Origin of the sequence: Pseudonocardia acidicola, from assembly GCF_012911935.1 — a bacterium.
In the GTDB taxonomy this organism is placed as follows: Bacteria; Actinomycetota; Actinomycetes; order Mycobacteriales; family Pseudonocardiaceae; genus Pseudonocardia; species Pseudonocardia acidicola.
The window spans coordinates 55,432-113,102 of record NZ_JAAXLA010000009.1 but is presented as its reverse complement, the minus strand read 5'-3'; the positions used below and the strand labels follow the sequence as shown (position 1 = coordinate 113,102).

Genomic DNA, 57,671 nt, shown 5'->3' with positions numbered 1-57,671 from the left:
GCGACGAAGTCGAAATAGGCGGCGACGGCGGCGTGCACCCGTTCCCGGTTGTCCGCGGTGCGGCTTATCGCGCTCTGCACCCGGCCGACGAGTTCGTCGGCGTAGGTCGTCAGCAGCGCGCGATACAGCTCGAGCTTGCCGGGGAAATGCTGGTAGAGCACCGGCTTGCTGACACCCGCCTTTTCGGCGATGTCGTCCATCGCCGCCGCGTGGTAGCCCTGGGCTGCGAACACGTCCCGCGCGGCGACGAGCAGCTGCGCCCTCCGCGCACTGCGGGAGAGCCGCGCGCCCCGCTGGACCGGCGCAGTGGCCTCGCTCATCCCGCCCCCTCGTTCCTTCTGTCGTGTCCACACACCCTACCCGCCAGTAGCCCGATCGTGGCGGTATCGGCGGCGCGCGTCCGGAACGAACCGACCGGCGGAGCGGAAATACCCGACCGGAGCGCGGAATTCACCGCTTCGCGCCGGCCGCCCCACCGACTGCGCTGCGGAACCGGCGCAGCCGCAGGCTGTTGGTCACCACGAACACCGAGCTGAACGCCATCACCGCGCCCGCGATCATCGGGTTGAGCAGCCCGGCGGCCGCGAGCGGCAGAGCGGCGACGTTGTAGGCGAACGCCCAGAACAGGTTCCCCTTGATCGTGCCCAGGGTGCGCCGGGCGAGCCGAATGGCGTCGACGGTGGCGAGGAGGTCCCCGCGGACCAGCGTCAGGTCGCCGGCCTCGATCGCGACGTCGGTGCCGGTGCCCATGGCCAGGCCGAGGTCGGCGGTGGCGAGCGCGGCGGCGTCGTTGACCCCGTCGCCGACCATCGCCACGACCCGGCCCTCGCCCTGCAGCCGCCGCACCACGGTGACCTTGTCCGCTGGCAGCACATCGGCGATGACCGCCTGCTCGTCGATCCCGAGCTGCGCGGCGACGGCGCGGGCCGCGGCCGGGTTGTCGCCGGTGAGCAGCATCGGGGTGAGTCCGAGCCCGCGCAGCAGGCGGACGGCGACCGCGCTCGTCGGCTCGAGGGCGTCGCCCACCACCAGGATCGCCCGGGCGACGCCGTCCCAGCTGACGGCGACGGCGGTCCGGCCGGTGCGTTCGGCCTCGTCCCGGGCCGCGACCAGCGCGGGCGGCAGCGCGATGTCGTGCGCGGCCAGCAGCGCGGGCCTGCCGACGAGCACGGCGTGCGCGATGACCATGCGCTCGCCGGGCCCGCCCACGACGTCGGCGACCACGCCCTGCACGCCGAGGCCGGGGTGGTTGCCGAACTCGGCGACGCCGGGCAGCTCCCCGAACTTCCTGACGGCCGCGCTCGTGATGGCCCTGGCGATCGGGTGCTCGGAGCCGTTCTCCACCGCACCGGCCAGGCGCAGCGCCTCGCCGGGGTCGACGCCGTCGACCGGGTACAGGCCGAGGAGCTCGATGGCACCGGTGGCCACCGTGCCGGTCTTGTCCAGCACGACGGTGTCGATGCGCCGGGTCGACTCGAGCACCTCCGGGCCCTTGATCAGGACGCCGAGCTGGGCACCGCGCCCGGTGCCGACCAGCAGCGCGGTCGGTGTGGCCAGCCCGAGCGCGCACGGGCAGGCGATGATCAGGACGGCCACCGCGGCGGTGAACGCCACCGCCGGGCTCGCGCCGGAGCCGAGCCAGAAGCCCAGCGTGCCCACCGCGATCGCGATGACGACCGGCACGAACACCGCGGAGACCCGGTCGGCCAGCCGCTGGACCGCGGCCTTGCCGCTCTGCGCGTCCTCGACCAGCTGCGCCATCCGCGCGAGCTGGGTGTCGGCGCCGACCCGTGTCGCCCGTACCACCAGCCGCCCGCCGGTGTTCACACAGCCGCCGACCACCGCGTCGGCGGGCGCCACCTCGGCAGGCACGGACTCACCGGTGATCATGGACACGTCGACCGCGGAGGTGCCGTCGAGGACCACCCCGTCGGTGGCGATCTTCTCCCCGGGCCGCACGACGAACGCGTCGCCGACGGCCAGCGCCTCGACCGGGATGCGCTGCTCGCGGCCGTCCCGGAGCACCGCGACGTCCTTCGCGCCCAGCTCCAGCAGCGCGCGCAGCGCGGCGCCGGCCCGGCGCTTGGACCGGACCTCGATGTAGCGGCCGGCCAGGACGAACATCGTGACCCCGGCGGCGACCTCGAGGTAGATCGTGCCGGCGCCGTCGGTCGGGGCCACCCTGGGTTCGAACGGGTGCACCATCCCGGGCACGCCCGCGGTGCCGAACAGCAGCGCGTACAGCGACCAGGCCAGCGCGGCGAGCGTACCGATCGAGACGAGGGTGTCCATCGTCGAGGCGCCGTGGCGCAGGTTCGTCCAGGCCGCGCGGTGAAACGGCCACGCGCCCCACATCACGACCGGGGCGGCGAGGGTCAGCGAGATCCACTGCCAGTAGGTGAACTGCCACGCCGGGACCATCGACAGCACGATGACCGGCACCGCCAGCGCGGCACTGATGATCAGACGCTCGCGCAGCGCGCGGGCCGGGTCGGCGGCCTCGCCCCCGCCGGAGTCGCTCGCCGGCGCGCCGGGCTGCGGCGGCGGGGCGGGCAGCTCGGTGGTGTAGCCGGCCGCCTCGATCTGGGCCGCCAGGGCCTGCGGTTCGAGATCGTCGGGGTAGCTGACCCGCGCCTTCTCGGTGGCGTAGTCGACCGATGCGCTGACGCCGTCGAGCCCGTTCAGCTTGCGTTCGACGCGGGACGCGCAGGACGCGCAGGTCATCCCGCCGACGACGAGCTCGATCTGGCGCCCGGGCGCGGCCGTGGGCGTCTCGGGGGTCACGGTGCTCAACCCGGATCAGCTCCCCTCGGGGGTGGCGGCGACGGTGAACTCGGCCGTGTGCACCGCGCCGTCGTGCTGGAAGTCCAGGAACAGGCGGTAGGTCCCCGCCGACGGCACGTCGGCGGTGAAGGCGATGCCGGGCCCGGACCGGTCGGTCGGAGCCGGTTCGACGGCGTCCGGATGCACGTGCAGGTAGGCCATGTCACCCTCGCGCAGCGCGACCAGGTGGCCGAACGCGCCGAGATAGGGCTCGAGGTCGGTCACCGGGGCACCGTTCTTGCTGATCGTCGCGAAGATCGGCGCCGGGCCGCCCGGGGTGAGTGCGCCGTCCAGGCGCACCTGGTAGCCGTCGACCTCGGCCACCCGGGTCGGCGGGAAGCTGAACGGCCCGAACGGGCCGGGGACGAACAGGTCGACGCCGAGGATCAGCGGTGGGCCGCCGGTCGGGGTGAAGTCGGCGTACGCCCGCCACACGCCGGCGCCGGGCAGCGTCAGCGGGGTGCGCCAGACGCCGTCCGAACCGAGCGTGGGGTGCAGGTGCTGGAAACCGGCGATGTCGCGGCGGATCACCACGAGGTGCAGCTGCTTGTCGTGCACGACGTCGAACGCGGTCACCGGCCTGCCGTCGGAGCCGGTGATGCGGAAGGCGAACTCCGCGGTCGTGCCGATCTCGAACGTGGTGTTCTCCGGGACGAGGGTGTAGCCGGCCTGGGTGCTGGCCAGACCCAGCGAGGTCGGCGACGGTGCGCCGCCGTGGTCGTGCGGGGCACCGTGCCCGGCCGTGGCATCGCCGCCGGTCAGCGCGGTGGGCGCGATCTCGCGGCCGACCGTGGTGCCGGCGCCCCAGGCCGCTGCGAACACCAGGACGAGCGTGGCTGCGTATCCGGTCAGCCTGGCGGCCGTGTTCATCGCGGGTCTCCTCCTCGCCGGCAGCGTCGATCTGTACAACGCGGCGGGCGGCGCTTCGATAGCCCCGGCGGGCGGACGTGAGCCCCGGCGGGCGGAGGTGACCGGTCTCCCGCGCCCATACTATGGGGGGGTATCCTACCCGCGCGGTCGGCGCCCGGTACCCGGTACCGGGCCGATCCATGTCATCGTCGTGGGGTGTCCTCCGCCGCGCTGCGTCCCGTTCGCCCACCCGTCACCCGGGTGCCGGGCACCGTGCCGCTCGCCGACGCCGCCTCCCTGCCTCCGCTCGACCCGTACCGGCGGCCCTGGCCCGGCCGGGAGGTCACCTCGGGCGGGGTGACCCTGCACATACGGGAGACCGCCGGGCCGGAGGACGGCACCGACGCGGTCTACGTGCACGGGCTCTCCGGGTCTGCGACCAACTGGACCGACCTCGCCGGGCTGCTCGCCCTGCGGGCCGCGGGCACCGCCGTCGACCTGCCCGGGTTCGGACTGTCCCGGCCGCTGGCCTCGCGCGACTACTCCCCGGCCGCGCACGCCGACGCGCTGCTGTGCTTCCTGGCCGGCCGCGGTCGCCCGGTACACCTGTTGGGCAACTCCCTCGGCGGGGCGATCTGTCTGGTCGTCGCGGCCCGGCGCCCGGAGCTGGTGAAGACGCTGACCCTGGTCTCGCCCGCGATGCCCGACCGCAGGCCGGACCCGCGGCGGATGTCGGACCCGCGGATGGCACTGGCCATGGTCCCGGGACTGGGTCGCCGGGCCCGCGCCCAGCTCGCCGCGGCGAGCCCGCGCACCCGCGCCGAGCAGGTCGTCCGGCTCTGTTTCGGCGACCCGTCGCTGGCCCCCGGGCACCGGCTCGACGAGGCCGCCGCGGAGATCGTCGCCCGCGGCCGGCAGGAGTGGGCGGCGGAGGCGGCCACCCGGACGGCGCTGGGCATGTTCGCGAGCTGGGCGGGCCGCGGCCTGTGGACGGCGGCCGCCCGGGTGACGGCACCGACGCTCGTCATCTGGGGTGACAAGGACCGGCTCGTGGCTCCCCGGCTGGCCGCCCGGACGGTCCGCTCGCTGCGCCGCGGGAAACTGCTGATGCTGCCGGGTGTGGGACACATCGCACAGATCGAGGCACCCGAGGTCGTGGCCAGGGCGGTTGCCGGGATGTGGGACGCAGTGGCCACGCAACGGTGGGAAGATCCCGGCTGACCCGTGCGTTGCCGCTACAGGACGAGAACGCCGATCGCAGAAGTGACCCGAGGAGCATCGACATGGCGCTACCGCCGCTCGTGGAGCCGGCCGCCGAACTGACCAAGGAAGAGGTTGCCCGCTACAGCCGTCACCTCATCATCCCGGACGTCGGGATGGACGGCCAGAAGCGACTCAAGAACGCCAAGGTGCTCGTCGTCGGCGCGGGCGGGCTGGGCTCGCCGGCCCTGCTGTACCTGGCCGCAGCGGGCGTGGGCACCCTCGGGATCGTCGAGTTCGACATCGTGGACGAGTCGAACCTGCAGCGTCAGGTGATCCACGGCCAGTCCGACATCGACCGGCCGAAGGCCGAGTCGGCCCGCGACTCCATCAAGGAGATCAACCCGCTCGTCGAGGTGAAGCTGCACCAGCTGCGGCTCGACTCGTCGAACGTGCTCGACGTCTTCCGGGACTACGACCTGATCCTGGACGGCACGGACAACTTCGCCACCCGGTACCTGGTGAACGACGCCGCGGTGCTGCTGGGCAAGCCGTACGTCTGGGGCTCGATCTTCCGGTTCGAGGGCCAGGTGTCGGTGTTCTGGGAGGATGCCCCGAACGGCGGCCTGAACTACCGCGACCTCTACCCCGAGCCGCCGCCGCCCGGCATGGTGCCGTCCTGCGCCGAGGGCGGCGTGCTCGGCGTGCTGTGCGCGTCGATCGGGTCGGTCATGGTCACCGAGGCGATCAAGCTCATCGCCGGCATCGGCGAGCCGCTGCTGGGCCGGCTGATGGTCTATGACGCCCTGGAGATGAGCTACCGCACCATCAAGATCCGCAAGGACCCCGGGTCCGAGCCGATCACCGGGCTCATCGACTACGACGCGTTCTGTGGTGTGGTGTCCGACGACGCGCAGTCCGCGGCCGCCGGGCACACGATCACGGCCACCGAGCTCAAGGAGATGATGGACGCGGGCAAGGACTTCGCGTTGATCGACGTCCGCGAGCCGCACGAGTACGAGATCGTCAGCATCCCCGGCGCCGTGCTGATCCCCAAGGACCGGATCCTGTCCGGTGAGGCCCTGGCGGAGATCCCGCAGGACAAGCCCGTCGTGCTGCACTGCAAGTCCGGCGGCCGCTCGGCGGAGGCGCTCGCCGCGCTGCACAAGGCCGGCTTCGCCGACGCCGTGCACGTCGGCGGGGGTGTGCTCGCCTGGGCCAAGCAGGTCGACCCCTCGCTGCCGACGTACTGATCCGCTCCGCCGATCCGGCGATCGCCGCCGCGCCGTCCGTCCCGTTCGCCGGGCGGGCGGCGCGGCCGTTGGGCGGCGTCTCGCTCCGTAGCGGTCGGCGCCGGACGGCTACGGCCCGTCACACCTTCACTCTCGGTCACGCTGACCTGGTCTTTCCGCTCCGGTTGGAGCAGTGACAAAGGCCGATTTGTCCGAGTACCTTTCCCGTGCCGAATGATCAATACGGATCCTTGGACGCCGCGGCGTTGGGGTGCGGGAGCGCAGCCACGGTGACCTGACGGGGTGCGCGCCCCGTCCTCGGTGGCGATGGGGGTCGCAGTGGTGGACGACGACGCGAGACGATGTGCCCTGCCCGGGTGTGACGTGGTGATCGAGATCATCCCGGGCCGGCCGGAGCGGCGGTACTGCACCGCGGCGCACCGGTCCGCGGCCCGGCAGGCCCGGCGGGCCTCCGCGCAGTCCGAGGGCGACGCCCGCCTCGCCGAAGCCCTGCCCTGGCTGCGCGAGCCCGAGGAGTCGATGGTCCGGTCCGCGGCGGGCGTGCACCGACCGGCACCGGCGGCGTCGCCGCCCGGCCCGCCGCCACGCGCCCGCCGCCGTGCGGTGCCCCGGCTGCGCGGCCCACGGCCCGGCGACCAGCCCCGGCGCCGGCGCGCCCTCGCCGTGCTCGGCGCCGCCGGGCTGCTGGTCGGCGGCTACTCGATCACCGCCTCCGAGTCGCCCGCGCCCGCCGAGACTCCCGTCCGGGCCGCCCCGGAGGAGGCCACCGAGGAGCAGTGGGCGGCCCGCGCGCAGGTGGCGCTGTCCTCGGTCAACCGGCAGCTCGACACGATCGCGCAGACCGAGGAGACCTGGAGCCGGGTCCCGGACAGCCGCCGTGTGGGCGGCCCGCCCGCCCCGGTCCGTGCGCTGCGCGAGCGCAAAGCGCTGCTCGAACGCCAGCGCGCGACCCTGCAGTCCCAGCTCGCCGCCTACCGGTCGCTCGAGCAGACCGCCGACGAGCTCAAGCTCGCCGAGCAGCATCTGGCGGCGATCGAGAAGGCGCTCGCCGACCTGCCGCCGGAGGGCCGGCGCTCCCCGGAGCAGGCCGCCGCCATCGCCGCGCTGAACGAGCAGCGCGACATCCGGATCCGGCAGCGCGACGCCAAGCGCGAGGAGTTGCGCAGCCTCGCCGACGGCGTGCAGAGCGCGCGGCGCACCGCACTGCCCGAGGACAGCCGGCGCACGACCGAGGTCAGCGACGCGGTGCTGGCCCTGAGCAAGGACCCCGGGAGCGGCGGCGCGCCGACCGGGCCGGCCACCACCCGGCGCCCCGAGGCCATCGGCGGCCGCGACGAGGAGGACACCCGTCCGCGCGCCGAGGTCGGAACCAGCGGCCCGCCCGACCCGCGGGGCCCGCGCGACGAAACCCGCGAGGAGCGCCGCCAACGCGGCGCGGGGGAGTCCGGTGATCGCGGGCCGGTCGGTGCCGTGGTCGGTGCGGTGGGTGGTGTGGTGGGCGGCGGGACCGGGGTCGACGCCGGCGAGACGGCCGAGGACGAGCCCAGCAAGCATGCGGCCGCGTCCGGCGCACGGGGCGGCCGGGCGGGTGGCAAGGCCGCCGACAAGCCCTCCCGCGGGCCGGCCGCGGACACGGTGGGGGCCGTGACCGGCCCGGTCACCGACGCGCTGCCGGGCCGCGAATCCGGTGGCGGCTCCGGGCGCGCGGGCAACCGCGGCGGCGGTTCCGCTGCGGCGGACGACCGCCGGGAGGCGCGCGGCGCCGACTCGGCGAGCCGGACCGGCGAGCGGGCCACCCCCCGGTCGAGTCCCGCAGCGGCGCCGGACGGTGGGTCGAGCGGCGGTACGGCGAGCGGGTCGCGCAGCGGTACGGCCGCGGAGCAGAACGACACCCGGCGGGCGCCCGCGGCCACCGGTTCGGCCGGGACGCAGGCTCCCCGTCCATCGGGCTCGGAGGGGATCGCCAGCGCGGTCGCCGGCCCGGCGGTCCGGGCCATGACACCGGCCTGGGCCGCCCCCTACGCCGACGCCGGATTGCGGCAGGCCGACCGGGAGGCGGCCGCCCGGATGGCCGAGGCCGGTTCTGGCTCGTCAAACGCGACGGCGTCGAGCTCCAGCTCGTCGCCGGGGTCCGGGCGCAGTTCTGCCGACGCCACGGACACGCCGGGCACCTCGGCGTCGTCTCCGGTGCAACGCGGCGACAACACCGGTGAACAGACCAACGGCAGCGATTCGGGTGCGTCGAACAGTTCGGCCGGCGACGGCAGCGGCGGTCCTCCCGCCCGTGACATCGTGACGGCCGGCTCGGCGGGTTGACCGCTCGACCGGTATCGTGTCGTTCCCGCGTGGCAGCCACGATCGACCGGATCGCGCCGGTAGCGTGCCTGACCGTGACCGCAGCTCCCGCACTCCCGATCGGCCCGGGCGGTACGGCCCCGTCCGGAGCCGCGGATGCCCTGCCGCAGCATGTCCGGATCGCGTTCGGTGTGCCGGACCAGGACCCGCGGCCCGTCTCGTGGGCCGGCCAGCAGGCGTGGCAGTGCGGTGACGCGCTGATCCGTCCGGTGTCGGACAACGCGGTCGCCGCGTGGTCGGCCGGGGTGCTGGACGGCCTGGAGGTCGACGGGGTCCGGCTGGCCCGGCCGCTGCGGTCCTCGGACGGGCGCTGGGTCGTCGCCGGCTGGGCTGCCTGCCGGTTCCTGCCCGGCACCGCGGAGCCGCGCCACCACGAGGTCGTCGCCACCGCGATGAAGCTGCACGCCGCGACGGCGACCGTGCTGCGCCCGCGCCTGCTCGACGACCGCGACGACCTGTTGTCCCGCTCGGTCGCGGCGGCTTTCGGGGAGCGCAGGCTCGCCCTCGACCCGGCCTACGGCGGTGACCTGTTCACCGAGCTGGCCGCGCACCGCCGCCCGGTCCGGACCGCGCCGCAGGTCGTGCACGGGGAGCTGTTCGGCGCGGTGCTGTTCGACGAGGAGGGCTCCCCGGCCGTGCTCGACCTGGTGCCGTTCTGGCGGCCGGCCGAGTGGGCGGCCGCGGTGATCGTCGTCGACGCGCTGGCCTGGGGCGGGGCCGAGGAGAGCCTGCTGGACCGCTGGGCGCACCTCGACGAGTGGCCGCAGGCCCTGCTGCGGGCCGTGCTCTACCGGCTGGCGCTGCACGCCCAGCACCCGGAGGCCTCGGTGCGCACGCTCGCCGGGCTGGAGCGGGCAGCCGGGTTGGTCACCGCGCGGCTGTAGCGGGCTCACAGTCTCGGCCCGCCGAGGTTGAGAACCGGTTTTCCTCGCCGTCACACGGGGCCATGAGCGGGTAATGCGCCGTTCCTACCGTCAGGCACCTGGCAACGGGTGACCATTCGGGAGGACCGGCATGACCATGACGCCCACGGCGGAATCGGACTCGGCGCACGGTGGCAGGGGCGTGCTGCCGGGCCGGTGGATCGACCACTGGGAACCCGAGGACCCGGGCTTCTGGGAGCGCACCGGCAAGCGGATCGCCAATCGCAACCTGTGGTTCTCGATCCTGTCGGAGCACATCGGCTTCTCCATCTGGACGCTGTGGTCGGTGATGGTCCTGTTCATGGGGCCGCAGTACGGCATCGACGCGGCGGGCAAGTTCTTCCTGGTCGCGGTGCCGACGCTGGTCGGTTCGGTATCGCGACTGCCCTACACGTTCGCGGTGGCCCGGTTCGGCGGCCGCAACTGGACGATCATCAGCGCGTCGCTGCTGCTGGTCCCGACGATCCTCGCCCTGATCGTCATGGAGCCGGAGACGTCGTACACGACCTTCATGATCGTGGCGGCGATCGCGGGTGTCGGCGGCGGCAACTTCGCCTCGTCGATGACGAACATCAACTCCTTCTTCCCGGAGTCGCGCAAGGGCTGGGCCCTGGGGCTCAACGCGGGCGGCGGCAACCTGGGCGTCCCGGTCGTGCAGCTGATGGCGTTGCTGGTCATCGCGACCGCGGGGGCCGGCTCGCCGCGAATCCTGCTCGGCATCTACATCCCGCTGATCATCGTGGCCGCCGTGCTCGCCGCGACGTACATGGACAACATCTCCTCGGTGCAGGGCGACACCGGCGCCTTCGCCGAGTCGCTCCGGGAGCGCCAGACCTGGATCATGTCGTTGCTCTACATCGGAACGTTCGGCTCCTTCATCGGCTACAGCTTCGCGTTCGGCCTGGTGCTGCAGAACCAGTTCGGCCGCACCCCGCTGCAGGCGGCCGCGGTGACGTTCATCGGTCCGCTGCTCGGTTCGATCATCCGCCCCTACGGCGGCAAGCTCGCCGACGCCTACGGCGGCGCCAGGGTGACCTGCCTGAACTTCATCGGGATGGGCGCGGGCGCCGGGATCGTGCTGGCCGCCTCCGCGGCCGACTCGCTGCCGCTGTTCGTGGCCGGGTTCGTGCTGCTGTTCGTGCTGTCCGGGCTGGGCAACGGATCGACCCACAAGATGATCCCGGCGATCTTCCAGGGCAAGGCGCGGACGGCGATCGCGGCGGGTGGTGACGCGACGGCCGAGTTGCTTCGGGCTCTACAGCAAGATCACCGGCGGGCAGCGGATCGACATGTTCGGTGCCCGGGTCGAGCAGCTGCCGGCGATCTGGCGCCGCCTCGTCGACGCCGGGTTCGAGTCGGGCCACGCCTACGGCAAGTCGCTGCGCACGGTGAAGTCGTGCGTCGGCACCACCTGGTGCCGCTACGGCGTGCAGGACTCGGTCGGTCTGGCCGTCGCGCTGGAGCTGCGCTACCGGGGCCTGCGCAGCCCACACAAGATCAAGTCCGGGGTCTCGGGCTGCGCCCGGGAGTGCGCCGAGGCGCGGGCGAAGGACTTCGGCGTGATCGCCACCGAGAACGGCTGGAACCTCTACGTCGACGGCAACGGCGGGTTCACCCCGCGGCACGCCGAGCTGCTCGTCTCCGACGTGGACACCGAGACGCTGGTGAAGATCATCGACCGGTTCCTGATGTTCTACATCCGTACGGCCGACCGGCTGCAGCGCACCGCGCCGTGGATCGAGGCCATGGAGGGCGGCCTCGACCACCTGCGCGCGGTGATCGTCGACGACTCGCTCGGGATCTGCGCGGATCTGGAGGCGGCCATGGAGGCGCACGTCGCCGACTACGCCGACGAGTGGCGCGGGGTTCTCGAGGACGAGGAGAAACTCAGCCGGTTCGTCTCGTTCGTCAACGCGCCGGACACCCCCGACCCGACGATCACCTTCGTCGAGGAGCGGGGCCAGCCGGTGCCGGCCCGTGAACCGATGCTCATCGGACTCCCGCAGGTGCAGCGATGACGGCCGTGGTGGAAACGGTGACCCGGTGGGAGACGGTGTGTCGCTACGACCGGCTGCAGCCCGAGCGTGGGGTCGCGGCGCTGCTCGGCGATCGGCAGATCGCGATCTTCCGGACCCACGACGGCGCGGTGCACGCGATCGGCAACATCGACCCGTTCTCGGGGGCCGCGGTGCTGTCCCGGGGGATCGTCGGCGACCGCGGCGGGGTGCCGACCGTCGCGTCACCGGTCTACAAGCAGGTGTTCAGCCTGCTCGACGGCCGCTGCCTGGACGACCCCGGGAACCCGGCCACGGCGGTGCCCTGCTATCCGCTCCGGCTGACCGACGGGTGCCTGCAGGTCGGACTCCCGTGACAATGCAAGCCGTGGAGCCTCTCGTGGACCAGAACTCCGATCCCGCCGCCGTGCCGCCGCTGGCCGGCTTCACCGTCGGCATCACCGCCGCCCGCCGGGCCGAGGAGCTGGGCACCATGCTCGAGCGCCGCGGAGCCACCGTGCAGCACGGCCCGACGTTGCGGATCGTGCCGCTGGCCGACGACACGGAGCTGCTGGCGAGTACCCGGGCGCTCGTCGCCCGGCCCCCGGACATCACGGTCGCCACCACGGGCATCGGCTTCCGCGGCTGGATCGAGGCCGCCGAGGGCTGGGGGATGGGCGAGGACCTGCTCGCCGCGCTCGGCAGCGGGACGCTGCTGGCCCGCGGACCGAAGGCGCGCGGCGCGATCCGGGCGTCCGGACTGACCGATGCGTGGTCACCGCCGTCGGAATCATCCGCCGAGGTGCTCGAGTACCTGCTCGACGCGGGTGTCGAGGGCCGGCGCATCGCCGTCCAGCTGCACGGGGAGCCGCTGCCGGACATGGTCGAGGCACTCACCCTGGCCGGCGCCGAGGTCGTCGAGGTGCCGGTGTACCGGTGGGTCCCGCCGGCCGACCTCGGCCCGATGGACCGGCTCACCGACACCGTGCTGGCCGGTGGCATCGACATCCTCGCCTTCACCAGCGCGCCCGCCGCGGCCAGCCTGCTGGCGCGGGCCGGCGAGCGCGGGGTGCGGGAGGAACTGCTCACGGCGCTGCGCGGCCCGGTGCTGGCGCTGTGCGTCGGGCCGGTGACCGCGGCACCGCTGGAGGCCGTCGACGTCCCCACCGTGCAGCCGCAGCGCTCCCGGCTCGGGGCGATGGTCCGTGCTCTGGAGGCCGAGGCGCCGGCCCGGGCGCGACGCCTACCGGTGGCCGGTCACCGGCTCGAGCTGCGCGGGCACGCCGTGCTGGTCGACGGAGCGCTGCGGACGGTGCCGCCGACCGGGATGGCGCTGCTGCGCGTGCTGGCGCGACGGCCCGGGCGCGTGGTGTCGCGGGCCGAACTGCTCGGCACGCTGCCCGGCGGCGGGGACGACGAGCATGCGGTGGAGACCGCGGTGGCCCGGCTGCGCGCCGCCCTCGGCGAGCCGAAGCTGGTGCAGACCGTCGTCAAACGCGGCTACCGGCTGGCCCTGGACCCGGCGGCCGGTCCGGTGCCGGTCGGGGGGCACTGCGTGCACGGGGGCGCCCCGTGACCGGACCTCCGCTGGTACTGGTGGCGCACGGCAGCCGGTCCGACGCGGCCGACGAGGTCGTGCAGCAGATCGCGGCGTCCGCAGCCGTGCAGGTGGCCGTCGAGGTGCGGATCGGCTACCTCGACGTCCGGCGCCCGGCCGTCGCCGAGGTGGCGGCGGGCCTGGACCGTACGGTCGTCGCAGCTCCGCTGACCGCGCGCCCGCCCGGCTGGTCAGCCCCGGCGGCGCCGCTCCGCGGGCAACCGGCCGCCGACCAGCAGCACCCCCTCGGCCCGCAGCCGAGCGGACTGCTCGGCCGCGATGTGCGGCGCGCACGTCCCGTCGGCGCGCAGCACCCGGTGCCAGGGCAGGTCGTGGCCGTCCTCGGCGAGGATCCGGCCGACCAGCCGTGGCGAGCGCAGCCCCGCCCGCGCCGCCACCTCGCCGTAGCTCAGCGTCTGCCCGGGCGGGATGGCCGCGACCACCTCGCGCACCCGCTCGACCGTCTCCTCGTCCATGGCCGGGCTCCGATCAGCCGACGATGAACTCGTGGATGTGCTTGGCCACCTCGGCCGTCCGCTCCATGTACAGCATGTGCCCGGCGTCGACCTCGGCGACGGTGAGCGCGTCGCCGAGCTCGGCGCGGCAGCGGTCCACCCAGGCCTGCTCGACGAAGTCCGCCTGCAGCGCCGGCATCAGCAGCGTCGGGGTCCCGGGCGGCGGGGTGGGCGCGGGCCGCGCCATCTCGCTCCACGCGGTGACCACGGCCGACCGGCAGTACCGCCACTCCCACCGGTCACCCAGATGCGCGAGGTGGGCCGCGACCTCGGCCTCCACCAGGTCGGGGGAGATGCCCTCCCAGCGCTCCGCCTTGTCCGCCCGCGCCGCGTCGATGTCCGGGTAGGACTCGTCGGCGCGGGTCTCCTCGGCGGTCTCCAGCATGTCGTCGGGGTCGAGCCCGATCGCCGGGTCCAGCAGCACGAGCCGCTCCACCCGGTCCGGCGCGGCCCGGGCCAGGTGAACGGCGACCGCCCCGCCGAAGGAGTGCCCGACCACGGCGACGTCCTCGATCTTCAGCCGGTCCAGCACCGCGAGGGCGTCTGCGACGTGCTGCTCGATGCTCCACGGCGGGCTCCACGGCGAGCGACCGTGCCCACGCAGATCCACTCCGATCCAGCGCAGTTCGGGTAGCGCGTCGGCCAGCGGCTGCCAGCGGGCGCCGTGCCCGGTCACGCCGTGCAGGGCCAGCACGGGAATGCCGGACGGGGTGCCGTAGGTATGGACGTGCAGTCGGCGAGCGCTCTCGGACACGATCGTGATCGTGCCAAACCGGGGTGAGCGCTCGAACTGTCGGTGGCACGTGGTTGCATCGCCGTCGTGGCCCTCTCCGATCGTTCGAGCGCCGGCCCGGGTGCACGCCCCCGCCCGGTGCCCGAGCTCGTCCGGCGGCCCCGCCCCGAGGTCCCCGAACCCGGGTGGGACGACGTGGCGCGCCGGGTCCTGGAGCACCGCGCCGGCCTGTTGCGGGTGGTCGGCGGCCCGGGCACCGGCAAGACGACGCTGCTGCTGGAGTCCATCGCGCGCCGGGTGCGGTCGGGTGTGACGCCCGAGCGGATCCTGCTGCTCGTCGGCAGCAGGCGCACCGCGGGAGAGCTGCGCGAGCGGTTGACCGAGCTGATCCACGATCCCGCGCTCGACGTCGCCCCGGGCGGGTTCCGCACCACCCGGGAGACCCTGGTCCGCACCGTGCACTCCTACGCGTTCGGGGTGCTGCGGCTGCATGCCGCGCGCAACGAGGACCCGCCGCCCCGGCTGCTCGCCGGCGCGGAGCAGGACGCGGTGGTGCGCGACCTGCTGGCCGGTGAGCTCACCGGCGCGGCTCCCGATTCCGGATGGCCCGATCGGCTGCGTCCGGCGTTGGGCCTGCCGGGGTTCGCCGCCGAGCTGCGCGAACTGTTGCTGCGCGCCGCCGAGCGCGGTCTCGGTCCCGACGAGCTCACCGAGCTGGGCCACCGGCACGATGTTCCGGAGTGGACGGCCGCGGGCCGCTTCTTCCGCAGCTACGAGCACGTCATCCTGTTGCGCGGGGCCGCGGGCCGGGGGGCGCCGCAGGCCACCGCGCCCGCGCTCGACTCCGCGGAGCTCGTCGCCGCGGCGCTCGACGCGCTGGCGTCGGATCCGGAGCTGCTCGCCGCCGAGCGCGAACGCGTCCGGCACCTGCTGGTCGACGACGCGCAGGACCTCGACCCGCAGCAGATGGAGCTCGTCCGGGTGCTCGGGCTGACCGCGGAGACGACCCTGCTGGCCGGTGACCCCGACCAGGCGGTGCTCAACTTCCGCGGTGCCGATCCGAGCGGGCTGCGCGCCGTCGATGCGGAGACGGCGCTGCTCACCATCGACCACCGCAGCGCCGACGAACTGCGTGCCGCCGCGGCCCGGCTGGTGGCCCGGTTGCCCGGCGCCGGCGAGGGCCGGGAGCGCGTCGCGCCGCCGCGCGACGTCCCCGCCGACGCACCGGAACCGGGTTCGGTGCTGGTCAGGGTCTTCTCCTCGACGGCCAGCGAGGCCGGCTGGATCGCCGACCAGCTGCGCCGGGCACACCTCAACGACGGGGTGCCCTGGTCGGAGATGGCCGTGCTGGCCCGCTCCACCCGCCGGTCGCTGCCCGCGCTGCGCCGTGCGCTGGTGGCTGCCGGAGTGCCCATCTCCGCGCCGCCCGACGAGCTGCCGCTGGCCCGTCAGCCCGCGGTGCTGCCCCTGCTGATGGTGCTGCGCTACGCCGTCCGGCCCGGGGAGATCGACGCCGACGCGGCCGCCGCGCTGCTCACCTCGGCACTGGGATCGGGCGACCCCATGCGGATGCGCCGGTTGCGCCGCGGGCTGCTGCGGCTGCACGCGGCCGGGCAGCGGGGCGGGGCGGGCGCACCCGATCGGCCGGTGCCCGGCGGCGCCGGGGCCGAGGCGGCCGGATCCGCCGGAGCCGGGCCGGCCCACGGAGCTCCGCCCGCTGACGGCACCGCTGCGACGAACGGAGCCGCTGCGGTCACCGGAACCGCGGCGGGCCTGGCCGCCGACGCCGAGCGCTCCGGCAGCGACCCGCTGCTGGTCGAGGCGCTGCGCTCGGCTGCGCACGGCCACCCCGACCCGCTGGCCGCGCTGCCGGCGAACGAGACCGCGCCGCTGCGCAAGGTCGGCGCCCTGCTGGCCGCGGCGGCGGCGGCGGCGCGCGACGGGCAGACCGTCGAAGAGGTGCTCTGGCGGGTCTGGCAGCAGACCGGCCTCGCGCAGCGCTGGAGCGAGGCGAGCGCCCGGGGCGGGCCGGTCGGCGCGGCCGCCGACCGTGACCTCGACGCCGTTCTCGCGCTGTTCGACGCCGCGGCCCGCTACACCGACCGGCTGCCGGGCGCCGATGTCGCCGGGTTCACCGAGTACCTCACCGACCAGCAGCTCCCGGGCGACACGCTGGCTCCGCGGGCGCCCCGCGGCGAGGCGGTCTCGCTGCTCACCGCGCACGCGGCGCGCGGCCGGGAGTGGCAGGTCGTCGCGGTGCCGGGCGTCCAGGAGGGCAGCTGGCCCGACCTGCGGCTGCGCGGCAGCCTGCTGGGCACCGAGCGGCTCGTCGACCTGATGGCGGGCGTCGCCGAGCCCGGTGCGGCCGCCGACACCGTGTCCCGGGTGGCGCCGCTGCTGGCCGAGGAACGGCGGTTGTTCTACGTCGCGTGCACCCGGGCGAAGCAGAAGCTGCTGGTGAGCGCGGTGCAGGGGGAGGACGAGCAGCCCTCCCGGTTCCTCGACGAGCTCGACCCGCTGCCCGCGGGCCCGGCCGAGGGCCGCGTGGTGCACCGGCCCGGCCGGGCGCTCGTGCTGGCCGAACTGGTCGGCGAGCTGCGCCGTGCGGTGTGCGAACCCGACAACGGCGACCCGGCCCGGGCGCAGCGGCGCCGGCGCGCCGCGACGCAGCTGGCCAGGCTCGCCGCCGACGGTGTCCCCGGCGCCCACCCCGACGACTGGTACGGCGTCGCCCCGCCGTCCACCGAGGCGCCGCTGCGGGTGCCCGGGGAGGTCATCCCGGTGTCCCCGTCGGACGTGGAGAAGATCGTCGCGTGCCCGCTGCGCTGGGTGCTGGAACGGCACGGCGGCGGTGAGGTCGGCGCGCTCGCCGCGGTCACCGGGTCGCTGGTGCACGCCCTGGTGCAGGCCAGCGCGGCCGGCGCCGACACCGCGGAGCTGGAGACCGCACTGCGCTCGGCGTGGTCGCGGCTCGACACCGGCGCGCCCTGGTTCGGCCGCCGGGAGCTGGTCCGGGTGCGCGCGATGCTGGCCGCGTTCGACGGCTGGGTGCGCTCCAGCCGGGCCGAGGGCCTGCAGCTGGTGGCCGTCGAGCAACCGGTGCAGCTCGACCTGGCCGGCCCCGACCCGGACGGCGTCGACGGCCCCGACCCGGACGGCGCCGCCCGCAAGGGCGGCCCCTGGCTGCGGCTGCGCGGCCGGGTCGACCGGCTGGAGGTCGATGCCCAGGGCCGGCCGGTGGTCGTCGACATCAAGACCGGCAAGACCGCGGTGACGGCCCGGCAGGCCGCCGAGCACCCCCAGTTGGCCGTCTACCAGCTCGCCGCGGCACTCGGCGCGTTCGGCGAGCTGCTCGACACCGGCGTCGCGCCCGGCGGGGCCCGGCTGGTCTACCTCGCCGACCGCAAGGCCGGTGGCCAACCGAAGGAGCCGGCCCAGCCCCCGCTGGACGCGGCCGGCCTGGACCGGTGGCGGGAGACCGTGCGGCACTGCGCCGAGGAGACCGCGGGCGCCGCGTTTCTCGCACGGGTGGGGCCGGACTGTGAGCGGTGCCCGGTCCGGACCAGCTGCCCGGCGGTGGAATCCGGCCGTCCGGTGACCGTCGACTAGGCCGTCTCGGCGTGGCACCGGGCGGCCGCGTGCACATCGCGGGTGAGCGGGACACGGGCCGGCCGGCTGCGGGTCAGGCCGCCTGGGCGGCGACGCGCTCGTTCGCGGCGAGCACGTCCGGGCCGTAGAGATCCTCAACCCAGTTGGACTGGTAGATGGTGTCGAGGTAGCGCTCGCCCAGGTCCGGGGCGAGGGCCACCGCGGTCAGCCCCTGCCCCTCGTGCTCGGCCAGCCAGCCCATCGCGCCGCTGACGACGGTGCCGGTGGAGCCGCCGAACAGGAATCCGCGTCGGGCCAGGCGGTGGCAGGTGCGGATGGCGTCGGCCTCGTCCACCATGATCACTTCGTCGATGTAGGAATCGTCGAGCAGCGGCGGGCGGACACCCATGCCCAGACCGGGAATCATCCGGCGGCCAGGCGGGCCCCCGAAGCTCACCGACCCGACGCTGTCGACGGCGACCACCCGCACCGACGGGTGCCACTGCTGGAAGTAGCGGGCGCAGCCCATCAGTGTGCCGGTGGTGCCGGCTCCGAGGAACAGCACGTCCAGCTCGGGGAACTGGCGGGCGATCGCCGGCGCGGTGGTGCGGTAGTGCGCCTTCCAGGCGTTGGGATTGGTGTACTGGTTGAGCCACACGTACCGGTCGTCGGAGGCGCACAGGGCGCGGATGTGGTTTATCCGCGCGCCGAGCAGGCCGCCGACCGGATCGGGCTCGGTGATGACGTGCACCTGGGCGCCCAGCGCCTCCATCAGCAGCCGAGTCGCCAGGTTGCATCGGGAGTCGGTCACGCACAGGAACTGGTAGCCCCTGCTCGCCGCGATCGTGCTCAGCGCCACGCCCAGGTTGCCCGACGAGGATTCGATCAGGACCGCCCCGGGCCGCAGGACGCCCTCCCGCTCGGCGGCCGCAACCATCTCGTTGGCGGCTTTGAGCTTGACCGAGCCGGCGAAGTTGAAGCCCTCGCACTTCAGGAACAGCGACTGCCCGAAGACCGGCTGAAGGTCGACGAACAGCCCGTCCTCGTTGAAGGCCTCGGGAACGGAAATGATGGGCACGGCGTTCCCCTCACTTCGTCGGCGCCGTGGTGCGGCGTGATGTGCGTTGGGGAGAAGGCTGCTGTGCGGCGCACCGGGAGGCGATCGGGCAGCCCCCAGAGTTGGATGAGGTGACCCTCCTCCGCGGGTGGGGACAACCCCACCTCGCGGTCCTCGCCGCCGCCGCCCCGAACGGTCCGGGCGGCGGGGCCGGCGCTGTCGGAGCCGTGGGGTAGAACGCTGGTGTGCAGCTGACCCCGGCGGCCCTGGCCGCAGCCCTCGGGTTGCCGCCGCCGACCGACGAGCAGGCGGCGGTGATCGCTGCGCCCGCACGGCCCGCGCTGGTGGTGGCCGGCGCGGGCGCGGGCAAGACCGAGACGATGGCCGCCCGCGTGGTGTGGCTCGTGGCCACCGGGCAGGTGCTTCCGGAGCAGGTTCTCGGCCTGACCTTCACCCGCAAGGCGGCCCAGCAGCTCGGCGTGCGGGTGCGCTCGCGGCTGCGCCGGCTCGCCGGATCCCCGCTGCTCGACGAGCTCGATCCGGGCGGGCAGCGCCGCGCCGCGGTCCTGGCCGGCGAGCCGACGATCTCGACCTACCACGCCTATGCCGGCCGGTTGGTCGGCGAGCACGCGCTGCGGCTGCCCGCGGAGCCCGCCGCCCGGCTGCTCGGCGAGACCGCGGCCTGGCAGTTGGCGCACCGCGTGGTCTCCACCTGGGCCGAGGACCTCGAGATCGACAGGGTGCCGGCCACCGTCACCAGCTACCTGCTGGCGCTGGCCGGCGAGCTCGGCGAGCATCTCGTCGAGCCGGAGGCCGTGCACCGCCTCGCGGTCCGGATGATCGCGATGCTGGCCGACGCCCCGCGCGGCAAGGGGCAGCGCGCCGAACCGTCGCAGACCTACAAGAAGTGGATCGACACCCAGCGGATGCGGGTCGAGCTGCTCCCCCTGGTCGAGGCGTTCGCGGCGCGCAAGCGGGCCGAACGCGCGATCGACTTCGCCGATCAGATGGCGATCGCGGCGCGGGTCGCCGAGGGACATCCGGAGGTCGGCGAGATCGAGCGGGGGGCCTTCCGGGCGGTGCTGCTCGACGAGTACCAGGACACCGGGCATTCCCAGCGGGTGCTGCTGCGGGCGCTGTTCGGCGCGGTGCCGGGCGCGGTGCCGCGCGCGGAGCCGCTGTCGGTGACCGCGGTCGGCGACCCCTGCCAGTCGATCTACGGCTGGCGCGGGGCCAGCGCCGGCAACCTGGCCCGGTTCCGGACCGACTTCCCGGGGCCCGGCGGCGCGCCCGCCGACGAGTACGGGCTGCTCACCAGCTTCCGCAACCCGCCGGAGGTGCTGGCGCTGGCCAACGCGGTGTCCGAGCCGCTGCGCACCGCCCCCGGTGCGGTCGCGGTCGGGGAGCTGCGGGCGGGCCCGAAGGCGGGGGCCGGCGATGTGCGGGTCGCGCTGCTGCCCGACGTCGGCACCGAGATCGCCTGGATGGCCGATGCCATCGCCGCGCGCTGGCGCCGGGCGGAGGAGGCAGGCGCGGAGCTGCCGACCTCGGCGGTACTGGTCCGCAGGCGCGCCGACATGGACCCGATCGCCGCCGCGCTACGGGCGCGCGGGCTGCCGGTCGAGGTGGTTGGCCTGGGCGGGCTGCTCGACACCCCGGAGGTGCGCGACCTGGTCAGCGCGCTGCGTGTCGTCGCCGACCCGCTGGCCGGGCCGTCCGCGGTCCGGCTGCTCACCGGGGCGCGGTGGCGCCTCGGGGTGGCCGACCTGGCGGCGCTGTGGCAGCGGGCCCGTGAGCTCGTCCCGCCGCTGCCCGGCACCGGGCCCGGGCCGCTCAGCCCGGCGCAGCTGGCCCTGGGGGCGCTGCCCGGCGAGCAGGCCGAGCAGGCCGGGCTCGTCGACGCGCTCGACGACCCGGGGCCGGCCGAGAGGTACTCGCGGGCGGGCTTCGAGCGGATCCGCCGGCTGGCCCGCGAGCTGACGTGGCTGCGCGCCCGGGCCTCGGCCCCGCTCACCGACCTCGTCGCCGACGCCGAGCGGGTGCTGCTGCTCGACGCCGAGACCGCGGCCCGGCCGGGCCCGGTGGGGCGCGCGCACCTCGACGCGTTCGCCGACGTCGTCGCCGAGTTCGCGGCCGGCGCCGAGGTGCCCTCGTTGCCCGCGCTGCTCGACTACCTGGAGACGGCCGAGCGCGCCGAGGACGGGCTCACCCCGGGCGAGGTGGAGGTGGCGCGCGACCGCGTGCAGGTGCTCACCGTGCACGCGGCGAAGGGCCTGGAGTGGGAGATCGTCGCGGTCCCGCACCTGGTGTCGCAGGTCTTCCCGGGCCGCAAGATCGGCGGGAGCTGGCTGACCGACCCGTCCGCGCTCCCGGTGCCGCTGCGCGGTGACGCCGACGACCTGCCCGGGCTGTACCTGCCGCCGGGTGGTGACCGCAAACAGCTCGAGGAGGCCGTCAAGGAACACGATGCCGCCCTCGACGCGCGCCGGCTGACCGAGGAGCGGCGGCTGTTCTACGTCGCGCTCACCCGCTCCGAGCACGTACTGCTGGTGTCCGGGCACCGCTGGGGGGCGGCGGGGGAGAAGCCGAAGGAGCCGTCGGAGTTCCTCACCGAGATCCGTGACGCGCTCGGCGGCGAGAGCGGCATCGAGACGGGGGAGATCGGCCCGCCGTTCCCGATCGAGGCGTGGGCCGAGGCGCCCGAACCCGAGGACACCAACCCGGCCACCGCCGATCCGGTCACCGCGCTGTGGCCGGTCGACCCGTTGGGGGCCCGGTCGGAAGCGGTGCACGCCGGCGCGGATCTCGTGCGGGCGGCGCTGCGCGACCTGAAGGCGGCCCGCGCGGCGGCGCAGGCCGAGCGCGAGCGGGGCGATCGGGCCGAGCCGGGTGGGCAGCTCGACCTGCTGGCGATGGGACCCGACGAGCCGCCCGCGCACGAGCCCGGGGCGCAGCTCGACCTGCTGGGGACCGTCCAGGACGAGGCACCCGGCGACGACGGGCCGCCGGACCTGCTGCCCCCGGCCGATCCCGATCCGGAGGGGTGGGCGGCCGACGTCGACGTGCTGCTGGCCGAGCGGGCCGCGGCCGGGGCGCGACCGTCGGTGACGCTGCCGCCGCAGTTCTCGGTCAGCCAGCTCGTCGAGCTCGCGGCCGACGCGGAGGCGCTGGCCGCCCGGCTGCGCCGCCCGCTGCCGCTGCCGCCGAGCCCGCACGCCCGCCGCGGCACCGCGTTCCACGCCTGGCTCGAGCAGCGCTTCGGCGCCGCGCAGCTGCTCGACCTCGACGAGTTGCCCGGCGCCGCCGACGACGCCGCGGCCGGTGACGACGCGCTCGTCGAACTGCAGGACGCGTTCCTGGCCTCGGGGTGGGCGGACCGGCGCCCGGTCGAGGTAGAGGTGCCGTTCGAGACCGTGATCGGCGGGATCGCGGTGCGCGGCCGGATGGACGCGGTGTTCGCCGACCCCGACGGCGGCTGGACCGTGGTCGACTGGAAGACCGGGCCGCCGCCCGAGGCGTCGCGGCTGCCCGCGCTCGCGGTGCAGCTCGGCGCCTACCGGCTGGCCTGGGCGGCGCTGGTGGGCTGCGACCCGGAGCAGGTGCGGGCCGCGTTCCACTACGTGCGGTCCGATCAGACGCTGCGGCCCGCCGACCTGCTCGACGCCGGCGGTCTGCGTGCCCTCGTGCAGTCCGTGCCCGAGGCGGTCGCCCCCGGAAACGGCTAGTGGGGTCCCGGCGACGGTGCCGGGACCCCACCAGCCGTCACCGGGCCGGGTGGCTGCCCTAGTGCACGACGGCCTTCTCGGCACCGGCGCCGGTCAGCGAGCGCACCTCCATCTCGGCGTACCTCGACTCGTCGGCCCGGCTCCGGCCGACCTGGGTGCCGATGTACCCCAGCAGGAACGACAGCGGGATCGAGACCAGGCCGGGGTTGTCGAGCGGGAACCAGTGGAAGTCGACGCCCTGCAGCATCGACGGGCTCCGGCCGGTCGCCGGGTCGATCGGCTTCCCGGACACCACCGGCGAGAAGACGATCAGCACGAGCGTGATGGCCAGACCGCCGTAGATGCTCCACAGCGCACCGGTCGTGTTGAACTTCTTCCAGAACAGCGAGTAGAGGATCGTCGGCAGGTTCGCCGACGCGGCCACGGCGAACGCGAGCGCCACGAGGAAGGCGATGTTCTGCCCGTTGGCCAGGATGCCGCCGAGGATCGCGACGATGCCGATGACCACCGCGGTGATCCGGGCGACCTTGACCTCGTCGTCGGACGACGTCCGGCCCTTCTTGATCACGTTGGCGTAGACGTCGTGGGCGAACGAGGCCGAGGCGGTGATCGTCAGGCCGGCGACGACCGCGAGGATCGTGGCGAACGCGACGGCCGCGATGATGCCGAGCAGGACCGTGCCGCCGAGCTCGAAGGCGAGCAGCGGCGCGGCCGAGTTGGCCCCGCCGGGCGCCTTCTTGATCGCGTCCGGGCCGACCAGCGCACCGGCGCCGTAGCCGAGCACCAGGGTGAACAGGTAGAACAGCCCGATCAGCCAGATCGCCCAGACCACCGACCGGCGGGCCTCCTTGGCCGTGGGCACGGTGTAGAAGCGCATCAGGATGTGCGGCAGGCCGGCGGTTCCGAGTACCAGCGCGAGGGCGAGTGAGATGAAGTCGAGCCGGGTCACGCCGTTCTTGCCGTACTGCTTGCCCGGGTTGAGCAGCGCCTCGCCGGCCTGACCGGCGCGGTCGACGGCCCCGCCGAGCACCGACGACAGGTTCAGCCCGAACGTGCCCAGCACCCAGACCGTCATCACCCCGGCGCCGACGATCAGCAGCACGGCCTTGATGATCTGCACCCAGGTGGTGCCGCGCATGCCGCCGATCAGCACGTAGGCGATCATCAGCATGCCGACGACCGCGATCACGATGCCCTGCTGTGCCTTGTCCTCGACGTCGAGCAGCAGCGCGACGAGACCACCGGCGCCGGCCATCTGGGCCAGTAGGTAGAAGAACGACACCGCCAGCGTCGACGTGGCGGCGGCGGCCCGGACCGGGCGCTGGCGCATCCGGAAGGCCAGCACGTCGCCCATGGTGAACTTGCCGGTGTTGCGCAGCAGTTCGGCCACGAGCAGCAGGGCGACCAGCCAGGCGACGAGGAAGCCGACGGAGTACAGGAAGCCGTCGTAGCCGTTGAGCGCGATCGCGCCGGCGATGCCGAGGAAGGACGCCGCGGACAGGTAGTCACCGGAGATCGCGACGCCGTTCTGGGCCCCGGAGAAGCCACCGCCGGCCGTGTAGAAGTCGGAGGCGCCGCTGCTGGCGCGCCTGCTGACCCGCACCACGATCGCCAGCGTGATCACGACGAACAGGCCGAAGATCGTGATGTTGAGGACGGGGTTGCTGCCCTGGACCCCCTGGGCGAGCGTGACGGTGGGGCTCACGCCGATCCTCCCTGGATCTCGTCGCGGATCTTGCCGGCCAGCGGGTCGAGCCGGCGTTCGGCGTAGCGCACGTACCAGGCCGTGATCGCGAACGTGGAGACGAACTGCAGCAGCCCGAACACCAGGCCCACGTTGATGTTGCCCACGACCTTGGTGGCCATGAACGACGGCGCGTAGCTGGCCAGCAGCACGTAGGTCAGGTACCAGGCCAGGAACACCCCGGTCAGCGGGAAGACGAAGCTGCGCAGCCGGTGGCGCAGGTCCTGGAACTCGGCGCTGGAGCGGACCTTCTCCCAGTCATGGGTGTCGACCGGTGGTGAGGATTCGGTGGTGCTCACGGTGCCTCCTTGCACGGCGGGTGCTCAGGGGGCACAGGAAAGGACCTCGGGCAGGGACGCGAAAGTGGCCCGCGGCACAGCGCCGATGGGAGCGGCGAACGGCCGACGACCGGTCGCCGGAGCCGACGAGCGGCACCGATCGGCACCGAACGGTGCCCGCGTCAGAGCGGCGGGGCCGGTGTCCGGGTCTCGTCGAGGGTCTCGTCGAGGTGCAGCCGCAACATCGCCGAACCGGCCCACCGCGGCGGGTCGCCGCGCAGCGACACCAGCATCATCGTCGCGAAGGCCAGCGGCACCGACCACAGTGCGGGCTGCGCGAGCAGCAGCGCGGGAAGCCCCGGCTCGAGGCCGGCGACCAGCCCGGCGCCCATCACCCCGGCCGAGGACACCAGGCCGACCGCCATCCCGGCGTAGGCGCCCCGCGCGGTGAGCCGCGGCCACCAGATGCCGAGCACGAGCAGTGGACAGAACGTCGAGGCGGCGACCGCGAAGGCGGAGGTGACCAATGCCCCGACGTCGATCCTCGCCGCCGGGAGCGCGAGCAGCACGACCACCCCGGCCGCGACCAGCGTGGTCAGCCGCAGCCGGCGCAGCGTCCCGGGCGCGAGGTCGTGGGAGACCGCGCCGGCAACGGCGAGCAGCAGCCCCAGCGACGTGGCGAGGAACGCGGCGAACGCGCCCGCGGTGAGCAGCGCGGTGAACAGCGACCCCGTCCAACCCGGGTCGACCCGGGCCGGCAGCGCGACGACGACGGTGTCGGTCGCGCCGCTCAGGTAGAGCTCGGGGAGCAGCACCGTTCCCAGCAGCCCGTAGATCGCGGGGAACAGGTAGAACGTGCCGAGCAGCGCGACGGTGATGGCGGCGGTCCGGCGGGCGCTGCGGCCGTCGGGGCTGGTGTGGAAGCGGACGATCACGTGCGGCAGGCCCATCGTGCCCAGCGCGGTCGCCATCAGGACCGACCAGGTCGCGAGCAGCGGGTGGCCGCCGCCGCCGGCGTCGAGCAGCGGGCGCTGCCAGGCCTCGCTGCCCGGGACCGCGGCGCCGCGGATCTCCGGAACCCGGGCCCCGGCCGGGAAGCTCCAGCTGGCCCCGCCGGGCGCGGTGTACTCGCCAGGGCTCAGGGTCGTGGTGGACCCGTCGCCGATCCGGACCGGGGTGGGTTCGGAGATGCTGAGCCGGGTGTCGAGCCGGAAGTCCACGTGCGTCTGCTGGTCGAAGCGGGTGAACTCGACCGGCGCAAGCGCCTCCCGGCGGGTGTCGGGACCGGTCTGCAGGAGCAGCCAGATCGCCGGGGCGACGAACAGCAGCATCTTGAGCCCGAACTGGAACGCCTGCACGTACGTCGCGGCGCGCATCCCGCCCAGGGCGAGCGTGATGCTCACCGCCGCGCCGGCGACCACGACGCCGACCCAGTACGGGGTGCCGCTGACGAGCGTGAGCACCTGACCGGCCGCGGTGAACTGCGGCACCAGGTACAGGCCCGCGATCACGAGGACGACCAGCGCGGAGAACCGCCGCAGCGTCGGCGAGCCGAGCCGGGCCTCGGCGAAGTCCGGGACGGTCAGCGCCCCGGTGCGCCGCATCGGCGCCGCGACGAGGGTCAGCATTGCGAGATAGCCGGCGGTGAACCCCACCGGGTACCACAGCGCCCCCACCCCGTCCTTGACGACGAGGCCCGCCACGCCGAGGAACGACGCCGCGGACAGGTACTCGCCCGAGACCGCGGCGGCGTTGAGCGCAGGCGAGATCCGCCGCGAGGCCACCAGGAAGTCCGACGTGCTGCGCATCGCCGCGACGCCGCGGGCCCCGATCAGCAAGGTGGCGAGCACGACCGGGACGATCGCGAGGACGGTCATCCGGGCTCCCCGGGCGCGCTGTCGTCAGCCCGTTCGGCCTGTTCCGCCCGGTGCAGCTGCCAGAAGGCGAGCCCGGCGAGCGTCGGGTAGGGCAGCACCGCGACGACGAGCCACGGCAGCGGCGCCCCGGCGATCCGGACGGCCTGCAGCTGCGGGAGGGCGTCGAGGACGAGCGGCACGCCGATGAGGAACGTGCCCGCGGCGAGCAGCGCGACCACGGCCCGGCGCAGCTGGATCCGGCGGATGCGCTCGGCACGCTGCAGCTCGGCCGGGGTCAGCCGCGGCGGGTTCAGCGGGCCGTTGCGGCGGGCGGCGAGCGCCACGCGGGTCTGCGGGCTGCTCACCGCGACCCGTCGCTGCCGGGTCACCGCGCGGCCCCGCTCACACCCGGCCCGGCCGCCGGCGCGGGCCGCCGGCCTCGAAGTCACCGCGGGTCGCGGCCTCGAGCAGCAGGTCGCGCAGCTCGCGGGCGTGCCGGCGACTCACCGGGACGTCACCGGCGTCGGTGTGCGCCAGCAGGCCGCCGCTCACGTCGCTGCGCAGTTCCTGGACCGCGGGTACGGCGAGCAGGAAGCTGCGGTGCACCCGCACGTACCCGGCGTGCCGCCAGTGCTCCTCGAGCCGGGAGATCGGGATGCGCACGAGGTGGCTGCCGGTGCGGGTGTGCAGCCGGACGTAGTCGCCCTGCGCCTCGGCGAACCGCACGTCGGCCCGGCGCACGTACCGGGTCCGCCCCGCCAGCTCGACGGGCACCGCGGCGAGGGCGTCGACCACGGCGGAGGGCCCGGGCCCGGGGTCGTGCCCGATGACCCGCCTGACCCGGCCGATCGCTGCGGTCAGCCGGTCCGCGGAGACCGGTTTCAGCAGGTAGTCGACGGCACCGACACCGTAGGCGGACACCGCGTGCTCCTCGTACGCGGTGACGAACACGATCACCGGCGGGTCGGTCATGCGCCCGAGCAGCGACGCCAGTTCCAGCCCGTCCATGCCGGGCATCGAGATGTCGAGGAACACCGCGTCGAGGACGGCACTCTGGATCAGCCGCAGCGCGGTGAGCGCGTCGCCCGCCGCCTCGACGGAGCCGACGGACGCGGAGTCGCGCAGCAGCCGGCACAGCTCGTCCAGGGCGGGGCGGACGTCGTCGACCGCCAGCACGCGCAGCAGCCCGGTCATGACGCGACCACTCCGGGGTGGAATCGGGGCACCCGCATGACGACCCTTGTACCGGCGCCCTCGGCGGTCTCGATCACCAGGCCGTAGCCCGCGCCGAACACGGTCCGCAGCCGGCGGTCGACGTTGACCAGGCCCAGGCTCGATCCCGCCGCCTGCCCGGCGAGGATGGCGCGGGCGTGGGCGGGGTCCATGCCGGGGCCGTCGTCCTCCACCGAGATGACGCACTCGCTGCCTTGCGCCTCCCCGCTGACCTGCACCGATCCGCCGGATTCGGACCGTTCCACGCCGTGCTGCACCGCGTTCTCGACCAGTGGCTGCAGCGCCAGGAACGGGACGGCGACGGGCAGCACCTCCGGGGCGATGCGGACCTGCACGCGGAGCCGCTCGCCGAGCACGGCCCGGGCCAGTGTCAGGTAGGCCTCGATGGCGCGGAACTCGCCGGCGAGGGTGGTGTAGTCGCCGTGCCGGGCGAGGTTGTGCCGGATGTACTCGGCGAAGTCGAGGAGCAGGTCGCGGGCGCGCTCCGGGTCGGAGCCGACGAAGGATGCGATCGTCGTCAGCGTGTTGTAGACGAAGTGCGGGGAGATCTCCGCACGCAGCGCCCGCAGCTCCGCCTGCTCCGCCGTGCCGGCGGACGCCTCCAACCGGCCCCGCTCCAGCGCCTCGCCGACCCAGGCCGCGGCCTGCCGGGCCGCGTTCACCCGGACCGGGCCGGCGACCACGAGCGCGCCGGCGAGCTCGTCGCGCGCCCGCAGCGGCAGCGCGAGCAGGCCCGGTCGCCGGGCCCGGTGATCGCCGCCCAGCGCCTCGTCGACGAGACCGGGGGCGCGGGCGTCCCGGTCCCCGGACCAGACCGCGGTGCCGTGCAGATCGACCAGGCCGATGGCGTCGGCGTCGAGCAGCCGGCGCAGCCTGCGGGCGGCCGCCCCGGCGTGTGGCGACGCCAGCCCCTCCCGCAGCTGCGCGGCGATCTCCATCCCGGCGGCCAGCACGTCCATCGCGTCCGCGGCCGGCCGGCGCGGCGGCCACCTGCGGGGGCGCCGCCGGTCCGGCGGCGCCGTGCCGCCCGGGACGTCCGCGTCGGCAGTGACCATCGACCCCTCCGTCTCACCCGGACGCGTGAACCCTAACCGCCCATCGCGCCCGTGACCGGACAACGGTCTTGTACCACTCCTGACACGGGCTGAGCACGCGTTTCGGGGGAGCCGACGGTGACCGCGGGAACCCTCCCGGTTCACCGGTTAGCCTGCCCGTCATGACCGGGAAGATCGTTCTCTTCGGCGCCACGGGGTACACCGGCGGCCGCACGGCCGCGTCGATGGCGGCCCGCGGCCTGCGGCCGGTGCTCGCCGGACGGGACCCGGCCCGGCTGGCCGGGCTCGCGGAGCGGCTCGGCGGGCTGGAGACCGCCCGCGCCGACGTCACCGACATCGCGTCGGTGCGCGCCCTCGTGGACCGCGGTGACGTGCTGGTCAGCACCGTCGGCCCGTTCGCACAGCTGGGTGGGGCGGCGCTGGCGGCCGCGGTCGGCGCCGGGGCGATCTATCTCGACTCCACCGGCGAGCCGCCGTTCATCCGCGAGGTCTTCGAACTGCAGGGCCCGGCCGCGGAGCGTTCCGGCGCCGCGCTGCTCACCGCGTTCGGCAACGACTACGTGCCCGGTGTGCTGGCCGGCGCGCTGGCGTTGCGCAAGGCCGGGGATGCTGCTGCGCGGGTCGACGTCGGCTACTTCATCACCGGCGGCGGCAAGGGACAGCCGTTCTCCCGCGGCACCCTGGAGTCGTTGGTCGGGGTGGCGACCCGGCCGGTGTACGCCTACCGCGACGGCGCGCTGCGGACGGAGCCGGCCGGCGCCCGGCTGCGGACCTTCGACATCGCGGGGAAGCCCCGCCCCGGTGTGACCATCGGAGCGACCGAGCAGTTCGCGCTGCCCCGGATCGCGCCCGGGTTGCGCACCGTGGACGTCTACCTGGGCTGGTTCGGCCCGGCCAGCAACCTCGTGCACGCCACGCACCGGCTGACCCCGCTGCTGGAGAAGGCGCCCGCGCTCGCCCGTGGCGTCACGCGGCTGGCCCGGCTCGCGGCCGGCCGGGCCGCCGAGGCACCGTCGCCCGCGGTGCTGGCCGCCAGCACGTCGCACTTCGTGGCGGAGGCGTTCGACGCCGGCGGCACCCTGCTGGCCCGCACCCGGCTCGTCGCCCCGGAGGCCTACGCGATCACCGCCGACCTGCTGGCCTGGGGGGCCGGCCGCGCCGCCGAGCACGGCGTGCGCGGCACCGGCGCGCTCGACCCCGTCACCGCCTTCGGCCTGGACACCCTGGTCGCGGGCGCCGCCAGCGCCGCCGTAATCGAGCACCCCTGACCCTGTGGGCTCAACCGCGTTGTGGAGACACGGCGTGGTCACGGCGGACGCGCAAGGCCCACAGGATGAGGGGGATCTGCAGTGGGAGCCGGGCGTAGGCGATCGTGCGCTCGGGCGCGGACCGGTCCGACCAGTCACGTGCCATCTTCACGTTCGCCGGGAACACCGCGGCGAACAGCGCCGCCGCGGCCAGCCCGCCGGGCCTGCGGGTCCGTGGTGCGGCGACCGCGGCCGCGACGCCGAGTTCGGCGGCGCCGGAGGCGAGCGTCCAGAACCGCGCCGATCCGGGCAGCTGATCGGGGACGATCCGGTCGAAGAACCGCGGCGCGACGACGTGGGTGGCACCGGCGCCGGCCAGGAACGTGGCCAGCGCGGCGGCGCGGGACGGGCGCAGCCTCATCCGGCGATCATGACAGGTGGACACCGGGTGAACGGTGTACCGGCTCCGGGCGGGTGATCGGCGGTGGCGCTAGTCTCCGCGCGATGAGCGATCGGCTGCGCCGTCCGCCCGCCGATCCGCCCATGATCGGCGCCCTTCGCATGCCCGATCCCACCGTCGGGCCGGTCGTGTCGCTGCTGCGCCGGCTCTCGATCGCCCTCGGTGCCCTGGTCGCCACGGCGTTGATCGTCTATTTCGGCCAGGCCGGCTACGTCGACAACAACAACACCGGCCCGCTCTCGCTCATCGACGCCTTCTACTACGCGACCGTCTCGCTCTCGACCACCGGCTACGGTGACATCGTCCCGGTGACGTCCACCGCGCGGCTGCTGACCACGGTCGTGATCACCCCGCTGCGCCTGCTCTTCCTCATCGTCCTGGTCGGAACCACGGTCGAACTGCTCACCGAACGTTCCCGCCAGGCGTTCCGGATCCAACGCTGGAGGTCACGCGTGCGCGACCACACCGTCGTCGTCGGCTACGGCACCAAGGGCCGGGCCGCGGTGGAGACGCTGCTGGGCGACGGTGCCGAACCGTCCGAGATCGTCGTGGTGGACACCGACCGGACCCAGCTCGACTCCGCGTCGGCGCTCGGGCTCGTCACCGTCACCGGCAACGCGACCCGGTCGAGCGTGCTGCGCATCGCCGGGGTCCAGCAGGCGTCGGCGATCGTCGTCGCGACGAACCGCGACGACACCGCCGTTCTCGTCACCCTGACGGCACGCGAGCTCGCACCGAAGATCACCATCGTGGCGGCGGTGCGGGAGTCGGAGAACGTCCACCTGCTGCGCCAGTCAGGGGCGAACTCGGTGATCGTCTCGGCGGAGACGGCGGGCCGGCTGCTCGGCATGGCGACGACGACGCCGAGCGTGGTCGAGGTCGTCGAGGACCTGCTCACCCCCGACGCCGGGTTCGCGATCAGCGAGCGCCCGGTGGAGGAGTCCGAGATCGGCGGCTCGCCGCGGCACCTCACCGACATCGTGCTCGGCGTGGTCCGCGGCGACGACCTGCACCGGGTCGACGCGGCGGCCGTCGACGCCCTGGAACGCGGCGACCGCCTGCTCTACGTCCGCAAAGCCACCCCACCCGACCAACCCTGACCCGCGAGTCGGCACTATCGGGAGCGCGAGTCGGCAGTTTCGGGAGCGCGAGTCGGCACCGTCGGGCCATCGGGCCACCCCGGCAGCAACACCAGCTCGAAGACCGCGCCCGCCCCGTCCGGGGGCTCGACGCAGCTCAGCTCCCCGCCGTGCGCCCGGGCGATCCCGCGGGCGATCGCCAGCCCCAGCCCGGCGCCCCCGTCGTCGGCCGAACGTGCCTCGTCGAGCCGGACCAGCCGGTCGAAGATCCGGTCCCGGTCGGGCGCCGGAACCCCCGGCCCGGTGTCGGCCACCCGCACCACCCCGGGCCCCGCGACGGTGACGGTGATCCGCCCGCCGGCGGGGGTGTGCCGCCGCGCGTTGTCCAGCAGGTTGGTCAGCACCTGAGCCAGCCGCTGCGGGTCGCCCGGCACCGTCACCGAATCACCCTCAGCGATGATCGTGCGGTCCGGAGCCAGCAGCCGGACCCGCTCCGCCTCCGCCTGCGCCAGCGCCAACAGGTCCACCGGTTCGAGGCGCAGTTCGATCCCGGCGTCGAGCCGGGCCAGCGCGAGCAGGTCGTCCACCAGCCGCCCGGCCCGGCCGGTCTCGCGCAGCAACAACAGGTGCAGCCGGTCGCGCTCGTCGGCGTCCAGCTCCGGTGCGACCGCCGCCTCGGCCGCTGCCTGCACCCCGGCCAGCGGGGTGCGCAGCTCGTGCGCGGCGTCGGCGACGAACTGCCGGGTCCGCGCCTCCGACGCCCGCGCCGCCGCCTCCGCGGTCCGGGCCGCCCGCTCGGTCCCCTCCAGCTCGTCGAGCATGTCGTCGAAGGCGGCGGCGGTCCGGCCGAGCTCGGTGTCGGTGCGGGTCGGGGCGAGCCGGCGGCCGCGGTCCCCGCGGGTGATCGAACGGGCCAGCGCGGTCATCGCGTCGAGCGGCGCCAGCGCCATCCGGGTGGTGGCCAGCAGGACGAGCCCGGCGACGGCGAGCGCCCCCGCCCCCAGCAGGAACAGGATCCGGCGTAGCCGGGCCTGGGAGGCCGTCACCTGGTTGCTGTCGCCGATGAGCGTGAGCTGCGATCCGTCCGGCAGCGGCTGACGCACCACCTCACCGTTCGCCGCCCGCGCCCGGCCCGCGGCCGGGCCTCGTCCACCCCCGGGCCGGGCGTTGTACACCGTGCCGTCGGGCTCGGTGACCACTGCGCGCACGTCGTTGGTCTCCAGCTGCCGGGCCAGGTCGGCCCCCTCGACGCCCTGCTCGACGAGCTGCCCGGCCAGCGTCGCCCGCTCGGTCAGCCGCGTCCGCAGGTCCGCCCGCGACTGCGCCGCGAACACCACGTCGGCCAGCACCCCGACCAGCAGCAGCGCGACGGCCAGCACGACCAGGCTCAGCGCGGTGACCCGGCCGCGGAGCGAAACGGTCCGCAGGGCACCGGTGCGGCGATCAGGTCTCACGACGGCTCCGGGCGGGGCGCCGGTTCCGGCTCGGCGTTGTCCGGTCGCCTCGCGGGCTCGGGCTCGGCGCGCAGGACGTATCCCAGCCCCCGCACCGTGTGCAGCAGCCGGGGCTCGCCGAGCTTGCGGCGCAGCGCGGAGATGTGCACCTCGACGAGGTTCGGGTCGTAGTCGGTGTACCCCCACACCCGGGTGAGGATCTGCCCCTTGCTCACGACGCGGCCGCGCTGCGCGGCGAGGTAGTCGAGCAGCCGCAGTTCGGTCGCGGTCAGGTCGATCGGGGTCCCGCCGCGCAGCACCGACCCGGCGGCGGCGTCGACCAGCAGGTCGCCGACGGCGACGGTCGACGGCGTGCGGCCCATCCGGCGCAGCACCGCGGTCACCCGGGCGACGAGCTCTGCCAGCACGAACGGCTTGACCACGTAGTCGTCGGCGCCGCCGTGCAGCCCGCGCAGCCGGTCGTCGACCCCGTCGCGGGCGGTCAGCATGACCACGCCCGCGTCGCTGTGCCTGCGCACCACGTCGAGCAGCGCGAAGCCGTCCCGCCCGGGCAGCATCACGTCGAGGACGACCAGGTCGGGCCGGTAGCCGGCCAGCTCGGACTCGAGGTCGCGGCCGTCGGCGCACCCGCTCGCGTCGTAGCCGGCCCCGGTCAGTCCGGCCACCACGGCGGCCCGGATCGCCTCGGCGTCCTCGACCACCAGCACACGCGCGCCCACCGGGCCATTCTCCGCCTGCGCGGCTGAAGATCCGCTGAAGGAACGGGTGACTTCAGGTTCCGCTCAGCCGGGCGCCCGAGCCTCGATGGGGACAGCACGCACGAGAACGGAGAGGCCGATGAGTACGCCCACCCCACCCGGTGCCGCAGGCGAGCAGCCGACCGAGCAGGTCGCCGCGCAGCCGCCGGCAGTCCGGCCGCGACGGCGCCGGAGGTGGTTGATCGGCGGGGCCTCCGCGCTCGCGCTGCTCGTCGTGGCCGGCGTGGCCGCGGCGCTGCTGATCCCCGACGGCGGCCGTGGCGCCGGCCCGGGGGGCCGGGCCGGGAACAGCGCGTCCGTCGCCGACCTCGGCGGCGCCGACCTGCTCGCCGCCGTCGGCCCCGGGGGCGGCCGCGGTCACGGAGGCGAGGGCCGGGGGCTGGGCAGCGACACGCTGCTGGTCGGCACCGTCGCGACGGTCGGCAACGGCACCGTGGTCGTCAACCGCGACTCCGGTGGACAGATGACGGTGAAGACGGACAACAAGACCCGGGTGCCCGGCGGCAACGCCAACCTCGGGAACCTCACGGCGGGCGAGCGTGTCGTCGTCCGGGTCCGTGGCACCGGCGCCGCGGCCACCGCGGTGAGCGTGGCGACCCCGCGGGCGCACGTCTCGGGGACGGTCATCGCGATCACCGGTGACCGGGCGACCGTCATCGCCGCCGATGGGCTGACCGTGACGGTCGACATCTCCGGGCTGGCGACCAAGCCTGCTGCCGGTGACCTGGTGACCCTCACCGGCACCAGCGCCGACGGCGGCGCGACGCTCAAGGCACAGACGGTGCGCACGCTGCCCAAGGCGGCCTGACGGCCTCGTGCGCGGAAATAGTCGCTCCGGCGGCTATTTCCGCGCACGGGCGCGTTAGCGTCGGGTGCTGTGCGTGTCGCCACCTGGAACGTGAACTCCGCGAAGTCGCGCCTGCCCCGGCTGCTGCCGTGGCTGGACGAGCGCTCGCCCGATGTCGTGTGCCTGCAGGAGACCAAGCTCTCCGACGCCGATTTCGCCGCGACCTTCACCGAGCCGCTGGCCGAGCGCGGGTACGCCGTCGCCCACCACGGGCAGGGCCGCTGGAACGGGGTCGCGCTGCTCTCCCGGGTCGGGCTCGACGACATCGTCCGCGGCCTGCCCGACGAGCCCAGGTTCCCGACCCCCGACGCCGACCCGGAGGCCCGCGCGATCACCGCGACCTGCGGCGGGCTGCGCGTCACGTCGGTCTACGTGCCGAACGGGCGCACCCCGACCGACCCGCATTACGGCTACAAGCTGCGCTGGCTGGAAGCGCTGCGCGCGATGGTCGCGGCCGAGGGGGCGGGCTCGGCGATCGTCGCCGGTGACATGAACATCGCCCCGACCGACGCCGACGTGTTCGATCCCGCGGCGTTCACCGGGTCCACCCACGTCACCCCGGCGGAGCGGGACGCGCTGGCCGCGCTCACCGGCGAAGGCCTGCACGACGTGGTGCGCGACCGCTGGCCCGGCGAGCGTGTGTTCAGCTACTGGGACTATCGGGCCGGCATGTTCCACCAGGACCTCGGGATGCGCATCGATCTGGTCCTCGCCGGGCAGGACACCGCCGCCCGGGTGCGCGCCGCCTGGGTGGACCGGGCCGCGCGCAAGGGAAAGGCGCCGAGCGACCACGCGCCCGTCGTCATCGATCTGGACACCGCCCCGGACGGCGACATCGGCCCGGTCGTGCCGCCACCGAGCGCGCCGCGGCGGTCGCCGCGCCGGGGCTGATCCGCAGGCCGCTGCTCACCCACCCGATCGGGCGGACCTCCACAATCCGGACTGCGCGGCATGGGGAAATCGCGGGAGGGTCACCGACGCCGCCATGATCCATCCGGAGGAGAGAGACCATGACCCGCAGACACGGCCTGCACACCGCTGGAGCGGCGCTCACCGCGCTGGCCCTCGCCGGCCTGGCTGCCTGCTCGTCGCCCGAGCCGGCCAACCCTGCCCCGGCCCCGGCAGCGCCGTCCGCGGGCGCGCCCGGACAGCCCGGGGCCGGTCAAGCGAGCGAGGCCCAGCGGGCCGCGTTCGGCCAGGCCCACCAGGGCGCTCTCGCCCTCGTCGCGTTCGGCGGGCTGGGCGAGCAGCAGGGCGCCGGCGACCAGGTCCGCTCGCTGGGCCCCGAGGTGGCGACCCAGGGCCGCGCGCTCGACGAGCAGATCCGCGCGCTGGCGACGGCGCAGGGTGTGGCGCTCGGCGACCAGATGAGTGCCGAGCAGCAGTCGGTGCTCGCCGGCCTGCAGGCCCGCTCCGGGCAGCCCTTCGACCAGGCCTGGCTGCGCGCCGTGCTCGACCAGGCGCAGCAGGCCCGCGACGCCGCGAACGCGGTGCTCGCCGACCCGAACGCCTCGCCGGAGGCGAAGGCGGCGGCCCGCGACGCGCTGGCCAAGCTGGAGGCGGGCATCGCGCGGCTGCAGCAGGCCGCGGCGTCGGCCGGTGCGGCCACGCCCGGCTCGGTGAACGCCGGAACCGGTGGCCAGGCCGCCCTCGCGGCGGCCCAGGATTCGCCGGTCGTCCCGCTCGCGCTGGTCGGCCTGGGCGTGGTGCTTCTCGGCGGCGCCGGATGGTGGCTGCGCCGCCGCACGGCCTGAGCATGCTCTCCCGACGCCGGTGGCCGGCGGTGCTCGTCGCGTTGTGCGGCGCGGCCTGCCTGGTCACCGGCGTCGTGTTGTGGTCCGCCGGCCGGTCCGGCGCGGTCGAGGCCACCGACCTGGGCACGGCCGCCATGGGGCAGGCCGGTCCCGGGCCCGGTCCGGCCATGGCCGCGGCGGGTCCTGCCGTGCCAGACTCGACGGCGCCGCATCCGCCGGCTTCCGTGGCCGTACCGCCGGGATCGGTGCCCGTCGGGCTGAGCCTGCCGGAGCGTGGGATCACGGCACCGGTGGTGCCGATCGGCACGGACCCCGGCGGCGCCCTGCAGCCTCCTGACCCACCGCAGACCGTCGGCTGGTGGGCGCCCGGAGCGCTCGCGGGCGCGCCGACCGGCACCGTGGTGATCGCCGGGCACGTCGACTCCGCCGTCGCGGGGATCGGCGTGCTCGCGGTCCTCCCGTCCCTGACCGCCGGCGAGCCGATATCGCTGCGCGGCGCCGACGGCCGGACGTTCACCTACCGGGTGCAGGCGCGCCACCAGTTCGCCAAGGCGCGGCTGCCCGCCGAGGTGTTCGCCCAGACCGCGTCGCCGCGTCTCGTGCTCGTCACCTGCGGCGGCCGGTTCGACCCGGTTTTGCGCAGTTATGACGACAACATCGTGGTGTACGCGGTGCCCGCCGATCCGTCGTGATCACCCGCCGGACGACGCCGCGTATCGGCCTGCAGCGCAGGGGTACGGCGTCGGTACCGTAACCGGCGTGAGCACCAGCACCACCGCCCCCGAGTTCGCCCAGAGCCCCGAGTTCGACGCCGTCCGCACCGCCGCCCGGCGCGCCGCAGCCGCCGCCCCGGGCGTCCGCGCGGCCGGTGGCCCCGCCGTCGACGCCGCGCTGCGCACCGCTGCCGGGCTGCTGCGCGACCGGGCCCCGCAGCTGCTGGAGGCCAACGCCCGCGACGTCGAGGCCGCCGAGGCGAACGGCATGGCGCCGGGCCTGCTCGACCGGCTGCGGCTCACGCCCGAGCGGCTCGCCGAGATGGCCACCCAGCTCGAGGTGCTCGCGGACACGCCGGAGCCGCCGCTGCAGCGCGAGGTGCGCACGCTGCCGAGCGGGGAGCGGGTGTTCGAACGCCGAGTCCCGGTCGGCGTGATCGGCGCGGTGTTCGAGGCCCGCCCGAACGTCACCGTCGACGTCGCCTCCCAGGTGCTCAAGGCCCGTAGCGCCGCCGTGCTGCGGACCGGCTCGGCGGCGCTCGGCAGCGCGCAGGCCCTGGTCGAGCTCGTGATCGCGCCCGCGCTGGAGCAGCACGGCGTCCCCGCCGCCGCGGTGCAGCTCGTCCCGACCCCCGGGCACGCCGGCGCCGAGGCGCTCGTCGGGCTGCCCGACCTGGTCCCGCTGGTGGTCGTCCGCGGTAGCGGCGAGGTCACCCGCAAGCTCTCCGCGCTCGGCGCGGCCGCCGGTACCCGAGTGCTCGCGCACGCCGACGGCGGCGGGGTGCTCTACCTGGACTCCAGCGCCGACGAGGCGGTGGCTCAGCGGCTCATCCATGACAGCACCGACCGGCTCGGCGTCTGCAACCGACTCAACCTGCTGCTCATCGACCGGCCCGCCTACGACCGGCTCTGGCCGGTCGCCGAGAAGGCGCTGGCCGAGCGCGGCATCATCCCGAGCCTGCCGCCGCACAACCACCGGCTCGGCCACGAGTGGGCGCTCGACTCCGGCGCCGAGGCGCACGTGACGGTCGCCCCGGTCGACGGCCCGCTCGACGCGGCCGTCACCGCCGGCCGGGAGACCAGCGGCCTGGCCGCCACCGTCTGCACCGCCGACGAGGACGTCGCCACCGCGTTCATCGACGCCTACACCGGCACCGGCGTGTTCTGGAACGCCACCACCCGGCTGCTCGACGGCTACAAGCTGCTCGGCCTGCCCGAGACCGGCATCAACGTCGACCACACGCCCGGTCCGCGCGGCCCGGTGACCTACGTGGACCTGGCGCTGCGCCAGTTCGTCGTCCTGCCGCCGGCCGAGGGGTAAACCGGATTCCCGCCGCGTACTGGATCGTCGCCGCGGGCGCCCGGCTGATTACCTGGATGCTCTACCTGGGGGGCGCTGCCGGGTACGCCGGGCGGCTGCCGTCGGTCGCGGCGCTGTGGACCGGTGCCCCTGTCGTGGCCGCGCTGCTGCGCTGGACGGCGGCGGTTTTGATGTTGCCGAATCGGATCCCGCGAGCCTCGGCCGCGGCCCCGGCGCGAGGGGCCGTTACCGGGCTAATGTCGTGAGGTGCCAGCAATCCAATTGCATCGGGCCACGCTGTCGAACGGGCTGCGCGTGCTGATCGCGCCGGACCCCTCCACCCCCGTCGTCGGCGTCGCCGTCCATGTCGATGTCGGTTTCCGCTCCGAACCGCAGGGCCGGACCGGGTTCGCGCACCTGTTCGAGCATCTGATGTTCCAGGGCAGCGAGAGTCTGGAGAAGTTGGCCCACTTCCGGTACGTCCAGGGGTCCGGTGGGGTGTTCAACGGCTCCACGCACCAGGACTACACCGACTACTTCGAGGTGCTCCCGGCGGCGGCGCTGGAGCGGGCGCTGTTCCTGGAGGCCGACCGGCTGCGCGCCCCCCGGCTGACCGAGGAGAACCTGCGCAACCAGGTCGACGTGGTCAAGGAGGAGATCCGGCTCAACGTGCTGAACCGGCCCTACGGCGGGTTCCCGTGGATCCTGCTGCCGCCGGTCCTCTACGACACCTTCCCCAACGCGCACAACGGCTACGGCGACTTCTCCGAGCTGGAGCAGGCCGGCCTGGACGACGCCGCCGCGTTCTTCGACACCTACTACGCGCCGGGGAACGCCCAGGTCACCGTGCTCGGCGACGTCGATCCGGACGAGACGCTGGCGTTGATCGAGAAGCATTTCGGCGACATCCCGGCCCGCCCGACCCCGGCCCGCCCGTCGTTCGCCGAGCCGGCCCCCGGCTCGGAGCGCCGGCAGGCGGTGCCCGACGCGCACGCCCCGCTGCCCGCCCTCGCCCTCGGCTACCGGCTCCCGGACCCGTCCACCCGACTGGACGACTACCTCGGGCACGCCCTGCTCGCCTCGGTGCTCACCGACGGCGAGGCGGCCCGGTTGCAGCGCCGGCTCGTGCACACCGACGGGCTGGTCACCGACGTCTCCGCGAGCAGCGGGCTGATGGGCGTGCTCGACGCCCGGGACCCGGACACGTTCACGATCACCGCTGTGCACCCGGCGGCCGTCGACCCGGACAAGGTCCTGGTCGCGGTCGACGAGGAGCTCGACCGGCTGGCCGCGGAGGGCCCGGCCGCCGACGAGCTGGCGCGGCAGTCGGCCCGCTGGGCGGCGGCGCTGCACCACGAGGACGACCGGGTGATGTACCGGATGCTCGGCCTCGGCACCCGCGAACTGTTGTTCGGCCGGGCCGAGCTCGCGCTGGAGCTGCCGCAGCGGCTCGCCGCGGTCACCCCGGAGCAGGTGCAGGCGGCCGCGGCGTCGCTGCGGTCCGCGGGCCGCGCGGTGTTGCTGGTCGAACCGGCCGGGGACCAGTCCGGCGCGGAGCAGGGAGAGCAGGAATGACGCGCACTGTCCAGCACCGCAGCGCGGAGGAGATCGGCCGCACGGCCGCGGGCCCACGGCTGCTGCCACCGCTCGGTGAGACGCGCAGCGTCCCGCTGCCTGACGTCGTGTCCAGCACGCTGCCCTCCGGGCTGAGGGTGCTCGCCGTGCACCGCCCCGGGGTGCCGATGGCCGAGGTCCGGCTGCGGGTCCCGTTCGCCGCGCCGGGTGACAAGGCCGACCCTGTGCACACCGCGCGGGCCGAGCTGCTGTCCTCGACGCTGCTCACCGGGACCCGGCGCCGCGACCGGATCGCCATCGACGACGAGCTGGCGGCGGTCGGTGCCGACCTTGCCGTGGCCGTCGATCCGGAGCGGCTGCAGGTCGGCGGATCCGGGCTGGCCGACGGGCTGCCCGCGGTCCTCGAGGTGCTCGCCGACGTGGTGACCGGCGCGACCTACCCCGACGCGGAGGTCGCCCGGGAGCGCGAGCGGCTCGTCGAGCGGATCACGGTCGCCCGCTCCCAGCCGCGGACGATTGCCCGAGAAGCGTTGCAGCGCAAGCGGTTCGGCGATCACCCGCTGGCGTTGGAGATGCCCGCCGGACCGGACGTCGCCGCGGTGCAGGCCGAGGAGGTGCGCGCGCTGCACGCCCAGGCGCTGGTGCCCGGCGGCTCGTTACTGCTGATCGTCGGCGACATCGACCCGGATCAGGCCGTCGCCCAGGTCGAGCAGGCGCTGAGCGGCTGGACCGCCGACCATCCGGTGCGTGAACTCGCCCCGCCGCCCCCGCTGCAGCCCGGGGACGTGGAGCTGGTGCACCGGCCCGGCGCCGTCCAGTCGCAGCTGCGGCTCTCCGCGCAGGCTGTTCCCCGCGACGACGAGCGGTACGGGGCTCTGCAGCTGGCGAACCTCGTGCTCGGCGGCTTCTTCTCCTCGCGGCTGGTGGAGAACCTGCGCGAGGACAAGGGTTACACCTACCACGCGAACTCGGGCGTGCAGTTCGTCCCGGGCGGAGCGGTGCTGGGGGTGGAGACCGACACCGCCACCGACGTCACCGCCCCGGCGCTGCTGGAGACCCGCTACGAGCTGGGCAGGCTGACCGTCGTGCCGCCGACGGCCGACGAGGTCGACGCCGCGCGCCGGTACGCGATCGGCTCGCTGCTCATCTCGCTGGACAGCCAGGGCGGGCTCGCCTCGACGCTGTGCGCGCTGGACGCGGTGGGCCTGGACATCGAGTGGCTGCGCGAGCGGCCGGCTCGGCTGGAGGCGGTGACCTACGACCAGGTGGCCGAGGCCGCGCTGGAGTTCTTCGCCCCGAGCAGGTTCACCGGGGTCGTGGTCGGGGACGCCGAGGTCATCGGCACCCGGCTGCGTGCGCTGGGTGGGGTCTCGTGACCGGCACTCGCAACGACTCAGGGTTCGAGCTCGTCACCCCGCCGGTCCTGTCCCGTACGACCGTGCTCCGCGACGAGCCGCTGCGCACGGACGCCGCGCGGCTGCGCGCCGGCTGGCCGGCCGCGCAACTCGTGGTCGTCGACGAGCAGGGCCGGACGCCGGTGGACTTCGACACCCGGCCCGGGGCGGCCTTCCGGGAGGGTGACGCCGCGGGCTGGGACGCCGCGTCCGGTTCCGGGGTGCGGTTGCGGGCCCGGCCGGCGATCGACCTGGCCGACGCGCCCCCCGCGGGGGCCGTGCTGCTGGGGGAGGCCGACGGCGTCGCGTACTGGGCGGTGCGCGGGAAGCCGTCGCTGATCGACGGCGACGACCCGGCAGACTGGGCGGACCTGCGGGCCACCGGCGCCGCCCTGGACGCCCTCGGCGCCGGGTTGTTCACCACCGCGGTGGCCGTGCTGAACTGGCACGACGCGGCCCGGTTCTGCGCCCGGGACGGGTCGCCGACCCATGCGGTCAACGCGGGCTGGGTCCGGCGCTGCGAGGCCCACGACCACGAGGAGTACCCGCGGACCGATCCTGCGGTGATCTGTCTTGTGCACGACGGCGCGGACCAGGTGCTGTTGGCCCGCCAGCCGGTCTGGCCCGAGGGCCGCTACTCGGTGCTGGCCGGGTTCGTCGAGAGCGGCGAGTCGCTGGAGGCGTGCGTGCAGCGCGAGATCGGCGAGGAGGTCGGCATCGAGGTGCGCGACATCCACTACCTGGGCAGCCAGGCCTGGCCGTTCCCGCGCTCGCTGATGCTGGGTTTCGAGGCGATCGCCGACCCGTCGGTCCCGCTGCGCCCGGCCGACGGGGAGATCGCGGAGGCCTTCTGGGTGAGCCGTGCCGAGCTGCGCGCGGCGCTGGAGCGCGGCGACTGGGCCGGTCGCGGCGGACCGGGGGAGCGGCTGGTGCTGCTGCCCGGGAAGGTCTCCATCGCCCGCTCCATGCTGGAGGCCTGGGCGGAAGCGGGCTGAGGCCTGCTCGTGCGCGGCAAGTGGTGCCCGGCACCATTTGCCGCGCACGAGGGTCAGGCGGCGGCTTCGAGCTTCGCCTTCACCTCGGCGAACGACGGGTTCGTCGCCGTGGTCTCGTCAGGGAACAGAACGGTCGGCACGGTCTGGTTTCCGCCGTTGACGCCCTCGACGAATCGAGCGGCATCCGGGTCCCGCTCGATGTTGATCTCCCGGTAGGGGATGCCGGCCTCGTCGAGCTGGAGCTTGAGGCGCCGGCAGTAGCCGCACCAGGTGGTCGAGTACATCGTCAGCTGAGCCATGTAGCTCTCAACAAGTGACGGTCCGACGACTCTTCCGCGTCCCGGTGTGGCGCGGATCACTGCAGGCGGTGCTGTGGGCAGTGGCCGGGATCCAGGTCGCGTCGTCGGATGCGCCTGTCAGGATGGGGTGGTGACTGCCGAGCCGCTCCTGAATGCCCTGGACGACGAGCAGCGGGTCGCAGTGACGGCACCCCGGGGTCCGGTCTGCGTTCTGGCCGGTGCGGGGACCGGTAAGACCCGGACGATCACCCGGCGGATCGCGCACCTCGTCCGCGCCGGGCACGTCGCGCCCGGCCAGGTCCTGGCGGTCACGTTCACCGCCCGCGCGGCGGGCGAACTGCGTACCCGGCTGCGGGTACTCGGCGCGAACGGGGTGCAGGCCCGCACCTTCCACGCCGCCGCCCTGCGTCAGCTCCGCTACTTCTGGCCCCGCGTGGTCGGCGACCGGCAGTGGCAGCTGGTCGAGGGCAAGCTGCGCATCGTCGGGCAGGCGGCCGCGCGGGCCAAGGCGGGCACCGACCACGACTCGCTGCGCGACCTGGCCGGCGAGATCGAATGGGCCAAGGCCAGCCTGATCAGCCCGGAGGAGTACCCGGCCGCGGTCGCCCGGCTGCGCCGCGACGTGCCAGGGCCGGCCGAGCAGGTGGCCGCCGTCTACGCCGGCTACGAGGCGCTGAAGAACCGCGCCGAGGTGCTCGACTTCGACGACCTGCTGCTGCACACCGCGGCCGCGCTGGAGGAGCACCCGGCCGTCGCGCAGGAGTTCCACGACCGCTACCGCTGTTTCGTCGTCGACGAGTACCAGGACGTCACGCCGCTGCAGCAGCGCGTGCTCGACGCGTGGCTGGGGGATCGCGACGACCTCACCGTCGTCGGTGACGCCAACCAGACCATCTACACCTTCGCCGGGGCCAGCCCGCGTTACCTGCTCGACTTCCCGCGCCGCTTCCCCGAGGCCGTCGTCGTCCGTCTGCAGCGCGACTACCGCTCCACCCCGCAGGTCGTCGCCGCGGCGAACACGCTGATCTCCGGGGCCCGCGGCCGGGTCGCCGGCACCCGGTTGCAGCTCGTCGGCCAGCTGCCGCCCGGCCCGGACCCCGACTTCACCGAGCACGACGACGAGCCGGCCGAGGCCGCCGCGGTCGCCGTCAAGATCAAGCGGATGATCGCGGACGGCACCCCGGCCAGTGAGATCGCGGTGCTGTTCCGGATCAACGCCCAGTCCGAGGTCTACGAACAGGCGCTCACCGACTTCGGGGTGCCCTACCAGGTCCGCGGCGGCGAGCGCTTCTTCGCCCGGCCCGAGGTGCGGCGCGCGGTCGGGGTGCTGCGGACCGCAGGGCCCGGGCCGGCCGACGAGGGCCTCGTCGACGTCGTGCGTGCCCGGCTCGCGCCGGTCGGGCTCACCGAGGAGCCGCCGCCGGGGGCGAACGCCCGCGCCCAGTGGGAGTCGCTGCTGGCGATCGTCGGGCTCGCCGAGGAGCTGGTCGCGGTCGAGCCGGCGGCCGACCTGCGACGCTTCGTCGCCGAGCTCGAAACCCGCGCCGACGCCTCGCACCCGCCGACCGTGCAGGGCGTCACGCTCGCCTCGCTGCACGCGGCCAAGGGCCTGGAGTGGGATGTGGTGTTCCTCGTCGGCCTGGTCGACGGCACGCTGCCGATCCAGCACGCCGAGGGCGACGAGGAGGCGATCGAGGAGGAGCGCCGGCTGCTCTACGTCGGACTCACCCGGGCCCGGCGGGTCCTCTCACTGTCCTGGGCGCTGTCGCGGACGCCGGGCCGTGGCCGGCACCGCCGGCGCAGCCGGTTCCTCTACGGGCTGATCCCGGACCATCACCCGGCCTCGCGGATCCCGGCCGGGCGGACCGGCGGGACGAAGCCGAAGTGCCGGATCTGTGGTTCCCCGCTGATCGGCGCCGAGGCGATGAAGCTCCGCCGCTGCGCCGACTGTCCGTCCGATGTGGACATCGAGTTGCTCGACCGGCTCAAGGACTGGCGCAGTACGGAGGCCAAGCAGCAGCAGGTCCCGGCCTACGTCGTGTTCACCGACGCGACGCTCACCGCGATCGCCGAACAGCGCCCCACCGACCCGGCGTCGCTCGTCGGCATTCCCGGAATCGGGGCCCGCAAGCTCGACCGGTACGGCCCCGCGGTGCTCGCCCTGGTGGCCGACGGGTCCGAGAGCGCGAACTGATTTCAGAATCAAGCGAATAAATAGGTTGTGCGCCTCCGCGCGATCCTTCTAATCTCGATCGCGCGCGCCAGGACCAGCCTGTTCGCGCGCATGATCGATGAGAGCCCGAGAGGGGGTGCCGTCATGGTGACCACGACGCCGATCGGAATGACCGGAATCCCCGCGGCCCGCGGCACCCGTGTCCTTCCGGGTGAACGTCTGCGCGCCGGCTCCCCGGTGGCGTACGCGCCCGTGCAGCGCGGCTGGCAGCAGTTGCCGTTCGGGCCGCGCACCGTCAGCCCGATCCACCCCGACAACAACACAGGTGTGTCCGTTCCCGGGCGTCGACATCGACGGTAGGTCGTAGACGCTCGTCGGCCGAAGATTCGGGGCCGCGGAACCCACACCAGGGATCCGCGGCCCTTTCGTTTTTCCGACCACGTCTCTCACCAGGAGGTTGTGCGGTGCTAGTCCGATCAGTTCCGTTGGACGGCGGAGCGATCACACCCGAGTTCATGGGCGGCCACACCGCCTCTGCTGTCGGGGGTCTACTCGACGTGGGTCCTGGAGCCGGGTTCGACCTGCCCTGCCGGTCGGGCGACGCGGACCTGTGGTTCGCCGAGTCCCCGGCCGAGCTGGACCGGGCCAAGGCGCTCTGCGGGCCGTGCCCGATCCGGGCCGAATGCCTCGCCGGCGCGCTGACCCGCGAGGAACCCTGGGGTGTCTGGGGTGGCGAGATCTTCGAGCGGGGCGTGGTGATCCCACGCAAGCGGCCCCGGGGTCGTCCACGCAAGGTCGACCTGGAGCGCGACCGCGCGTACGCCGCGGCGAGCGCCTGATCTCCGCACCCACCTACCGGGCCGACAGGCCCACGACCGAGGAGCAGAACCGATGACCGACTTCAGCCCGCACCAGCTCGTCCTCGCCGACGCGCACCGGGTGGACCGTGACCGAGAGGGGATTGCGATGTTGCTCCACGAAGCCCTGGCCCGAGCGCGACAGCAAGAAGCCGAACAGGCGGCGGCCGAACACCGGCTGGCCCGGCGGCTGCGCGCGGGTCGCCGGTGGACGCGGCTGGCCCGGTTCGCCGAGCGGCGTGCTGAGCGCGCCCGCCGCCACCTCGGCGTCGTCTGACCGGCGCCGCAGCGCACGCGGCAGCCTCATTGCTGTCCGGAGGACCGTTCCGGCAGCGATGCGGCTGCCGCCTGCGGGAGGGGCTCAGCCCCCGGCGACCGGGGTGCCGTCGTCGTCGAACAGGTCAGGCTGCCAGTGCCCGACGATGCCGCGCAGCGGCAGGTCGGCGCCGAGCTGGCAGAGCACGCCGAGGGTGCCCAGGGTGACCCGGTGCACCAGCAGGTACTGCGGCGGCAGGTTCAGCGAACGCCCGGTGTCGAACTCCGGGCGGCGCAGGTCGCCGACCCGTTCGGCCTGCTGCTGCAGCCAGCGCCGGCTGAAGGTGAAGCGCTCCGTGCGCAGCGGCTCGGTGAACGGGGCGAGGTAGGCCATGGCCTCCTCCGCGGTGATCGTCGTGCCCGGCCGGACGAAGCCCTCGGCGCGCAGCAGCGCCATCAGCTCGGCGGGTCGGTTCTGCAGCGCGTACCGGGTCATGATCGTCAGCGGCCGGGGGAGGCCGTCGGGGAGCCGGGCCACCGCCCCGTAGTCGATGACGAGTAGACGGCCGTCGTCGAGAACCTGGAAGTTGCCCGGGTGCGGGTCGGCGTGCAGCAGTCCCGCCCGGGCCGGGGCCGAGTAGTGGAACTCGGCGAGCAGCGCACCGGCGGCGTTGCGCTCCTCCTGGGTGCCGGACTTGATGATCGCCGAGAGCGGCCGCCCCGTGACCCACTCGCTGACCATCGCCCGCGGGGCCGACGCGACCACCCGCGGCACCTTGACCTTGTCGTCGTTCTCGAACGTCGCGGCGAAGGCCCGCTGGTTGTTGGCCTCGTCGCGGTAATCGAGTTCTTCGGCCATCCGCTCGCGCAGCTCGTTGATCAGCGGCTTGATCTCCATGCCCGGGGCCAGCGGCTGCAGCAGCCGGCTCATCCGGGACAGCTGGCGCAGGTCGGACAACAGCGCCTCCTCGGCGCCCGGGTACTGCACCTTGACGGCGACCTCGCGGCCGTCGCGCCACACCGCACGGTGCACCTGGCCGATGCTGGCCGCGGCGGCCGGGATGTCGTCGAAGTCCTGAAACCGGGTCCGCCAGCCGCGGCCGAACTGCTCGGCGAGCATCCGGTGCACGTCGGAGGCAGGCATCGGCGGGGCCGCGGACTGCAGCTTGACCAGCGCGTCGCGGTAGGGCTCGCCGAACTCCTCGGGCACCGCGGCCTCGAAGACGCTCAGCGCCTGGCCGAACTTCATCGCGCCGCCCTTGAGCTCGCCGAGCACGGCGAACAACTGCTCGGCGCTCTTGGCCATCAGCTGGGCGGAGATCTGCTCGCTGTCACCACCGACCAGCCTGCGCCCCCAGCCGGCAGCGGCCCGCCCGGCCACGCCCAACGGGAGGCTGGCCAGCTTCGCGGTGCGGGCCGCTGTCCGCCGCGGGATCTCGGTCACGGTTTGATTGTGTCCTGATGCCCCGGCCGCGCGCATGCCGCGTCCGGCCGGCGGCGGTGTGATGGTTGCCGCGGTAGCGGTTCGGCGGCGCCGCACCCGCAGCCGGGGTGCGGCGCCCATGGCCGGCGGACCAGGGCCCCGGCGTCGGCGTCGAGTTCCAGGGTGGCGTCGACGGTGGCCGGGGCGACCGCACCGGCCGACGGGCCGTCGAGCGCGGCGAGGGCCTGGGCGGTGCCCAGCCCGGCCGTCGCGAGCACACAATGCGGCGCGGCCCGGCCGGGTAGCCCGACGAGCTGTGCGGCCACGGCGGGCCATCCCGGATCCCGCTCGGCCCGGCGAAGCTCCAGGCAGCGCAGACAGGCCGACCGGCCGGGCAGGACCAGCGGGCCGACGACACCGCCACCGTCGCGCACCCGGACCTGCAGGTGGTCGATGTCGTCCTCGACCAGCCGGCGTGCCACCGCGGCCTCGGTGCCGAGCGCGTCGGCCAGCACGACCAGGTCCGGGACGGCGCGCGCCCGCGGCGCGGCCACCCGCACCGACGGGTTCAGCCGGCGCACCGCGTCGGCCGCGGCCTCGGAGCGCGGGCGACCCCGGTCGGCGTCGAGGTAGCCGGTGCCCCGGTCGGCCGCGAGCACCACACCGGCGGCCTCGACGTGCACCGCGCCGACGCCGGCGAGCCCGAGCCCGGCCGCGATGCCGACCGCGAGCGGTCCGTCCCCGCTGATCAGCACGGTCGCCGCGGCGCGGCGCCGGGCGATCCGCCCGGCCGCGGCCGCGTCGACCACCGCGCCTGCGGCGAGGAGGTCGCGGAGCAGGTCGGTGGCCTGCCCGGCGTTCGCCCCGCGCCGGACCGCCCGGGTCAGCAGCGCGTCGCGGTCCACCGGGCAGACCAGCTCGTCGAGCATCGCGGCGAGCGGGCCCGGCAGGTCGTCGACGGTGATCGCCGTTGCCGGGTCGAGCCCGAGCAGCCGGGAGGCGGAGCCGCGGCGCAGCAGCGAGCGGTGTGCCGCGAGGACGACGGTTGCGGGCAACGGTGCCGGGGGAGCTGATCGCATCCTCTGATGCTGCGCGGGTGGTGGGCGCGCCGCATCCGCGTGTCCACACCTGCCCCGGTGGGTTGTGGACAACCCTCGGGTGGACGGCCTGCGGGGCCGACCGCCGGCGGGCTTACCCTGGAGCTATGGCGAGTCCCGCGGTCGTCGAGGTCAGGAGGAGCGACCGGCGACGCCGGATGGTCAGTGCCCGGCGCGAGGGTGACACGGTCATCGTGTTCATCCCGGGGTGGATGAGCGAATCAGAGGAATGCCGGTGGGTGGACGAGATGGTCCGCCGTCTCGAACGCAGCGAGGCCCGGCGGCGGTCACCGGCACGGACCGGCAACGAGGCCTTGCAGCGCCGCAGCCTGGAACTGGCCCGGCGCTATCTCGACGGCGAGGCGGAGCCGACGACGGTGCGCTGGGTGGCGCCGATGCGGACCCGGTGGGCCTCCTGCACCCCCGCGGACGGCACGATCCGGGTCAGCGAGCGGCTGCGCGACGCCCCGGGCTGGGTGGTCGACTACGTGCTGGTGCACGAGCTGGCGCATCTGCTCGCCCCCGGCCACGACGACTACTTCTGGTCGCTGGTGCGGCGCTACCCGCGCACCGAGCGGGCCATGGGGTACCTGGAAGGGCTCTCCGCGGCCGCCGGGCTCGGCCTGGTCGGCACGGACGGCGACGCGCCCGACCGCGCCCTCGGTGACGGCGAGGACGTCGAGGACGTCGAGGACGTGGAGCAGGCCGCGGCGGGCGGCTGAGCCCCCCGCGGCCCCGGCGTCAGACCCTCGGGCTCTCCGGGCCGGAATCGCCCTCCGGCTCGTCGCCCTCATCCTTCGTGTCGTTCTGCTCGGTCTTCGACGACGTCGCGTTGTCCATCGCCTCGTCGGCCCGCAGCTGCCGCTCGAGCTCGGCGATCGGGTCGGTCGAGTCGCTGTGGCTGACGAACGTGGCCGGGTCGTCGAGGTCGTCGGCGGACGGGATGAGGTCGGGGTGCGCCCAGATGGCGTCCCGGCCGGGGATCCCGCGCTCCTCGCCCAACAGCCGCCAGAGCTCCGCGGCGGCCCGCAGCTTCCGCGGCCGCAGCTCCAGCCCGACGATCGTCGCGAAGGTCTGCTCGGCCGGGCCGCCGGAGGCGCGGCGGCGGCGGAGGGTCTCACGCAGCGCGTCCGCGCCGGGCAGCCGGTCGCCGATCGCGTCGGCCACGACGGCGTCGACCCAGCCCTCGATCAGCGCGAGCAGCGTCTCGAGGCGGGCCAGCGCGGCCTTCTGCTCGGGCGTGGTCTGCGGCTCGAACATCCCAGACTGCATGGCCTCCTCGATGGAGGCCGGGTTGGACGGGTCGATCTGACGGGCCAGCTCCTCGATCCGCGAGGTGTCGACGCGGATGCCCCGTGCGTACTCCTCGACGGTGCCGAGCAGCCGCTCGCGCAGCCAGCCGACGTGTGCGAACAACCGCTGGTGGGCGGCCTCGCGGGCGGCCAGGAAGATCAGTACCTCGCTGGCCGGGCGGTCCAGGCCCGCGGTGAACTTCTCGATGGCCTCGGGCAGCAGCGCCGCGGTGCGGTCCGGCCCGACCGGGATGCCCACGTCGGTGGAGGTCAGGACCTCCGCGGCGAGCTCGGCCAGCCCGTTGCCGAGCTGGCTGCCGAAGGCCAGCCCGCCCATCTGGCCGAGCATGGCCATCATCGGGCCGGCAGCCGCGCGGGCCTCCTCGGGCAGGCCCTCGATCCACGCGCCGGACACCCGCTGCGCGACCGGGTCGCACAGCCGCTTCCAGGTCGGCATGCTGGCCTTGACCCAGTCGGTCGCCGACCAGGCGACCGTCTCGGTCGCGCCGGCGGGGAAGTCGGTGGCGGGATCGAGCCACAGCTCGGCGAGCTTGACGGCGTCGGCGACCGCGGTGCGCTGGGCGGCGGTCAGTGAGGACGTCGTCTGGGCCAGGCGCTGGTTGGCCAGCTGGGCGGCCAGGTCGTAGTTGACCGGGCCGCTGCCGGATGCGGTGCCGGCGTGGCTGAGCATCTGCCCGAGCTGGGTGAGCATCTGGCCGAGCTGGCTGACGTCGAAGCCGCCCGGCCCCCCCGGCATGCCGGGCAGGCCGCCGGGGAAGCCGGGGATACCCCCGGGCGGCATGCCGGGCAGGTTCCCGAACCCGAAGGGATCCTGCGGTCCCTGGGCCCCGCCCGATCCGCCCGATCCCTGGGGGCGGTCGGAGTCGCGGTCCTTGTCGCGGTCAGCGGGTCCGAACCCGAACGGGGTGTCGCTCATACGACCACCGTACGCGGGCCCGGGGGCCGGCAGCGTAGGTTCCTGCTCCGTGAGTCGCCGGACGTTGACACTGGTCGCCGCGGCGTTGCTCGCGGTGCTGCTCGGTGTGCTGGGTGTGACGCTGCCGGTTCCGCTGGTGGCGCTCGGGCCCGGACCTACCTTCAACACCCTGGGCGCCGTGGACGGGACCCCGGTCGTCGCCGTCGACGGCCGTCAGGTCTATCCGACCACCGGCCAGCTGAACATGACGACGGTGTCGGTCTCGGACCGGCTCTCGGCGATCTCGGCGCTCGGGTTCTGGATCGCCGGTGACCACAGCGTCGTCCCCCGCGACAGTGTCTTCCCGCCCGACAAGTCCGATGCGCAGGTGCAGCAGGAGAACACCCAGCAGTTCACCGCTTCGGAGGTCAATGCCGAGGTCGCGGCGATGACCCTGCTGAACGTGCCGACCCGTTCGGTGGTCTCCGGCATCGTGCCGAACACCCCGGCGGCCGGTGTGCTGCAGCCTGGTGACGAGCTGGTGACGGTGGCCGGCAAGGCCGTCGACACCCCGGTATCGGTCTCCGACGCGCTCGCTGCGACGAAGCCCGGCCAGACGGTCTCGATCACCTACCGCCGCGGCGCGGAGCAGCGCGACGCACAGGTGGTGCTCGCGTCCAGCCCGGACCGGCCGCAGGGCCTGCTCGGGGTGCAGCCGGGGGTCGAACCGCGCCAGGGCGACATCACGATCAAGCTCGGCGACATCGGTGGGCCGTCGGCGGGCCTGATGTTCGCGCTCGCGGTGGTGGACAAGCTGACCCCGGACGACCTGACCGGGGGCCGGTTCGTGGCCGGTACCGGAGCGATCACCCAGCAGGGTGGCGTGCAGCCGATCGGCGGCATCCAGTTCAAGATGCGGGCGGCCCGTGACGCCGGGGCGACGGTGTTCCTGGTCCCGTCGGACAACTGCGCGGAGGCCGTGGCGAACGCGCCGTCCGGTCTGCAACTGGTTCGGGTGGCCGACCTCAAGGGAGCGGTGAGCGCTCTCGATTCGCTGCGCGCCGGCCGGCCCGCGCCCGCCTGTTCATAGGGCCGCCCGCCGGACCGGAGCGAATTCGCACGAACCGGCCGAATCGAACATTCGACCGCCGAGCGGGAACTCCACAGGGCATCCGTAGAGTTGGCACGGCAGGGCGCGCCGTAGGGCCGGCTGCCGCGACGACCTCGCACCGGTGCGGGGCCGCCGATGCAGCTCGGAACGACGCGGGTGTCCGGCAAGTGACCCCCCGACGTCAGGAGCGTGTCCAGTGGCCATGCGGCCCCCGGTGGGAGCCCCGACGCTGTCCCGCCGTACCCGGATCCTGCTCATCGCCGCAGGCGTCCTCGTGGTGCTGCTGCTCGGTGGCTCCCGAATGATCGACTTCTATGTGGACTGGCTGTGGTTCGGGGAGGTCGGCTTCCGTGACGTGTTCACCACGGTGCTGTTCACCCGCATCGTGCAGTTCGTGCTCGGCGGCCTACTGGTCGGCGGGCTCGTCGCGCTGACCCTCTGGATCGCCTACCGGTTCCGGCCGGTGTTCGTTCCGGTGACCGGCCCCGAGGACCCGATCGCCCGCTACCGCACCGTGATCATCCAGCGGCTGCGGCTGTTCGCCATCGGCATCCCGGTGGCGGTCGGCCTGGTCGCAGGGCTCGCGGCGCAGGGCGACTGGCAGACCGTGCAGATGTTCCTGCACAGCACGCCGTTCGGTATCTCCGATCCCGAGTTCGGCAACGACGTCAGCTTCTACGCCTTCCAGCTGCCGTTCTACCGGCTGCTGCTGAGCTGGTTCCTGGTGGCGGTCGCGGTCGCCTTCGCGGTCGCGCTGATCACCCACTACATCTTCGGCGGGATCCGTCTCACCGGCCGGTCCGGTCAGGTCTCGGCCGCGGCGCGTGCGCAGCTCGCCACCCTGGCCGGGGCGTTCGTGCTGCTCAAGGCGGTCGCCTACTACCTGGACCGTTTCGAGCTGCTGTTCTCCCAGCGCAACCGGAACTTCACCGGCGCCACCTACACGGACCTCAACGCCGTGATGCCGGCGAAGCTGATCCTGCTGTTCATCTCGCTGATCTGCGCCGCGGCGTTCTTCGCGGCGGTGTTCCGGCGCAACCTGCAGCTGCCCGCGATCGCGGTGGTGCTGCTGGTGCTGTCCAGCGTGCTGGTCGGTGCCGCGTGGCCCGCGGTGCTGCAGCAGTTCGTGGTGGCGCCCAACGCGAACGAGCGCGAGGCCCCGTCGATCGCGCGCAACATCGAGGCGACCCGGCAGGCGTTCGGGCTGACCGACGACAAGGTGACGATCGAGCCCTACAGCGGGACGTCGACGGCCACCCCGGCCGCCGTCCGCGCCGACACTTCGACGATCCCGAACATCCGGCTGCTCGACCCGAACAAGCTGGCCAAGACCTTCACCCAGCTCCAGCAGCGGCGGAACTTCTACGGGTTCCCGGAGAAGCTGGACATCGACCGCTACAAGGTCAACGGCCAGACCCAGGACTACGTGGTCGCCGCGCGCGAGCTCGACAGCAGCGCACTCGTCGGCAACCAGACCGACTGGATCAACCGGCACCTGGTCTACACGCACGGCAACGGCTTCGTCGCCGCGCCGGCGAACCAGGTGAACGCGGCGCTCGAGGACACCGGCGGTCAGGGCGGCTTGCCCAAGTTCACCGTCAGCGACACCACGACCCGCGGTGACATCCCGGTCGCCGAGCCGCGGATCTACTACGGCGAGCTGATCACGGACTACTCCATCGTCGGTGCCGACACGGGCGACGCACCGCGGGAGTACGACACGGACACCTCGCAGTACACCTACCAGGGTTCCGGTGGTGTCTCGATCGGGAACCTGTTCAACCGGTCGGTGTTCGCGCTGTACTACGGCGAGCGGAACATCCTGTTCAACAGCTCGATCAACGCCAACTCCAAGATCATGTATGTTCGGGACCCGCGGCAGCGCGTCGAGAAGGCGGCGCCGTGGCTCACCGTCGACGGCGACCCGTACCCGGCAGTGATCAACGGCAGGATCGAGTGGATCGTCGACGGGTACACGACGCTGAAGAACTACCCGTACGCGGAGAAGGTCCCGCTCGGTGAGGCCACCCGGGACAGCCTGCAGGGCGTGCAGCGGCTGCCGAACACCGACGTCAGCTACCTGCGCAACTCGGTGAAGGCCACGGTCGACGCCTACAACGGCACCGTCACGCTCTACGCCTTCGACGAGAAGGACCCGGTACTGCAGACCTGGATGAAGACCTTCCCCGGCGTGGTGAAGCCGGCTTCGGACATCAGCCCGGAGCTGCGCGCCCACTTCCGCTACCCGGAGGACCAGTTCAAGGTCCAACGTGAGCTGCTGACCCGGTACCACGTGAGCGACCCGGGTGAGTTCTTCTCCACGGTGTCCTTCTGGGACGTGCCGTCCGACCCGACGGTCCAGGGCAACACCGGCGCGGCCCAGGACGCGCAGCCGCCGTACTACCTGATGGCCGGACTCCCGGGTCAGCAGGGCGCGAGCTTCCAGCTCACGAGTGCGTTGGTCAGCCTCCGTCGGCAGTTCATGGCGGCCTACATGTCGGCCAGCTCCGATCCGGCGAACTACGGCCATATCACCGTGCTCCAGCTACCTGCCGAGACGCAAACCCTCGGCCCGCAACAGGTGCAGGCGCAGTTCCTCGGCTCGCCGAACGTCAGCCAGGAACTCAACCTGCTCCGGCAGAACCAGACCACGATCGACTACGGGAACCTGCTGACGCTTCCGGTGGCCGGTGGTCTGCTCTACGTCGAGCCGGTCTACATCGAACGGGCCGGACAGGATGCCTCCTATCCGCAGCTCGCGAGGGTGCTGGTCAGCTACGGCGGACGCGTCGGATACAGCGCGAACCTGTCGTCGGCGCTGGACCAGGTGTTCGGCGCCGGGGCCGGGGCGGCGGCGACCTCTCCGGGCCAGAGCCCATCTGCGGCACAGACGCCCGCTCAGGGCTCCGCGCCGGCACCGGCGGCCGGCAGTGGGGGCCAGGCGAGCCCGCAGGTCGCCGCAGCGGCGAACGACATCCAGTCGGCCCTGGCTCAGTTGAAGCAGGCCCAGCAGTCGGGTGACTTCGCTGCCCAGGGGCAGGCGCTGGCCGCACTGGACGCCGCGGTGAAGAAGTTCCAGGCGGCGCAGGCGGCTGCCTCGACGCCGACGCCGGGCGGCTGAACCGCACGTGACGACGCTCCGTGGGGGTCCGGTTCGCCGGGCCCCCACGGGCGTTTCCGGGGTTCCCGGGTAGCGGTGAGACCCCGTTGTGGTTGAGCTAGGTCACTTTTCCCGGCGCCATGCGCCGGCCCCGCCGGTCGTGGAGGACGGCTTCGGCGGCGTTATTGCAGGTCAGGGCCTATTCAGAGGTCGATCCGGACGTGCTGCGCTGGAAGGGACCCCCCGTGCAAGGGCCATTCCAGGGGGTGTACTGTTCCTCTTACAACAGCAAGACAGCAACGCGGGGTGGAGCAGCTCGGTAGCTCGCTGGGCTCATAACCCAGAGGTCGCAGGTTCGAATCCTGCCCCCGCTACCAGGTCAAACGGCCCTCAGGATCTCATCCTGAGGGCCGTTTGCATGTGGTTTGTGACCAGATCTGTGACCGGGGAAGCCGGCTACGGGTTGGCCAACGGGTCCAGCGCCTCCCGGATGAGCTTCGCGACGAGCTCTGCCGCCTCCCGGTCGGGAACGGGGACCGGGATCTCCCCACGACGAACTTGCTGGTGTCGAGGTGGAGGCGTCGGGCAAGCATGGTGCTCATGGTGATCTGCGTTGCCTGACCGGGATCCCCGTGGATCCGGCACGGTATGGCCATCCTCCAGCCGGGCGGAGCCGTACACCATCCGCACATCGACTGCGTGCAGCCGCTCCAGGGTGGTCTGCTGCACGACCGCGCTGACCGTGTGGGCCCGCACGCTCAGCGCCGGGTAGATCACCTCGGGTGGAGCGGCTGGTGAGATCCCAAGGACGCGCTCCTTCTCGAACGCGGTCAGATACAGCGCGGTCTCCCGGAACGTCTTCGTCGGTGCGCCGCCGCTCGTCACGACCGTCCCGCCGGCGGCGTCGCGCTCGGCCAACGCCACCGAGTACCCGAGACCTGCAGCCATCTGGGCCACGGATTCCCCGGCCGGCCCGGCCCCGACCACGACCACGACCAGACCGTAGGGACTGCTCACGACTCACCCACCCGACGCCGGAATCCGGTCCTCGCGGTATGCGCGAGCCGCCCGGCGCATACCGAGATTCCGCTTGGCCAGCCGGGGCCCGTCGTGCTCGTCGTCGCCCACGGTGAGCCAGAAGTCGGCCGCGTGGTCGGCGAAGGCCTCCGGGTGACGCAGCATCAACTCGTCGTAGCGTGCCGCCGCGGTGGCCCGCCATCGATCGGCCTCGTGGGCGTGCCCGGCATCGCGCAGGACGCCGGCCAGGCCGGCCGCGTAATCGGGGTCGTCGCTGGAGACCGCCAGGGGCCGCAGGCGGTCGATGGCGGTCTGGTGGGCACCCAGGGCGGCGTCGACCTCGGCGAGGTGGCCCGCCGCCGGGGCGTAGCCCGGCATCCGTCGGCAGGCAGCGTCGAACCAAGTACGGGCCGCGTGGAAGTTGCCCCGCCGGAGCCACATCAGGCCGCGGCGAAAGTCGAGCGAGGCCACCGGAAACGGCGACACGCCCCGGTAGTGCCGCCGTGCCTCGCGGAACAGGCGCTCCGCCGCTGCGACCTGCCCGCGTTCCGCCTGGAGCACGGCCAGTGCACCCAGCGTGGTGAAGTCGGGACGGCGCTGCGCGGCGTCGCGGTGCAGGACGAGGGCGTCGGCGTAACACCCGAGCGCCTGGAGGATCGCCGCCCGCTCCGCGTCCAGCGTGGCCCGGTCCGCACCGTGTCGCCCTGCGGCGTCGAGGTCGGCCAGTGCCTCGGGGAAGCGGTGGAAGGTCGCTCGCGACCTGGCCCGGGCCAGCAGGGCCCTGCCCTCGTCCGGCGCGTCGCGCGCCAGCCGCTCGGCCAGCTCGGCGGCCCGCTCGTAGTCGGCGATGCGGCCCAGGACATGCCCGCGCAGGCCGAGCAGGTCGATCAGAACGGCCTGTTCGGCCACCGCAGGCGATGCCGCTGCGGCAGCGAGGGCGTCGGCACGGAGCGTGGCGCTCGGCTCGACGTCCCACATCACCGCGCCCGTAACGGGAGCACCTCGACAAGCTCTCGCATCGGCAGCGGCGGCCCCCTCCGAGCGCGGTATCGCTGCGGAGGCGGGAGGCCGGCGCGGGCCCGCTGGTTGCAGTTGCCACGGATGAGACGGCCAGACGACGCTGACCTGGTCAGCGGGCGTTCCCCGCTACCAGGCCGTTTGCATGTGCCGGGTGGTGAGAACCTGGTAAGTCGGCCCGTCCGTCGCCTCGCGCGCCCCCACGCACATCCGGGCGGAACGGTCAAGGTCACCCCAGGATCAGATCCCACCGGTCCGCCTGAACCTGCCGGTTCGGCAGAACGGCCCCGGGCGGCGCGCACACTGAGGTGATGACGACGGTGAGCGGCCCGACGTCTGCTCGCGCACATCGCCTGGCCGACGACGAGCCGGTGACGGTGGTCTTCAGCTGGCGGGCCAAGCCGGGCAAGGAGGAGGAGTTCGCCAGGTGGGCGAAGGGCCTCGCGTCGGCGGCCGCCCACTTCCCCGGCAACCTCGGCGCGACGGTCATCCACGAGAAAGGCAGCCGCGACTTCCACATCATCGAACAGTTCGTCAACCGGCAGGCGCTGCAGCGTTGGCTCAACTCCGACGAGCGGGCGCGCCTGCACCAGATGGTCCGCGACATCGCCGACGCGCGCACCGCCGTGCAGCAGCGGACGGGCCTGGAGACGTGGTTCTACGTCCCCTCCCACGCCGAGGAGACGATCAAACCGCCGCCCCGGTGGAAGCAATGGCTCGTCTCGCTGATCGCGGTCTACCCGCTCGTGCTGTTGTTCCA

General features: G+C 74.1%; 46 protein-coding genes, 1 tRNA gene and 2 pseudogenes (2 of these 49 only partly in view). 28 read left to right on the top strand and 21 right to left on the bottom strand.

Annotation, left to right across the window (positions count from 1 at the left end; all coding sequences use genetic code 11):
- From HF526_RS07470 to HF526_RS07460, 3 genes are all read right to left on the bottom strand, one after another.
- Positions 1–320 carry the 5' portion of a TetR/AcrR family transcriptional regulator gene (locus tag HF526_RS07470; protein WP_169380534.1) on the bottom strand. 304 nt of this gene lie to the left of the window's left edge, so the window shows 320 of its 624 coding nt (coding positions 1–320); its start codon is at positions 318–320; the stop codon falls past the left edge of the window.
- A gap of 130 nt (positions 321–450) precedes the next feature.
- Complete coding sequence (locus tag HF526_RS07465; RefSeq protein ID WP_420821595.1) at positions 451–2,793, bottom strand: heavy metal translocating P-type ATPase; 2,343 nt, start codon at positions 2,791–2,793, stop codon at positions 451–453.
- A gap of 6 nt (positions 2,794–2,799) precedes the next feature.
- Positions 2,800–3,693, bottom strand: coding sequence for a hypothetical protein (locus HF526_RS07460; protein ID WP_169380532.1), 894 nt, complete (start codon positions 3,691–3,693; stop codon positions 2,800–2,802).
- A gap of 195 nt (positions 3,694–3,888) precedes the next feature.
- Between HF526_RS07460 and HF526_RS07455 the strand changes: the two genes are divergently transcribed.
- The 8 genes and pseudogenes from HF526_RS07455 to HF526_RS07420 all read left to right on the top strand — a co-directional run bounded on the left by HF526_RS07455 (position 3,889) and on the right by HF526_RS07420 (position 12,973).
- Positions 3,889–4,893 carry an alpha/beta fold hydrolase gene (locus HF526_RS07455; RefSeq protein ID WP_169380531.1) on the top strand — a complete coding sequence of 335 codons (1,005 nt, stop codon included), beginning with the start codon at positions 3,889–3,891 and terminating at the stop codon, positions 4,891–4,893.
- A gap of 62 nt (positions 4,894–4,955) precedes the next feature.
- Positions 4,956–6,125 (top strand): adenylyltransferase/sulfurtransferase MoeZ, encoded by a 1,170-nt coding sequence (gene moeZ, locus HF526_RS07450; RefSeq protein WP_169380529.1) that lies wholly within the window; start codon positions 4,956–4,958, stop codon positions 6,123–6,125.
- A gap of 282 nt (positions 6,126–6,407) precedes the next feature.
- Positions 6,408–8,441 (top strand): hypothetical protein, encoded by a 2,034-nt coding sequence (locus HF526_RS07445; RefSeq protein ID WP_211176875.1) that lies wholly within the window; start codon positions 6,408–6,410, stop codon positions 8,439–8,441.
- A 74-nt stretch (positions 8,442–8,515) separates the two neighbouring features.
- Complete coding sequence (locus tag HF526_RS07440; RefSeq protein ID WP_338051349.1) at positions 8,516–9,364, top strand: TIGR02569 family protein; 849 nt, start codon at positions 8,516–8,518, stop codon at positions 9,362–9,364.
- 136 nt (positions 9,365–9,500) lie between these two features.
- Positions 9,501–10,658 (top strand): annotated as a pseudogene (locus HF526_RS07435) (MFS transporter); the annotation flags it as partial.
- Positions 10,651–11,421 (top strand): annotated as a pseudogene (locus HF526_RS07430) (nitrite reductase (NAD(P)H)); the annotation flags it as partial. The pseudogenes HF526_RS07435 and HF526_RS07430, both read left to right, overlap by 8 nt.
- Complete coding sequence (gene nirD, locus HF526_RS07425; RefSeq protein ID WP_169380525.1) at positions 11,418–11,774, top strand: nitrite reductase small subunit NirD; 357 nt, start codon at positions 11,418–11,420, stop codon at positions 11,772–11,774. The pseudogene HF526_RS07430 and the gene nirD, both read left to right, overlap by 4 nt.
- 11 nt (positions 11,775–11,785) lie before the next feature.
- Positions 11,786–12,973: a uroporphyrinogen-III synthase gene (locus HF526_RS07420; RefSeq protein WP_338051348.1), complete on the top strand. Its 1,188-nt coding sequence runs from the start codon at positions 11,786–11,788 to the stop codon at positions 12,971–12,973.
- Positions 12,974–13,185: 212 nt separating this feature from the next.
- Here the strand turns inward: HF526_RS07420 and HF526_RS07415 are convergent, their stop codons facing one another.
- Together HF526_RS07415 and HF526_RS34520 are read right to left on the bottom strand one after the other, a co-directional pair.
- Complete coding sequence (locus HF526_RS07415) at positions 13,186–13,470, bottom strand: MGMT family protein (RefSeq protein WP_169380523.1); 285 nt, start codon at positions 13,468–13,470, stop codon at positions 13,186–13,188.
- Positions 13,471–13,483: 13 nt separating this feature from the next.
- The gene (locus HF526_RS34520; protein WP_338051347.1) at positions 13,484–14,263 is read right to left on the bottom strand and encodes an alpha/beta fold hydrolase; all 780 of its coding nucleotides are present in this window, start codon (positions 14,261–14,263) and stop codon (positions 13,484–13,486) included.
- Between the two features lie 117 nt (positions 14,264–14,380).
- On the opposite strand from HF526_RS34520, the gene HF526_RS07405 reads away from it, so the two are divergent.
- On the top strand, positions 14,381–17,851 hold the full coding sequence (locus HF526_RS07405; RefSeq protein ID WP_338051346.1) for an ATP-dependent helicase: 3,471 nt from the start codon (positions 14,381–14,383) through the stop codon (positions 17,849–17,851).
- 73 nt (positions 17,852–17,924) lie between these two features.
- Here HF526_RS07405 and sbnA read toward each other — a convergent pair whose 3' ends face one another.
- Positions 17,925–18,908, bottom strand: a complete 984-nt coding sequence (sbnA, locus tag HF526_RS07400) for a 2,3-diaminopropionate biosynthesis protein SbnA (RefSeq protein ID WP_169380521.1) — start codon at positions 18,906–18,908, stop codon at positions 17,925–17,927.
- A 224-nt stretch (positions 18,909–19,132) separates the two neighbouring features.
- On the opposite strand from sbnA, the gene HF526_RS07395 reads away from it, so the two are divergent.
- Complete coding sequence (locus HF526_RS07395) at positions 19,133–22,612, top strand: UvrD-helicase domain-containing protein (RefSeq protein WP_169380520.1); 3,480 nt, start codon at positions 19,133–19,135, stop codon at positions 22,610–22,612.
- A 58-nt stretch (positions 22,613–22,670) separates the two neighbouring features.
- Here the strand turns inward: HF526_RS07395 and HF526_RS07390 are convergent, their stop codons facing one another.
- The 6 genes from HF526_RS07390 to HF526_RS07365 all read right to left on the bottom strand — a co-directional run bounded on the left by HF526_RS07390 (position 22,671) and on the right by HF526_RS07365 (position 28,778).
- Positions 22,671–24,317: a sodium:solute symporter family transporter gene (locus HF526_RS07390; RefSeq protein ID WP_169380519.1), complete on the bottom strand. Its 1,647-nt coding sequence runs from the start codon at positions 24,315–24,317 to the stop codon at positions 22,671–22,673.
- Entirely contained in the window at positions 24,314–24,655 is a 342-nt protein-coding gene (locus tag HF526_RS07385) for a DUF485 domain-containing protein (protein WP_169380518.1), read from the bottom strand. Before HF526_RS07385 ends, HF526_RS07390 begins: the two co-directional genes overlap by 4 nt.
- 161 nt (positions 24,656–24,816) lie before the next feature.
- A complete protein-coding gene (locus HF526_RS07380; protein WP_169380517.1) occupies positions 24,817–26,511 on the bottom strand; it encodes a sodium/solute symporter in 1,695 nt (564 codons plus the stop codon).
- The gene (locus HF526_RS07375; protein ID WP_169380516.1) at positions 26,508–26,879 is read right to left on the bottom strand and encodes a hypothetical protein; all 372 of its coding nucleotides are present in this window, start codon (positions 26,877–26,879) and stop codon (positions 26,508–26,510) included. Before HF526_RS07375 ends, HF526_RS07380 begins: the two co-directional genes overlap by 4 nt.
- Before the next feature lie 13 nt (positions 26,880–26,892).
- Positions 26,893–27,684, bottom strand: a complete 792-nt coding sequence (locus tag HF526_RS07370; RefSeq protein ID WP_169380515.1) for a LytR/AlgR family response regulator transcription factor — start codon at positions 27,682–27,684, stop codon at positions 26,893–26,895.
- Positions 27,681–28,778, bottom strand: a complete 1,098-nt coding sequence (locus tag HF526_RS07365) for a sensor histidine kinase (RefSeq protein WP_420821594.1) — start codon at positions 28,776–28,778, stop codon at positions 27,681–27,683. Before HF526_RS07365 ends, HF526_RS07370 begins: the two co-directional genes overlap by 4 nt.
- A gap of 161 nt (positions 28,779–28,939) precedes the next feature.
- On the opposite strand from HF526_RS07365, the gene HF526_RS07360 reads away from it, so the two are divergent.
- The gene (locus HF526_RS07360; RefSeq protein WP_169380514.1) at positions 28,940–30,046 is read left to right on the top strand and encodes a saccharopine dehydrogenase family protein; all 1,107 of its coding nucleotides are present in this window, start codon (positions 28,940–28,942) and stop codon (positions 30,044–30,046) included.
- 10 nt (positions 30,047–30,056) lie between these two features.
- On the opposite strand, the gene HF526_RS07355 is transcribed toward HF526_RS07360, so the two are convergent.
- Entirely contained in the window at positions 30,057–30,446 is a 390-nt protein-coding gene (locus tag HF526_RS07355) for a DoxX family protein (protein ID WP_169380513.1), read from the bottom strand.
- 83 nt (positions 30,447–30,529) lie between these two features.
- On the opposite strand from HF526_RS07355, the gene HF526_RS07350 reads away from it, so the two are divergent.
- On the top strand, positions 30,530–31,585 hold the full coding sequence (locus HF526_RS07350; protein WP_169380512.1) for a potassium channel family protein: 1,056 nt from the start codon (positions 30,530–30,532) through the stop codon (positions 31,583–31,585).
- A 14-nt stretch (positions 31,586–31,599) separates the two neighbouring features.
- Here HF526_RS07350 and HF526_RS07345 read toward each other — a convergent pair whose 3' ends face one another.
- Positions 31,600–33,018 carry an ATP-binding protein gene (locus HF526_RS07345; protein ID WP_338051345.1) on the bottom strand — a complete coding sequence of 473 codons (1,419 nt, stop codon included), beginning with the start codon at positions 33,016–33,018 and terminating at the stop codon, positions 31,600–31,602.
- The gene (locus tag HF526_RS07340; RefSeq protein WP_169380511.1) at positions 33,015–33,737 is read right to left on the bottom strand and encodes a winged helix-turn-helix domain-containing protein; all 723 of its coding nucleotides are present in this window, start codon (positions 33,735–33,737) and stop codon (positions 33,015–33,017) included. Before HF526_RS07340 ends, HF526_RS07345 begins: the two co-directional genes overlap by 4 nt.
- 118 nt (positions 33,738–33,855) lie before the next feature.
- Here HF526_RS07340 and HF526_RS07335 point away from each other — a divergent pair, with 118 nt between their 5' ends.
- The 8 genes from HF526_RS07335 to nudC all read left to right on the top strand — a co-directional run bounded on the left by HF526_RS07335 (position 33,856) and on the right by nudC (position 42,354).
- Positions 33,856–34,584 (top strand): hypothetical protein, encoded by a 729-nt coding sequence (locus HF526_RS07335; protein ID WP_169380510.1) that lies wholly within the window; start codon positions 33,856–33,858, stop codon positions 34,582–34,584.
- Between the two features lie 69 nt (positions 34,585–34,653).
- The gene (locus HF526_RS07330; protein ID WP_169380509.1) at positions 34,654–35,514 is read left to right on the top strand and encodes an exodeoxyribonuclease III; all 861 of its coding nucleotides are present in this window, start codon (positions 34,654–34,656) and stop codon (positions 35,512–35,514) included.
- A gap of 119 nt (positions 35,515–35,633) precedes the next feature.
- Complete coding sequence (locus HF526_RS07325) at positions 35,634–36,377, top strand: DUF4142 domain-containing protein (protein WP_169380508.1); 744 nt, start codon at positions 35,634–35,636, stop codon at positions 36,375–36,377.
- 2 nt (positions 36,378–36,379) lie between these two features.
- Entirely contained in the window at positions 36,380–37,069 is a 690-nt protein-coding gene (locus tag HF526_RS07320) for a class F sortase (protein WP_169380507.1), read from the top strand.
- Positions 37,070–37,136: 67 nt separating this feature from the next.
- Positions 37,137–38,411: an aldehyde dehydrogenase family protein gene (locus HF526_RS07315; protein ID WP_338051344.1), complete on the top strand. Its 1,275-nt coding sequence runs from the start codon at positions 37,137–37,139 to the stop codon at positions 38,409–38,411.
- A 246-nt stretch (positions 38,412–38,657) separates the two neighbouring features.
- Complete coding sequence (locus tag HF526_RS07310; protein WP_169380505.1) at positions 38,658–39,965, top strand: insulinase family protein; 1,308 nt, start codon at positions 38,658–38,660, stop codon at positions 39,963–39,965.
- Positions 39,962–41,341 carry a M16 family metallopeptidase gene (locus HF526_RS07305; protein ID WP_169380504.1) on the top strand — a complete coding sequence of 460 codons (1,380 nt, stop codon included), beginning with the start codon at positions 39,962–39,964 and terminating at the stop codon, positions 41,339–41,341. The genes HF526_RS07310 and HF526_RS07305 overlap by 4 nt, the downstream gene beginning before the upstream one ends.
- Positions 41,338–42,354 carry an NAD(+) diphosphatase gene (nudC, locus tag HF526_RS07300; protein ID WP_169380503.1) on the top strand — a complete coding sequence of 339 codons (1,017 nt, stop codon included), beginning with the start codon at positions 41,338–41,340 and terminating at the stop codon, positions 42,352–42,354. The genes HF526_RS07305 and nudC overlap by 4 nt, the downstream gene beginning before the upstream one ends.
- Before the next feature lie 53 nt (positions 42,355–42,407).
- Here nudC and HF526_RS07295 read toward each other — a convergent pair whose 3' ends face one another.
- Positions 42,408–42,653: a mycoredoxin gene (locus HF526_RS07295; RefSeq protein WP_169380502.1), complete on the bottom strand. Its 246-nt coding sequence runs from the start codon at positions 42,651–42,653 to the stop codon at positions 42,408–42,410.
- 130 nt (positions 42,654–42,783) lie between these two features.
- Here HF526_RS07295 and HF526_RS07290 point away from each other — a divergent pair, with 130 nt between their 5' ends.
- The 3 genes from HF526_RS07290 (at position 42,784) to HF526_RS07280 (ending at position 45,960) form a co-directional block, all read left to right on the top strand.
- On the top strand, positions 42,784–44,847 hold the full coding sequence (locus HF526_RS07290) for a UvrD-helicase domain-containing protein (protein WP_169380501.1): 2,064 nt from the start codon (positions 42,784–42,786) through the stop codon (positions 44,845–44,847).
- Positions 44,848–45,290: 443 nt separating this feature from the next.
- Complete coding sequence (locus HF526_RS07285; RefSeq protein ID WP_420821593.1) at positions 45,291–45,665, top strand: WhiB family transcriptional regulator; 375 nt, start codon at positions 45,291–45,293, stop codon at positions 45,663–45,665.
- A 52-nt stretch (positions 45,666–45,717) separates the two neighbouring features.
- Positions 45,718–45,960: a hypothetical protein gene (locus HF526_RS07280; RefSeq protein ID WP_169380500.1), complete on the top strand. Its 243-nt coding sequence runs from the start codon at positions 45,718–45,720 to the stop codon at positions 45,958–45,960.
- An 84-nt stretch (positions 45,961–46,044) separates the two neighbouring features.
- On the opposite strand, the gene HF526_RS07275 is transcribed toward HF526_RS07280, so the two are convergent.
- Positions 46,045–47,382 (bottom strand): AarF/UbiB family protein, encoded by a 1,338-nt coding sequence (locus HF526_RS07275; protein ID WP_169380499.1) that lies wholly within the window; start codon positions 47,380–47,382, stop codon positions 46,045–46,047.
- A complete protein-coding gene (locus tag HF526_RS07270; RefSeq protein ID WP_169380498.1) occupies positions 47,379–48,440 on the bottom strand; it encodes a ThiF family adenylyltransferase in 1,062 nt (353 codons plus the stop codon). The genes HF526_RS07275 and HF526_RS07270 overlap by 4 nt, the downstream gene beginning before the upstream one ends.
- 125 nt (positions 48,441–48,565) lie before the next feature.
- On the opposite strand from HF526_RS07270, the gene HF526_RS07265 reads away from it, so the two are divergent.
- A complete protein-coding gene (locus tag HF526_RS07265) occupies positions 48,566–49,180 on the top strand; it encodes a M48 metallopeptidase family protein (protein ID WP_239028411.1) in 615 nt (204 codons plus the stop codon).
- A gap of 19 nt (positions 49,181–49,199) precedes the next feature.
- Here HF526_RS07265 and HF526_RS07260 read toward each other — a convergent pair whose 3' ends face one another.
- On the bottom strand, positions 49,200–50,687 hold the full coding sequence (locus tag HF526_RS07260; RefSeq protein ID WP_169380497.1) for a zinc-dependent metalloprotease: 1,488 nt from the start codon (positions 50,685–50,687) through the stop codon (positions 49,200–49,202).
- A gap of 49 nt (positions 50,688–50,736) precedes the next feature.
- Between HF526_RS07260 and HF526_RS07255 the strand changes: the two genes are divergently transcribed.
- The 3 genes from HF526_RS07255 (at position 50,737) to HF526_RS07245 (ending at position 55,254) form a co-directional block, all read left to right on the top strand.
- A complete protein-coding gene (locus HF526_RS07255; RefSeq protein WP_169380496.1) occupies positions 50,737–51,756 on the top strand; it encodes a PDZ domain-containing protein in 1,020 nt (339 codons plus the stop codon).
- A gap of 223 nt (positions 51,757–51,979) precedes the next feature.
- Positions 51,980–54,898, top strand: coding sequence for a UPF0182 family protein (locus HF526_RS07250; RefSeq protein ID WP_169380576.1), 2,919 nt, complete (start codon positions 51,980–51,982; stop codon positions 54,896–54,898).
- Positions 54,899–55,177: 279 nt separating this feature from the next.
- A tRNA-Met gene (locus HF526_RS07245) sits at positions 55,178–55,254 on the top strand.
- Between the two features lie 79 nt (positions 55,255–55,333).
- Here the strand turns inward: HF526_RS07245 and HF526_RS07240 are convergent.
- Together HF526_RS07240 and HF526_RS07235 are read right to left on the bottom strand one after the other, a co-directional pair.
- On the bottom strand, positions 55,334–55,894 hold the full coding sequence (locus HF526_RS07240; protein WP_169380495.1) for an FAD-dependent oxidoreductase: 561 nt from the start codon (positions 55,892–55,894) through the stop codon (positions 55,334–55,336).
- A 3-nt stretch (positions 55,895–55,897) separates the two neighbouring features.
- Entirely contained in the window at positions 55,898–56,872 is a 975-nt protein-coding gene (locus HF526_RS07235) for a tetratricopeptide repeat protein (protein ID WP_169380494.1), read from the bottom strand.
- Between the two features lie 350 nt (positions 56,873–57,222).
- Here HF526_RS07235 and HF526_RS07230 point away from each other — a divergent pair, with 350 nt between their 5' ends.
- Positions 57,223–57,671 carry the 5' portion of an antibiotic biosynthesis monooxygenase gene (locus HF526_RS07230; protein WP_169380493.1) on the top strand. Its footprint extends 145 nt past the window's final position, so only the first 449 of its 594 coding nucleotides appear in the window; it begins with the start codon at positions 57,223–57,225; the stop codon falls past the right edge of the window.

Bases quoted from the DNA above. Each gene is read 5' to 3' on its own strand.
- HF526_RS07460 (WP_169380532.1), bottom strand. From the start codon at position 3,693: ATGAACACGGCCGCCAGGCTGACCGGATACGCAGCCACGCTCGTCCTG.
- moeZ (WP_169380529.1), top strand. From the start codon at position 4,956: ATGGCGCTACCGCCGCTCGTGGAGCCGGCCGCCGAACTGACCAAGGAA.
- nirD (WP_169380525.1), top strand. From the start codon at position 11,418: ATGACGGCCGTGGTGGAAACGGTGACCCGGTGGGAGACGGTGTGTCGC.
- HF526_RS07415 (WP_169380523.1), bottom strand. From the start codon at position 13,470: ATGGACGAGGAGACGGTCGAGCGGGTGCGCGAGGTGGTCGCGGCCATC.
- HF526_RS07380 (WP_169380517.1), bottom strand. From the start codon at position 26,511: ATGACCGTCCTCGCGATCGTCCCGGTCGTGCTCGCCACCTTGCTGATC.
- HF526_RS07370 (WP_169380515.1), bottom strand. From the start codon at position 27,684: ATGACCGGGCTGCTGCGCGTGCTGGCGGTCGACGACGTCCGCCCCGCC.
- HF526_RS07365 (WP_420821594.1), bottom strand. From the start codon at position 28,778: ATGGTCACTGCCGACGCGGACGTCCCGGGCGGCACGGCGCCGCCGGAC.
- HF526_RS07360 (WP_169380514.1), top strand. From the start codon at position 28,940: ATGACCGGGAAGATCGTTCTCTTCGGCGCCACGGGGTACACCGGCGGC.
- HF526_RS07355 (WP_169380513.1), bottom strand. From the start codon at position 30,446: ATGAGGCTGCGCCCGTCCCGCGCCGCCGCGCTGGCCACGTTCCTGGCC.
- HF526_RS07350 (WP_169380512.1), top strand. From the start codon at position 30,530: ATGAGCGATCGGCTGCGCCGTCCGCCCGCCGATCCGCCCATGATCGGC.
- HF526_RS07335 (WP_169380510.1), top strand. From the start codon at position 33,856: ATGAGTACGCCCACCCCACCCGGTGCCGCAGGCGAGCAGCCGACCGAG.
- HF526_RS07325 (WP_169380508.1), top strand. From the start codon at position 35,634: ATGACCCGCAGACACGGCCTGCACACCGCTGGAGCGGCGCTCACCGCG.
- HF526_RS07320 (WP_169380507.1), top strand. From the start codon at position 36,380: ATGCTCTCCCGACGCCGGTGGCCGGCGGTGCTCGTCGCGTTGTGCGGC.
- HF526_RS07305 (WP_169380504.1), top strand. From the start codon at position 39,962: ATGACGCGCACTGTCCAGCACCGCAGCGCGGAGGAGATCGGCCGCACG.
- HF526_RS07295 (WP_169380502.1), bottom strand. From the start codon at position 42,653: ATGGCTCAGCTGACGATGTACTCGACCACCTGGTGCGGCTACTGCCGG.
- HF526_RS07280 (WP_169380500.1), top strand. From the start codon at position 45,718: ATGACCGACTTCAGCCCGCACCAGCTCGTCCTCGCCGACGCGCACCGG.
- HF526_RS07270 (WP_169380498.1), bottom strand. From the start codon at position 48,440: ATGCGATCAGCTCCCCCGGCACCGTTGCCCGCAACCGTCGTCCTCGCG.
- HF526_RS07265 (WP_239028411.1), top strand. From the start codon at position 48,566: ATGGCGAGTCCCGCGGTCGTCGAGGTCAGGAGGAGCGACCGGCGACGC.
- HF526_RS07260 (WP_169380497.1), bottom strand. From the start codon at position 50,687: ATGAGCGACACCCCGTTCGGGTTCGGACCCGCTGACCGCGACAAGGAC.
- HF526_RS07250 (WP_169380576.1), top strand. From the start codon at position 51,980: ATGCGGCCCCCGGTGGGAGCCCCGACGCTGTCCCGCCGTACCCGGATC.
- HF526_RS07235 (WP_169380494.1), bottom strand. From the start codon at position 56,872: ATGTGGGACGTCGAGCCGAGCGCCACGCTCCGTGCCGACGCCCTCGCT.